This is a genomic window from Porcincola sp. LCP21S3_C12 (genome assembly GCF_052118625.1).
Taxonomy (GTDB): domain Bacteria; phylum Bacillota; class Clostridia; order Lachnospirales; family Lachnospiraceae; genus Porcincola.
The window spans coordinates 115,343-169,810 of the sequence record NZ_JBQKGW010000006.1 but is presented as its reverse complement, the minus strand read 5'-3'; the positions used below and the strand labels follow the sequence as shown (position 1 = coordinate 169,810).

Sequence of the window (54,468 nt, the reverse complement as noted above, 5' to 3'; positions counted from 1 at the left end):
GGATCAAAGATGTTACTGACATCTCTTATCCCTTTTACTGTTTAAAGGTCAGTTCCTTAAATAAAACTTTTCAGAACTTTCAAGGTTGTTTCACTGTTCAGTTATCAAGGTGCTCTGTTTGTCGCTTTTGTTTCTCAGCGGCAACTTTGATATCATATCACTCAGTCAATTGCTTGTCAACAACTTTTTTATTGTTTCAAAACGTTTTTTCTGAATCCATATGATAGCGGAGAAAGAGGGATTTGAACCCTCGCGCCGGTTAAACCCGACCTACACCCTTAGCAGGGGCGCCTCTTCAGCCTCTTGAGTATTTCTCCGAGCCTGAATAGATCTCTCTATTCATCTATTATTGTCTTCCCCTCCGACGCTCTTACGCATCTTACGGGGTAGAACATGATTATTCTATTCAAATCAAACCCCTTTGTCAAATGAAAATCAAGGCGTTTCAACCATTTCGTAATGTTTTCTAAGCTTTTGTCTGTCTGCCATACAGATTCCGGTATTCCTTTCATTATCCCGTATATTGATGGCATCAGCACGTAGGCCGCAAAATCCCATTTCACCGGCAACATAAGGAAAGAGCAGACCCGTCATGAGGCCTGCTCTCTCTCCTTCCCTTCATCTGTAATGATGCAGAAGCAATATGGTCAGTCTGCTTCTGTGGACGGCTCTTCATCTGATGATCCGGAATCGTCCTTCTTGATTGAATCACTCCGGATAATGAATTTCACGGATCCCTTCATATCATCGCTGATTCCGGAGAAGCTGTCGTAGCTCTTACCAGCACTCCTGAGTGCTTTCATTCTGTCGGCAAGGTCCTTGATATCTCCGTCGAAGAGGTCAACAATCTTCTGAATTCCTTCGTCATTGAATTTCTTCATGCCGTCCTTCAGCTCTTTCGCACCATCGTTCAGATCTGAAGCACCATCATCCAGCTTCTTTGCGCCATCGTCCAGATCATCTGCACCGTCTTTCAGCTGTTTGGTTCCATCATAAAGATCAGAAGCGCCGCTGTTCAGCTTGTCATTGTTGTCCACAAGCTTCTTGACACCCTTCTTCGCATCCGAAACACCACTGTCTAGCTCGGAAGCGCCGCTTGAAAGCTTCTTGGCTCCATTATTCACAGCAACCGTACCGGCAACCAGTGTTCTGGATCCCTTATGAAGATCACTCGTTCCATCATAGAGCTGTGAAGCCCCCGACGCGAGCTGGCTGGTTCCACTGTGGAGCTGGCTGGTCCCACTGTAAAGTGTCGATGCACCGGATGAGAGCTGGGATGTTCCCGTCTTCAGGGAAGAAGCACCACTTGCAAGCGCGCTGGCCCCCGTCTTGATCTTGCCGGCAGCATCATCCAGACTGCCTGCGCCAGCCGACACCCGGCCTGCGCCAGACTGAAGAGATTGGAGGCCGCTGCTGAGAGAAGACGCGCCATTTGCTGCGTTATTGAAGCCATTCGCTAACTGATAAACGCCACTGCTTAGAGCCGGAAGTTTCTCAATGTTTGTCTTCAGTGCCGTTAACTTATTAATCAGAACATTCTTGTTCTGAGGCGTCACACCGTTCAATTCTTCCTGCAGCGCGCTCAGCTTTATTTGAATAGATTTAACGCTATCTTCGTTCTGAACACCAGCGACAGCAAGAATAACTGGCTTCATGGCATTGATCTGATCTGTCTGTGTTAGCTGTGCCAGATCACGATACTTCTGAGGATAAGCAGCGGCAAGATAGTTCATTCCTGCTTTTGTATACCAATCCACAACCTGCTGGTTTGCCTCAGGCGCGGTTCTTGCATCGTTTTGAACTCTTTTCAATTCTTCACTCGTAGATTCCACCGCATTTTTAACGATATCATCCGTATTTTCACTATTCGCAAGGTTGGCGTCGTCCTCCGCTGCATATTCATTCTCATCAGACGTATTCGTCGGCTGCCCCGTCTCTTGTGTCGAATCACTCTCTTCCTGTTTCTGTTCAGATGCAACTGTCTGCACAGATTCAGCCTGCTTTTCGACAACACCCTGCGTGGATTCTTCTACCTTTACATCTTCAGATGCTGCATCCTGTGCCTGTTTATGTGCATTTTCATCCGCCTGTGAACTCGACGTTCCAGAAGCTTTCAGAAGCTCCTGATACGCCATTACGGCCTCCTGATACTGCTTGATCGTATCCTGATAGGATGCAATTGCTGCCTGATAGGACTGGATTGCCGTATCATAATCCGATGCTGCTGTTTTATAACTATTCTGAGCAGACTCATAGCTCCCCGCTACAGACCGAGCGGTTCCGACTGCACCATTCACGTCCGCAATGTGTCCGCTCAGGACCGGGATATTCATCGCTGATACAAGCTTTGATACCATCGGTGAATAAGCAGATTCTGCCTCTGTATAGGCATTCGAAGCAGCGGTTGCTGCTGCCTCTGCTGAATCTGTCGCTGACTTTGCACTCTCGGCTGCACTGTCTGCTCCCTTAGCCTGATCTGAAGACTGCTCTGCTGCGCTGTCTGCATTTTGTGCAGCCTCAGATGCCGCACTGTCGTCAATCTTGACTTTCTGTTCTGTTGTATCTTCATCAGACGCAGATGAGGATAACGTACCGTCCGTTTTTTCTGCTGTAACGTTTTGATCAGATACAGCAGGAACACTTTCCTCGGCAGCACCGGATTGCAGCTCACTCTTCTGCTCTTCAGGTACGTTATCTGCATTCGGAGCACTCAATGCTGTATTTACCGTTGATTCTGATACAGCATTGTCTTTCGTTTCCTCAGAAACTGTATCTTCTGTGTTGCCTGACAGCTTGCTGGTTTCTCCACTATCTCTATTAGATGATGTCGTTGTGTGACTGTTGTTTTTACCACCCGGAGTAACATTATCATTCCTGTTTACATTCTGATCAGATTTTGTTGGTACACCTGCTCCTGAAGTACCAGACTGCTGAAGCGTCTGCAAGATCTGTGCTGTAATCTGGCTTTCCAGTGCTGGATCACCCTTCGCACTCTTTTTTGCGACATTATTCGCTATACCGGCAACCATGAACTGCTGTAGTTGATCCTCGGTAATCCCAGATTTTATACAATAGTCTTGTAAGCTTTTTGCAGAAATGAGTTCAGGATTCTTTTCCAACACACCTGTCAGCTGCGATAATTGTTTGACAAGGTCCTGCGCTTTCTGATTGTCCACACTCTCTAGCTTATCGATGATCCACTTCAGTTGGGATGTTTCCTGCTTTAGGTCTACATTAGTTACAGCCTTATTCAGCTCCTTCGCACCTGCTACGCCCTTCTCCAATCCCGCCGCCAGCTGTGCCGCTCCGGCTGCTGCCTTATCGGTTCCGCTCTTGAGGTCTGCCGCGCCGGCTGAAAGCTTCTTGGTTCCGTCCTTGAGCTGGTCTGCTCCATCAGAAAGCTGCGCCGCCCCGCTCTTCAGAGCGGCTGCGCCGCTGTCTGCCTGCTTTGCGCCGGTACTGAGCGCCTGTGCGCCGCTCTCCAGCCTCGCGGCACCGCTGTTTGCGCTGGAAGCGCCTGAAGACAGCGCCTTCGCGCCATCCTTCAGCTGCTTTGCTCCATTTCTCAGACTGACAGCTCCATCCTGAAGCTCTCCGGTTCCGTCTGCCAGGCTGGACGCCCCGCTCTTCAGCTGGGAGGTTCCGCTCTTCAGCTTCTTTGTTCCGTCATAGACCTGGGAGACGCCGTCCGTGTACTCCGACAGACCATCCTTCAGATCGCCTGCTCCATCCTCCAGATCCCCGGCGCCATCCTTCAGCTTGGAGGTGCCATCCTTCAGGTCTGAGGTGCCATCCTTCAGGTCATTTGTTCCATCATACAGGTCAGAGGTGCCGTCCACCAGCTTCTTCGACGCATCCTTGAGGTCTGAGACCTGATCCTGAACCTTGTCAAACGAGCTTCCCTCATCGAACTCGTCCAGCACGCTGTCGAGCACATCGTCCATGACAATCGTCATGTTCATGTCCATGCTGAAGTCCGTGACATCCGCCTCCACATCGATGGACTCCGGAATCTTGGAATCATCGATATCGAGATCTTTGTCATCAGAGAGTGCCAGGCTCTCCCTCAGTCCCGGAAATGCAAGTCCCACGACTGCTGTGCTGTCGCCTTCCTGGATGACCTTGCCGCTCGAGACCGTCACATTGGACGCGCTGCCTTCTGTCAGAAGAAGGCCGGACATCACACCGAACGGAACCTTGACGGTAATCTTCTTCCCGTCCACTGTCTCCGTCTTCGTCTCATTGTTCGTATATTCAAAATGAATCTTCAGATGCCCGCTCTTTCCTGCCAGATTCTTCGGGTCGATCTGCTTTCCATCGAGCGTGTAGGTGATCTTTACCCCAACCGGAGCCTTCTTGTCGGAATTGCCCTGGTAATAGATATCATTGCCACCCGCTGCCCAGGTCAGGTTCTGTCCGTTCTGTGTGAAGGTCTCGTCACCTTTTACGTTCTCGATACCGGTCAGATCGGAGAAGTCCTTCAGGCTGTCATCCTTTTTGAGATTCTTCAACCAGTCGCTGACAAGCAGAGACTTCTGATTGCCGCTGGCATCTGTGAAGATGTAAACCGTCTCATCCTTCTCGGCTCCGTCACTGTCATCCTTTGTCTTTCCGGATGAAGTTCCCTCGCTCTCCGTTTCACTGCCGCCCTCAGCCTCTGTCTCGGACAGAATCTCCGTCTCACCCTTTGCCTTCTGCGATCCGCCCGAAGCCGATGCGGACACGACACCTGTCAGCGTCAGCCCCAGGGCTGTCATCGCAGCCAGAAGTTTTCTGAACGTTCCCTTATAAAGTCCCTTCATAGTGTTTCATCCCCTCTTCACGTTAAATCAAGTCATCATCACTCAAGCCGCCACAAATCCAGCCTGTCAGGTTTCTTTCGCAGGTTTCTCTTCTCCTGATGCCGCACCCGCTGCCTTTTCTTTCTTCCCTTTCTTTGGAAGAAATCCAAGGCTTGTGTGGACGATCAGTCCGTCGCACGCGTACAGAAGCGCCGGCAGGATGAAGACAACCGTTACCATCGAGATCAGAGCGCCGCGCGCCAGCAGCGTGCAGAGCGAGCTGATCATGTCAATCTTCGAGTACAGGCTGACACCGAATGTCGCCCCGAAGAAACTCAGCGCCGATACGAGAATGGAGTTGATGCTCGTCCGGTGTGCGATATAGACAGATTCCTTTCTGCTCTTTCCGGTAGAACGCTCAAACTTATATCGTGTTGTCATCAGGATCGCGTAGTCGACCGTCGAGCCCAGCTGAATGGTGCCGATGACAATCGAAGCGATGAACGGCAGCGTCTGGTGCATGAAGAACGGAATCGACATGTTGATGAAGATGGCGAACTCAATGGCTGCGACCAGGATCACCGGAAGCGATACAGACTGCAGGACGAAGAAGATGATCACGGCAACCATTGCAATGGATGTCCAGTTGACAACCGTGAAGTCTGTGTTCGTTGTCTCAATCAGATCCTTTGTGCAGGGCGCCTCACCGACCAGCATGCAGTTCTTGTCATAGCCCTTGATGATCTTCTGAATCTGGTCGCACTGCTGGTTCACCTCATCGGAAGCGAGCTTGTAGTTCGACATAATAATGAACATCCGCCAGTTCTTGCTGTTGAACGTATCCCATAGCTCGGTCGGAATCATTTCCTCGGGAAGCTGGGAGCCGACAATGTTGTCGATTCCGAGTACAGCCGTGACGCCGTCCAGATCCCGGATCTTCTTCTCCATCTGCTCCATGTCCTTGCGGCTGACAGACTGCGGCGCGAGAACCATTTCCGTGGTACTCATGTCAAAATCGTCTTCCAGCTTTGTGTTCGCCTGGACAGAAGGAAGACTCTTCGGGAGTGTCCTCGCCAGATCATAGTAGACGTTCGTATGGCTCTGCCCATAGGCTGCCGGGAGCCAGATGAGGCCAAACACAACCAGAAGAATCGGATAATACTTCTGCACCCAGTCCGGAATCCACTTGAAATTCGGTATAATCGCCTTGTGCCGCGTCTTCTGGAGAGGCTTGTCCAGCACCAGGATCAGGGCCGGAAGCACCGTGACAACTGTCGCGACACCGAACAGGACACCCTTCGCCATGACAAGCCCGAGGTTGATGCCAAGACGGTATGTCATGAAGCACATCGCCAGGAACCCTGCAACCGTCGTGATGGAGGATCCGATGACCGATGACAAGGTCGCCTTGATGGCGGTTGCCATCGCGTGCTTCGGATCGTCCGGATGGCGGTCTCTCTGTTCGATATAGGAATGCCAGAGGAAGATGGAGTAATCCAGCGTCACACCAAGCTGAAGGACTGCAGCCAGTGCCTTTGTGACATAGGAGATCTTTCCGAAGATCCAGTTGGTTCCCATGTTGTAGAGGACTGCCATTCCGATGGATACCAGGAAAAGCAGCGGTGCCAGGAAGGAGTCCATTGTCAGCTGGAGGACGATCAGACACAAAATGACGGCGAGAATCACGTAAACCGGTGCTTCCTTATCTGCCAGTGCCTTTGTATCGATCAGGCCCGCTGTCATACCGCTGATAAAGCACTGCTTCTTCGCAATCTTCCGAAGCGCTTCAATCGCGTCACCTGACTCATCTGATGAGGTTCCCGTTTTCAGGACGACCATCAGAAGCGTCTCATTCTTGTCTTCCTGGTAGAACGCATCCCTGATTTTATCCGGAAGAACCTCGACCGGGATGGAGATGTCCGCAAAGTCATCATACCAGAGAACCTTCTTGACATGGTCGACCTTCTCCATCTTTTTCTTCATCGCAGCGACATCCTTGAATGGCATGTCCTGTACCATGATGAACGAAAAACCACCTGTCCCGAACTCATCCTCCATGATGGACTGCCCCTTCATGGTCTCAAAGCTGTCCGGCAGGTAGCTGAGCATATCATAGTTCGTCTTTGTGCCCAGGTAACCGATCACCGAAGGGATCAGCAGGATAAAGGCGGCAATCAGAATCACGAATCGCGACTGCACGACCGCCCAACCGAATTTGTTCTTTTTCTTCATACCCTTCATTCACACTCCTCTGTACTGGCAGGTATCTTCTACAACCGGCTTGTTTCTATCGAGTTACAGCATAGTCAGCCAGCCTTACAGGTGAAATATCCAAAACATTACAAGTGTAAATAAAAAACGACACTTCTACAAAAGTGTCGTTTCTACCTTATCAGTTTGCAAATGCATGTAAAGCTAACGTCTGCTGTGTGCTGCATTCGAGATGATTCGCTGTACAGCACGCCTCCGCATACAGGATATACGATGTATCTCAGATATCCTGCGGAAGATCCATCATGGAGTGGCTCGCAATGAAGGAGTACATGTCCACCATATCCTCCGGCGGGATTGTCATCCCACGCTCAATCCATCCCATCAGGACAAATGTCAGACTCTGCGCGTAATAGTCGGCGATCCACTTTGGCGTCAGCCAGGAATACTTTCTCGACTTGCCGACATGGTTGCTCAGAAAATAACCATTGATCGTCTCTGAAACCAGGTTCTGAACAATGCTCTCGAAGGAATTCTGTCCCTTCGTCCTTGCCACATGGCTGTAAAATTCCTTATTCTTCAGAATTGCCGTGAAGATGAAGGTGACAGCCTCCCGCTGCATATTGTTTCCAAGCAGGATACGGACAGGCGCAAGGACCTCCTCCCTGCAGATCCACTCAAGGAGCTCATACTTATCCTGAAAATGATTATAAAATGTGACGCGGATCACGCCGGCGCGGTCTGTGATCTCCTTAATGGTAATCTTCTCAACCGGCTTCTCAAGCGCAAGTTCCTTGAAGCTCTCGGCGAGAAGCGTTTTCACTTCTCTTTTCTGCTGCATTGAACAACCTCAGGAATCTCTCTGGAACCGCTTTATCTTACCATTTTTATTGATTGTGCGCAACCGGTTGAATGTTCGTCCTCCTTCAGAAAGGATGGCGTGATGGAAAATTTCATTTTCTGGTGCGTCGTCGGATGCCTGAACTGCAGGCTCGCCGCACACAGCTTCAAATTGTAGTCATAATACAACCCGGCCGGTCCGTACTTCCGATCCCCGTCGATCGGAAGACCAGCCCCCGCAAGCTGAACCCGGATCTGGTGATGCCGCCCGGTATGGAGATGAATTTCAAGGAGTGCCCGTCCTTCCCATGCCGTATCTGACGGCCAGATCTTCAGTGTGCGGAAGGTCAGCTCCGACCATTTCGCATCCTTTGACGGATTCGGCACGATCTCTGTGGTATTTCTGGCAAAGTTTCTTTTCAGATAATTCTGAAGAACCGTCACAGAGTGCTCCGAACGCTTCACCTTGTCACAGGAAGCGCGGTCCTTCAGCAGCACGACAGCCTGGTAGACCTTGCGCATATCCGTATATGCGCCCTCCCCCGTCTGTGTCTTATTTGCATTCGCCTTTGCCTGAACCTGACGGCTCAGTTCACTGGCCGCCTGAGGTGTCTTCGCGAAAACGACAAGTCCCTCGACGGGCTGGTCAAGCCTGTGGACGATTCCAAGATAGGGTTCCTCCGCACCCGGCGCAGCCTGTCCTTTTTCGGCGCAAAGATGGTTTTTCAGAATCGAAATGAGATCCTTCCGGGAAGCTGTCCCCGCCTGAACCGGAAGACCGGATTCTTTGTTCACGACAATGATGTCATCGTCCTCATACAATATTTCCATAGATACCTGCTTGTATTTGCCTGCCGTCTGACTGTCTATCCGTAAAATGAAAGGGGCCGGACACTGTCCGACCCCTGAATTGTACAGTTCAATCAGCCGAGATACTTTTTCAGATCATCGACCTTGTCGAGCTTCTCCCACGGAAGATCCAGATCATCGCGGCCAAAGTGTCCGTACGCAGCGGTCTGCTTGTAGATCGGTCTGCGCAGATCCAGCATCTTGATGATTCCTGCCGGACGAAGATCAAAATTCTCGCGCACGATATCGGTCAGCTTGTCATCTGCAAGTTTGCCGGTTCCGAAGGTATCCACCATGACGGAGGTCGGCTGTGCGACACCGATTGCATAGGACAGCTGAATCTCACACTTGTCTGCAAGGCCTGCGGCCACGATGTTCTTCGCAACATAGCGCGCCGCATATGCTGCAGAACGGTCAACCTTCGTGCAGTCCTTCCCGGAGAATGCTCCGCCGCCGTGTCTTGCAGCTCCACCATAGGTGTCGACGATGATCTTGCGGCCGGTCAGACCGGAATCCCCGTGCGGTCCGCCGACAACGAAGCGGCCGGTCGGATTGATGAAGTACTTGGTGTTCTCATCCACAAGATTCTGCGGAAGAATCGGGTCGATGACGTACTTGCGCACATCCTTGTGAATCTGCTCCTGCGTGACATCCGGATCATGCTGTGTGGAAATGACAACTGCGTCGATTCTCGCAATCTTGTCATCGTCGTACTCGACCGTAACCTGGCTCTTTCCATCCGGACGAAGATACTTCAGGGTTCCATCCTTGCGGACCTTCGTCAGCTGGCGGCAAAGCTTGTGCGCGGTGGAAATTGCGAACGGCATGTACTCCGGTGTCTCATTGCAGGCATACCCGAACATCATCCCCTGGTCGCCGGCACCGATCTGCTCCAGCTCATCATCGGTCATCTTGTTCTCTTTGACTTCCAGAGACTTGTTGACGCCCATCGCGATGTCCGGAGACTGCTCATCAATCGCAGTGATGACAGCGCAGGTGTCTGCGTCAAATCCATACTTGCCTCTTGTGTAACCGATCTCACGAACGGTATCACGGACAATCTTCTGGATATCGACATAAGCCTTCGTCGTGATTTCACCCATGACAAACACAACACCTGTCGTGCAGGCGGTCTCGCAGGCAACACGGCTCATCGGGTCCTGTTCCATCAGTGCGTCCAGAATCGCGTCCGAAATCTGGTCGCACATCTTATCCGGATGTCCCTCAGTGACGGACTCGGAAGTAAAAAGGTGCTTTTCCATCTTGACTCTCTTTCTGATCGACCACTCGATCTGCTGAATGCTTTGCTTTTCCTTACTCTCCCTAAGGCTGTCCGGACATAGCCGGAAGCACCTCCTGCTTCTGTTCGCGCGCTGCGGCGATCCGCAGCCTGCCTGAACAATGAGTGAGCGGTCTCACCACGTCCAGGTTCATTGCAGCCGAACATACACAGTAAAAAATCCGCCATAGGCGGATCTGAGTACATGTCAAATCCCCTTATTGTTCGAGTTTCCTCGCTCAGGTTGGCACCTTCCCCGCGGGGGGTTGCCGTGGTTTCACAGGTCCTATGTACCTCCGCCACCTCTGAATAAGAGAAAAGCAAAATCTGTATGGTTGTTGATACGACACAGAATGTACATGAAAATAAAATTTCCGTCAAGGATTTCACTCTCCCTGACGGAAACAGTTCAAAATGTGTGTCCGATGCAGATATACACACGCCGGAACCTGTCGTTCTGCGATGCATTCCGCATTCCCTTCCCTCATGCGGATCCGAAGCCGGCAGCATTCATCTCCACCTTCACCTCATGAGGCTGTGCTGTCCAGATAATGCAGATAGCTCTCCACCATGAGCGCAATCTTGAAGGTCAGCGCATCATCGAACTTCCGGATGTCAAGACCCGTGGACTTGTCCAGCTTCTCCAGCCGGTAGACCAGGGTATTGCGGTGGACAAAGAGCTGGCGTGCCGTCTCGGAAACGTTCAGGCTGTTGTCAAAGAACATGTTGATGGTCTGCAGCGTCTCCTCGTCAAATGTATCCGGCTGCTGTTTGGTAAATACCTCTTTGATGAACATCCGGCAGAGACTCTCCGGCAACTGATAGATCAGGCGACCAATGCCAAGCTTGTTGTACATGTGAACCCGCTCGGCACTGTAGAAGATTTTTCCTACATTCAGCGCCATCCGGGCTTCCTTGTATGAGCGGGAGACCTGGGAAATATCATGGATGATCGTGCCCGCCGCCACACGTACATCCGTCATGGCTTCGGTATTCAGCGTATCCCGGATGGAGTTGGCTGTCTGCTCGATGTCCTCATAGTTATCGCCGCCTGCCTCAAGCTCCTGCACCAGGATGATGCTCTTTTCGTCGACTTCCGTGATGAAGTGCCCTTCCTCATCGGAGAACATGTTCCGCAGAACCTCCATCGACTCGGTATCCTTCTCGTGCCTCGTCTCGATGATAAAGACAACCCGGCTGCGCTCGCTGACAATGTGAAGTTTCTTCGCGCGGTTGTAGATATCGACCAGAAGCAGGTTGTCCAGAAGAAGATTCTGGATAAAGTTTGACTTGTCAAAGCGTTCCCTGTAAGCCATCACCAGATCCTGGAGCTGACTGACACAGATGCGCCCGATCATATGGACATCCTCACCTGCGCCTCTCGCGATCAGGATATATTCTGTCTGATCCTCTTCTCCCATGACCTTGAAGAAATGGTGTCCCTGAACTTCCTGACTGTCTGCCGGGGATGAGGCAAACTGTCTGACCGTCGCGGCATCGACATCCTCGCTTCCCTGCGTAGATGCCGCAACAGACCCATCCGTCCCGCGCACCGAGAAATCAATCTTCGTGATCTCCTTCAGCTTCTCGATCGACGACTTGATAATCTGATTTGAAATCATAGATATCTCCCTGCTCTAAACCATAACGCTCTTCTGTATGAATTCAGCCTGACCGGCCATATTTCCACCGTTTCCTCGAGTTTACACGGTTTTTTGTCCTGTTGCAAGCACTGCAGGATTCCCCCGCATCATGATACCCGTCACACGGCAGTCCTGATCCGCAGGATGTCTTCGCGCTCATCGTTCATGCATGCATCCGTTCAAAAAAGGGAGGCTTCCCGGATGGAAAGCCTCCCTGCCTTATCAGATATTCAACTTGTCAGGCAGAACCGATCAGTTTGTGATCACCTGCTCGGTCTCCTTGTCAAATACGTGAATCTTGGAAGTCTCGATACCGAAGGTTACTTCGCTTCCGGTTCTTGCTTCCGTTCTCGGATTGACGCGTGCGGTCATGTTTGCGCCATTGACGGTGAAGTACAGGAATACTTCTGCGCCGAGCAGCTCATAGACCTCGATCTTTGCCTTGATGGTGGAGTCGCACTTTGCGACAAGCTCCGGATCATCATCTAGGTGCTCCGGACGGATACCAAGGACAACCGTCTTTCCGACATATCCGCCATCCACAACCTTCTTCGCCTTCTCAGCCGGAAGATGAACCTTTCCTGCTGCGCCAAGGTCAAGATCGCCGTTCGGAAGAACCTTTGCGTCAAGGAAGTTCATCTGCGGAGATCCGATGAATCCTGCCGTGAACAGGTTCGACGGCTTGTTGTACAGGTTCTGCGGTGTATCAACCTGCTGCACAACGCCATCCTTCATGACGACGATTCTGGTACCAAGGGTCATAGCCTCTGTCTGGTCATGTGTGACATAGATGATGGTTGCGCCCAGTCTCTGATGCAGCTTGGAGATCTCGGTTCTCATCTGAACACGAAGCTTTGCATCCAGGTTGGAGAGCGGCTCATCCATCAGGAAGACCTTCGGGTTACGGACAATTGCACGTCCCATTGCGACACGCTGTCTCTGTCCGCCGGAAAGAGCCTTCGGCTTTCTGTCAAGCAGCTTCTCAAGGTCAAGGATCTTTGCAGCATCTCTGACCTTTCTGTCGATCTCATCCTTCGGTACCTTTCTCAGCTTCAGAGAGAATGCCATGTTGTCATAAACGGTCATATGCGGATACAGAGCATAGCTCTGGAAGACCATTGCAATATCACGATCCTTCGGCTCGACATCATTCATGACCTTGCCGTCGATCTTCAGCGTACCGGAGGAGATTTCCTCAAGCCCTGCAATCATACGAAGCGTCGTAGACTTTCCGCATCCGGATGGCCCGACGAAGATGATGAACTCCTTGTCGGCGATATCAAGATTAAAATCCTTCACAGCCTGGAACCCGTTCGGATAAACCTTGTTGATATGCTCAAGTGATAAGCTTGCCATAGATAACCTCCCACTTTCTATGAGAAAAACACTGATCAATGATTCACCTTGTAATCCCCCGCTCAGAATACTCCCCAAGCGATGACCCCAGTATATCGCGCCTCAAATATTTTAGCTATTGACGAGTAACACAATTTTTCAGCGATGCTGTTGTGTTTCCATCCAAAGAAAACAGGCGTTCTTTTTATTCATGTATGAATTGACGAAATAGTACCTTATTTCATAAACAAAATGACGAATCGCCGCATTTTCATATACATTGCCATCAACTCCACAGTACCGTATACTGTAACAGTCCGGGCTTCTGAACAGGCGTTTTCCGCAGAATGGCCGGCGTACGAAAAAACGATTACCAGGGAGTTTTTACAATGAACTATATTGTCCTTGATCTTGAATGGAATCAGTGTCCTGCGGGAAAGCGCAGGGAAGACCCGAGGCTTCCGTTTGAGATCATCGAAATCGGTGCTGTCCGGATGGACGAAAGCTTCTGCAGACAGGATGAATTTCATGAGATCATCCGCCCTGTCCTGTACAAGACCCTTCATCACTGCACACGCAGCGTCATTCATATGACAGAGGCGGATTTTATCGGAAAGCGCTCATTTCCGGAGGTCTTTACCGATTTTCTTGCCTGGTGCGGGGAGGATCCCGTGTTCTGTACATGGGGCCCCGGGGATCTGACAGAGCTCGAGCGGAATGTCTCCTGGCACATTCAGCAGAAAAATCTTCCTGAAAGCTGGCCGTTCCCGTTTCCCCTTTTCTTCCGTGATGTTCAGAAGATTTTTTCCTATGTGTATGAGGACCACAAGGAGCGGCGATCTCTGAAATGGGCTGTCCAGTATCTGAACCTTCCGCAGGATGAGGCCTTCCATGATGCCTTCTCCGACGCTGTCTATACAGCTGAGGTTCTCCGGAAGCTCCCCCGGCAGACGGTGGAGGAATACACCTCCATCGATACCTACATCACGCCAAGGTGCCGCAGGGATGAAATCTATGTCAATTACGGCACCTATCGCAAGTTTATCTCAAGATCATTCAAAAACCGGGATGATGTGATGAAGGATCCTGTCGTGATCTCCACCTGCTGCCCGGTCTGCGCAAGGAAGCTCCGAAGAAAGATCCGCTGGTTCTCTGAGAATGGGAAAAATTACCTGTCCGTCGCCATCTGTCCGGAGCACGGGCTTGTGAAGGGAAAGATCAGAATTCGTCAGAACACGGACGGCGAATGGTTTGTCATCAAAACCATCCGCCCGATTACGGATGAAGAATATGAAAAAGTACGCCGCAGGAAGGAATCGGTCCAGCAGAAACGGCGGACAAGACGTGCGGCGCACAGCGCTTTCACACTTCCCTGAATTCGTCCAGAAGTGTGTCGATGGATGAGAGGAGGCTTTCGACCTTTCCGAACCAGACATCCGGATTCTTCGGGCTCTGCATTTCCTCCTCGATTTTATACAGTTCATTCCGGATCCGCTCAATATGGTGCATTCCGGATCCGCCTTCATACAGACGGCTGCGGGCACGCGCATTTTCCTGCGGTGATTTCCGCTGGATGCCGATCTCATGGTTCGGCTGGATGCCAATGAAGCGATATGTCACAGAAGGAGAACTGTGATTCATCAGATCCTGAATATAGTAGATGTCTCCTGTCCTTCTGTAATACCGCCAGGCGAATGTTTTCCGCATCGTCGCCGCGCAGAGCTCCGGCTGGCCTGCCTTGTCTCCAGCCTGTTTCAAAACCCGGTAGGCCTGCTCTCTGGAGAGCGGCTGCGATGTGCGCTTTCCATACCCGCAGATCAGGTACCCTTCCTCGTCTTTTCCTTTGGTGAAATCATCGATCACCGTTCTCAGATCAGCAGGGATATAAAATGCGCGCTTCACGTCTCGTGTCCCGATCGATGATGTGATGAAGTCTTTTCCTCTGACATCCCGAACCCTCAGATTCAGGATTTCCTGAAGCTGAAGGCCTGTCCCGATCCCTACGAGAAACAGAACCAGATACTTTTGATCGATTTTTTCCAGTTCACTGCAGATGCGCTGAATTGACACCTCATCCTTGATGGGCGCTACCCATTTCATTTTCGAATCCTTTCAGAACATAGCCTGCTTTTTGTTTACTGCTTCTTCATTGCCTGGCGCAGCTCCTCCTCAATCTCAGCCGTCGTCTTCTCCTCGATCTCCTGTTCTTTCCTCCGGGCTTCCTCCTGTGCCTGGTGCATCTTCTTTCTCAGACGGAAGTTCCGTGTGGAACGAACCAGAAAAATCAGGATCAGCAGCAGTACAACCAGCAGGATCGTCCCGACCGAGAGAATGATTGCTGTTCTGTGCGCTTCCCAGAAACTCAGACGTCTCTGATCCAGATTCTGGACGTAGCTGCTGACATTCTGCCATACCTTTTCATTGGTCAGCTGGGCAGCCTCCTGCTTGTCTCCCGTCTCCCCTTCGTCCGCCTTCAGCGTGACACTGGCACTGGCCTGCCAGGAACTTGTCAGCTTCAGGTTCACCGGGCTCACCGAAACACAGCGGCTCCCGACGGGCCATCCGCCCAGCGTATAGTAAACGGCTCCTTCCGTGGGCTGAATATCGGCTGGCTGTCCGCAGATTGTCCCATACTCACCAGCGAGTGTATTGGTGCCGTCGGCTCCTTTGAACTGCGATGTCTCCACTGCCGTTTTGTCTGTCCCTGCCGGAACCGTCACCATCCCGGAGCCCTTGACGTCGGCAATCTTCTGGGCCAGCTCCGGTGATTCCAGATCCGCGCCGGCTCCAAGGTAATGAACACCCATTGCGTCCGCCAGAGTTGTTTCCGCCTTCTGAGTATCCGCCTGAATGTGCGTGAACTGGTCAAACCCATATTTCAGAAGATCGGTTGTCTCCCGGTAATTCTGCGGTGCTCCGTTGCCATGAAGAAGAACACAGACAAACCGCTTTCCATCCTTCTCGCCGAAGGTAACAAGGGTATTCCAGGCGCTCTCCGTAAATCCAGTCTTTCCGCCTGTACACACATCATCATAATAATCGCTGTCCGTCTGGATCATCTTGTGATGATTGGCAAAGACCCTGGCGTCCGCCGTCATGTTGGTCGGCTTGATCTCATACTCCTTCGTGGCGATCAGTTTCCGAAAGTTTTCATTGTCATAGGCTGCAGCTGCGATCAGCGCGAAATCACGCGCACAGGTGTAATGATCGTCGTTCGGCAGACCGCTGGGATTTACAAAATGGCTCACCGTGCAGCCAAGTTCCTGCGCCTTCTGATTCATCAGATCTGCAAATGCACTGACTGAACCTGAGACATGAACGGCAAGCGCGTTCGCCGCATCGTTTGCAGACTCCAGCATCAGCGCATACAGTGCATCCCGGACGGATATCTGTTCTCCCTCCTGCAGCGCGATGTTGGACGCATTGTCATCCAGGTCATAGACAGCCGACGTACAGGTGATCATATCATCCAGGTTCGCATGCTCGAGCGTCAGGAGCGCCGTCAGAATCTTTGTAATTGAAGCAGGGTAGAGCTTTCTCTGTATGTTTTTTGCATACACGATCGCACCCGTGTCCAGATCCATGACGATACCGGCTGAAGCCTGGATGGCCTCACCCTGCGGCCAGCCCGAGATATCATTGGTCTGGACCGGCTCATAGTATTCGTCCGGAATAAACTCCTCCTCCGAACTGTCCTGACTGTCTCCGCTGTCGTCGCTGACGACAGGATCCGAAGATCCGTCTGAGACACCATCCGAAGCCGCCTGATCGTCTGTGACATCCGATCCTGCATTGTCATCGGTCACAACAGTGGCATCTTCTGCATAGGTCAGTCCGGCTGTTCCGGACCCCGCGGCCAGTATGGCGGAAAGAACAAAGACTGTAATCTGCTTGATCCACTTTGCTTTCATGTATATCCCCTTATGAATCAGATGAGCCCGCAAACCGCTTAACGATATACGCGTTTGCCTCTCTCTCCTCATGATCGTCGAGAGGCTGAAGCGTCCCCTCATATCCTCGTCTTCTCAGCGCCCGCAGCAGCAGGTCATCGCAGACGTGCGGATTCTTCGGCAATAGAGGCCCATGAAGGTAGGTTCCGATCACATTCCGGTATATAACACCCTCCTCATGGTCCCTGCCATTGTTTCCATAGCCGAAGACGACCCTTCCAAACGGCTTCACACCCTCCCCCAGATGTGTTCTGCCGCCATGGTTTTCAAACCCGACAACCGGATACGGATAACGGTCATTCTTCAGAACAATATTGGATATCAGCCTCGGGGACCCCTGCTCCGTATACAGATCTGCCAGGTGCAGACCTTCCATCTTCCCCTGTGGTGTGTTGTAATAATGGCCGAGCAGCTGATAGCCGCCGCAGACTGCAATCGTTGTTCCGCCGTCCTCGACGTAATCCCTGAAATCTTTCTGAATCTGCTGGAGCTTCCTGCAGACAATCATCTGTTCCCGGTCGGATCCGCCTCCGAGCAGAACGATGTCAAGATCCGAAAAATCCACCCTGTCATCGATGCAGAACCGCCGGACTTCCACATCGAACCCGCGCCACAAAAGACGCATCTTCAGGCACTGAATATTCCCCCTGTCCCCGTACAGGTTCAGAAGATCCGGATACAGGTGGCCGATTGTAAGCTTCATCTTGCACCCTCCCTTCGGCCTTCCATCTCCCCGAGAATTTTATGCGTACTGTAGAGCGCCGTGTAGTTGACCAGTACATACAGATTTCCGCAGCCGTCCTTCAGCCGCTTTTCTATGGCGGTCCGAACGTCCGCCTCAAGATCGGCATGGATTCCGACATACTTCAGACGGAGCCGCATATCCTGACATCTCAGCCCGGAGACTGTGATGGAACGTATGCTCTGATCCGCAAACCGGTCGAAATCGACATCCCACAACCAGGAGATATCTGTTCCGTCCTGTGCGTTGTCGTTGATGACAATGATCAGATCCTTCGGACTTTCATCCTCCATGACGGAAGATATATTCTGGTTGAAACCGGCGGGATTCTTCGCAAGGTTCAGCAGAACCGTCGACCCTCCGATCCGAAACAGTTCATTCCGCCCGAACTCCGGTCTGTACTTCTTCAGCATCTCATCGAAGTGATCCGTCTTCAAACCGCAGGTTCTGACCGCCGCATAGCAGGCCAGAATATTGTAGATATTGTAAAAGCCTCTGTAGGAAGCCTCAATATGCCGCAGCGGCAGCTTCCCTTCCCCCGTCACAGCGCGCTGTACGACGTCAAAGGAAAGACCGCCCTTCAGGCCGATGTGGCAGGCGTCGAAGTCCACATCCGGCCGCCTGAATCCACAGTGCGGGCAATGGTAGACGCCCAGCTGACTAAAATGATAGAAGTCATAGACCAGACGATGCCCGCATTTCTTGCAGAACTGGCCTTCCCGGATCTCATGGTCATCTTCTCTGTGAAAGACCTGCTCGGATATGCCGTATGTCACAACCTTGTGACCGCTTTCAAGCGCCAGATAGCTGCTCAGCGAGTCGTCGGCATTGACGATGATGGTCATATCCGGTGCCATATCCATGGCTTCCTTCAGAAGGTTCATCGTGATATCGATCTCTCCGTAGCGGTCCAGCTGGTCACGGAACAGATTCGTCAGAACCATATAATCCGGCTTCATATGAGGAAAGACCCGCTTTGCGGAGGCTTCGTCGACTTCAATGACCGCATTGTCTGCATCCAGCCTTCCCGATACCCTCGATGCCAGCACAAACGCAGCCGCCACGCCCATCAGCATGTTGGATCCGGTGTGATTGCAGACAACCTTTCTTCCCTCCGCCTCATATGCAGAGCAGATCAGATTGTTTGTGGTCGTCTTGCCATTCGTCCCGCAGGTGACAATGATCTCACCCCTCACCTGGGCGGACAGCTTCTTCAATATACCCGGGTCAATCTTCATGGCCAGCTTTCCGGCCATCGTGACCCCCTGTTTTCCAGCGACCCTGCAGGCAAAGCTCAGAAGCTTTGCGGATGCGATCGCGAGCGATGTGCGAAATCCCATAGCACTCCTCCGGCGCCGGCGCCTGGTTCATTACTGAACGGAGGTTTCATTTCTGTCTCCGGACTGATACCACGAGGCCACCTTCTCAGACAGATCCCTGATCTGTGCCTGCGCCTGCTCATTTTCTCCATTCAGATCATTGGACAATACAACGAGGATATAGCCGGGTGACGTCTTTTCACCTTCCGTCTCCGGAGCAAATACAATCGCGGAGTCATTCTCAATACACCCGAGCCCGTACCCGTCCGGCATCTCTCCCGTCTTGTTTCCGGAAGAATAGCCCTCCGGAAGACCGGCCGGAATCTTGGATGTCAGCGTCTGTTTCTTCAGGATGTCGAGCATCTTGGCGGAAGCTTCCTCGTTCACAAGCTTCCCTTCATACAGATCCAGGTAAAACTTTCTAACATCTGCAGCAGATGTATAATTGTCACCCTCGGAAAGATCCGCAGCCATAAACCTTCTGCCAAGCGAGGTGTTTGTGTATCCTTCCTCCCTGCAGAACTGGTTTACCCGCTTCTTTCCTGCATCGAAATCTCCCTGTCCCAGTGCCTCAACAAGCCGGTTCGCAGCATCGTTGTCGCTGACCGTGATCATCTTCTCAATCACATCCCTCAGCTGTCCGCTGTAGCTTTCCCCGAAATTGATGACCGGATCGGTTTTCTCAGGATAGCATATATATCGGTAGACCGCCCCCATGATGAAAAGCTTGATGACACTGGCGGACTGCATCTTCTCGTTTTCTCTGTATCCATATGTGTCTTTGCCGTTCAGATCCTCATATGCAAGCGCCCATTTTTCACCGGAAGTCTCCCGTTTCTGAATGGCATCCATCGTTGACGAGAACGGACCCGTCCTATCATCTGTCCGACTGCCTTCTCCGGGAAGCTGATCCTCCTCTGTTTCTGACAGAAGACTTTTCACCGGATTGGACTGATGACCTTTTATTGTCTCCTGCAGCTGTCCTGATTCACTGCGGTCTGATATCCTGGGATCGCTGCTTTCCTGGATGATCTCACTGACCTCAGATTCACTTTCCGGACTCTCCACCAGATCATCGTCCGGGTTGTCTCCGGTCTCTGTTCCGGACTCCGTCCCGATCTCTGTCTGCCAGGTATCCGTAAACAGCACATCTTCAGCTGTCTCTGTATCATCATATTGTGGTCCTACAAAGTATTCTTTCACCCTCCCGCAGGATGAAAGCACTGCCACACTCAGCAGAAGAAAGCCCGCGGCCACCCATTTTTTTCTCATCGATGCCCTGCCCTTTTACAGTGTCTGATCCGGCTGTTCTTCGGAGTCGGAGTTCCCGGATTCACCGGACTGTATCTCCTCCATGGACTCCGTCTCATCCTTCGAGGTCTCCCGCACTTTTGCGACCGACACGACTTGCTCGTTATCTCCAAGGTTCATCAGCTTCACCCCGGAGGTGATTCTTCCCAGAACGGATATGTCACTGCAGCTCATTCTGATGATGACACCATCCGAATTGATCATCATGATCTCATCATCCGTATTCACCGCCATCGCAGCCACGACATCGCCGGTTTTACCGGTAATCTTATAACACTTGACGCCTTTTCCGCCGCGAATCTGCGGAGAAAACTCATTGATATCCGTCAGCTTTCCCATTCCCTTTCCGGAAACGGTCAGCATGTACGGTGCCTCCGACGCCGTCAGCATTCCGACCACTTCATCTCCATCCTGAAGGGTAATGCCGCGCACACCCATCGATACTCTCCCGGTCAGGCGCGCATCCCCTTCCTGAAAACGAATGCAGGCTCCATATTTCGTCACCAGCAGAATATCCTGCCGGTTATCAGTCGCCATAACATTGATCAGCTCGTCATCATCTCTCAGAATGATGGCCGTCAGGCCGTTCTTCCGGACATTGCTGTACTCGGAGACGGATGTCCGCTTGATGATGCCCTTTCTGGTCGCCATCACAAGCGTGGCATCCGGCCCGACCTCCTCATCGGAGCCGACCGGAATCACAGCCGATACCTTCTCCTCCGGCTGAAGCTGGAGCAGGTTGATGATTGCGGTTCCCCTTGCGGTTCTGCCCGCCTCCGGAATCTCGTAGGTCTTCAGACGGAAGACACGGCCCTTATTCGTAAAGAACATCAGGTCCGCATGTGTATCGGTCATCAGAAGCTGATCAATGTAGTCGTCCTTCAACGTCTCGATGCCCTTGATCCCTCTTCCGCCTCTGTTCTGGCTGCGGAAGTTGTCATTGCTCATCCGCTTGATATAGCCCAGCTTCGTCATCGTGATAACGACGTCCCGGCGTTCGATCAGATCCTCGATGCCCATATCGTCCGGAGCGAAGCCGATCTTCGTCCTCCTCTCATCCCCGAATTTTTCAGAGATTTCAAGCAGCTCTTTTCTGATCACGCCAAGCAGCTCCTTTTTGTCGGACAAAATCGCCGTCAGCCGCTCAATCAGCTTCATCAGGGAAGCATACTCTTCCTCAATCTTGCTTCTTTCCAGACCTGTCAGCGTACGCAGACGCATATCCACAATCGCCTGTGCCTGAACATCGTCCAGACCAAACCGCTTCATCAATTCTGCTTTTGCAAGCGCGACGCTCTCGCTTCCGCGGATGATCCGGATCACTTCATCGATGTTGTCAAGTGCAATCAGCAGGCCTTTTAAAATATGAGCCCGCTCCTTTGCCTTGTTCAGATCATACTTCGTCCTTCTGGTGACAACATCCTCCTGGTGTTTCAGATAGTACTGGAGGATCTCGGCAAGGTTCAGAACCTTCGGTTTGCCGTCCACAAGCGCCAGCATGATGACGCCGAATGTATCCTGAAGCTGCGTATGCATGTACAGCCTGTTCAGCACAACATTCGGATTGGCGTCCTTGCGGATATCGATTGAAATCCGCATTCCCTCCCTTGAAGACTCATCTGTGATACCGGTAATTCCATCAATCCGTTTGTCCCTGACAAGCTCCGCGATCTTCTCGATCAAACGTGCTTTGTTCACAAGATACGGAAGCTCTGTGACGATGATCTTGCTCTTTCCGCTCGGCATCGTCTCGATATTTGTGACTGCGCGCACAATGATCTTGCCCCGGCCCGTCCGGTAAGCCTCGCTGATGCCTCTTGTCCCGAGGATCTCCGCCCCTGTCGGAAAATCAGGTCCCTTGATGATCTTCATCACTTCATCAATGGAGGTCTCACGGTTCTCCTCCACACGATTATCGATCATCTTTACGCAGGCACCGATTACTTCCTTCAGATTGTGCGGCGGAATGTTCGTCGCCATGCCGACGGCAATACCGGTGGTGCCATTCACAAGAAGATTCGGAAAGCGGGCAGGCAGAATCGTCGGCTCTTTCTCCGTCTCATCGAAGTTCGGCACAAAGTCAACCGTATCCTTGTTGATATCGGCCAGCATCTGCATCGAGATCTTCGAGAGCCGAGCCTCTGTATAACGCATGGCTGCCGCTCCGTCTCCGTCCACAGATCCGAAATTCCCATGGCCGTCCACCAGCGGATACCGCATGGACCACTCCTGAGCCATGTTGACCAGGGCTCCGTAGATCGAGGAATCCCCGTGCGGATGGAACTTACCCATTGTATCACCGACGATACGCGCGCACTTTCTGTGCGGCTTGTCGGGTCCGTTGTTCAGCTCAATCATCGCATACAGGATACGCCGTTGCACAGGTTTCAGACCGTCCCTCACATCCGGAAGCGCCCTGGAGGCGATGACCGACATCGAATACATGATGTAGGACTCCTCCATCGTCTTCTGAAGATCCACTTCCCTGATCTGGTCGAATACTTTCTCGTCCATGCTATCTCCCTGTTTCTATCTCTTATACGTCCAGATTGCCGACGCGCTTTGCATTTTCCTCGATAAACTCCCGCCTGGGTTCGACCTGGTCGCCCATCAGGGTTGTAAATGTCACATCCACAGAAGACTCATCGTCATCGTCCATGGATACCTGCTTGAGAATGCGCTTTGACGGATCCATCGTGGTCTCCCACAGCTGCTCCGGATCCATCTCTCCCAGTCCCTTGTAACGCTGAATCTTGTTGTTCTGGTCACGCCCGACCTGACTGATAATATCTGCCAGCTCCTCGTCTGTGTAGGCATACCAGACCTTCTGGTTCTTCTCGAGCTTATACAGCGGAGGCGTCGCCAGGTAGACATGCCCCTGTTTGATCAGCTCCGGCATAAAGCGATAGAAGAAGGTCAGCAGAAGCGTCGCGATGTGGGCTCCGTCGACATCGGCATCGGTCATGATGATGATCCGGTCATAGCGAAGCTTTGTAATATCGAAATCCTCATGGATCCCGCAGCCGAATGCCGTGATCATCGCCTTGATCTCTGCATTGCCCAGAACACGGTCCAGTCTTGCTTTTTCGACGTTGAGGATCTTTCCTCTGAGCGGAAGAATGGCCTGCGTCGCACGCGCACGCGCCGTCTTGGCGGAGCCTCCTGCGGAATCTCCCTCGACCAGAAAGATCTCACAATTCTTCGGATCCTTATCCGTGCAGTCCGCAAGCTTTCCCGGGAGTGACATCCCATCAAGCGCAGACTTTCTTCTCGTCAGGTCTCTCGCCTTCCTGGCCGCGTCCCTGGCCCTCTGCGCCATCACAGACTTCTCGACAATCAGCTTTCCGACCTGCGGATGCTGTTCCAGATAGATCGAAAGCTTTTCGGAGAGAAGGCTCTCAACCGCCCCTCTTGCCTCGGAATTGCCAAGCTTCTGCTTGGTCTGTCCCTCAAACTGCGGCTCTGAAATCTTGATGGAGATGACCGCTGTCAGCCCCTCCCGGATATCATCTCCGGTCAGATTCTCCGCACTGTCCTTGAGCAGCTTCATGGAGCGCGCATAATCGTTGAACGTCTTGGTCAGCGCGTTCCGGAAACCTGTCATATGCGTGCCGCCCTCCGGCGTGATGATATTGTTGACAAATGAATAGACCGATTCGTTGTACCCGTCGTTGTGCTGGAAGGCAACCTCGACATAGACGCCATCCTTCATGCCCTCACAGTCGATGACATCCGGGTAAAGCGGCGTCTTCCCCTTGTTCAGATACTGAACAAACTCCCGGATTCCGCCCTCATAATGGAAAGACCGCTCCTTCGGCGGATTCTCCCGCTCGTCCGTGAGCGTAATGCGAAGTCCCTTTGTCAGGAATGCAACCTCCCGAAGTCTCTGCTTGAGCGTGTCGAAATCAAAGACCGTTGTCTCAAAGACCTCCTTGTCCGGCAGAAAGGTCACCTTCGTCCCTCTCTTGTCCGGCTCGCATTCTCCCACAACCTTCAGGCTGCTGACAGCCCTGCCCCTCTCATATCGCTGGTAATAGATCTTGCCTTCATGGAAGACCTCCACCTCGAGATAAGTGGAAAGTGCATTCACAACAGATGCTCCGACACCGTGGAGGCCGCCGGATACCTTGTATCCGCCGCCGCCAAACTTTCCGCCGGCATGAAGCACCGTGAAGACAACCTCCACAGCCGGCTTGCCGGTCTTCGAATTGATCCCGACCGGGATGCCGCGCCCGTCATCCGTTACCGTGACCGAATTATCCGGATGGATGATGACGCGGATATGCGTGCAGTAGCCGGCAAGCGCCTCATCGACCGAATTGTCCACAATCTCATAGACGAGGTGATGCAGGCCTCTCGCCGAAGTCGAACCGATGTACATGCCAGGTCTCTTCCTGACCGCCTCAAGCCCTTCCAGGATCTGGATCTGGTCCGCCCCGTACTCACCGGTCACTTCCGTATCTTCTGTTCCCATTCCATCCTCCGTATGTACGAAACCTGCCCGTCCGAGGCGGGCAGACAGTTATTCTGATACCAGCCAGCCGCACAGCCGAAACTGCCGTTTTATGCCAGACTTGTGCAGCGGCATCTGAAAAGCCTTTTATGAGCTATTATAACACAGGATCGGGGATATTTGACGGTTCCGGCTGCACATGCCCGCCCTGTACGTGGAATCGTTTGTCGATATGAAAACCGGAACGAACATACTCCTCAATTCCGGTGCATGTGATGAAGGTCTGGATATCGCCGATCGACTCCAGAAGCGCCTGCTGCCTGCCTGCGTCGAGCTCCGACAGAACATCATCCAGAAGAAGAACAGGAGGATCCCCTGCCTTTTTCTTTACCAGCTCAATTTCCGCCAGCTTCAGGGAGAGCGCCGCACTCCTCTGCTGCCCCTGGGAACCGTAATGTCTCAGATCCACTTCATCGGACAGAAATACAAGGTCATCCTTGTGCGGTCCTGTCATCGTGCTGCAGAGATAAAGATCCCGCTGTCTGCCGTCCTTAAGCGCCGACGCATATGCATCCGCCTCCACATTCTTCTCATAGCGGACGATCAGATGCTCTCTTCCTCCGCTGAGCTTCTCGTGAATCGGCCGGATGATCTCATTGAGAACCTGTACAAAAGATTCCCTGATCCGGATGATGATGCTGCCGTACCGGACCAGCTGCTCATCCCACACATCCAGTGTCTCCATGTCCCGCCTGTCCGTGGAAAGCGTCTTCAGAAGTTTTCCGCGCTGTTCCAGCACCTTGTTGTAGGACGTGAGCGCAGAGACATATACCTTGTCAAGCTGACAGAGCTCCATATCCAGAAAACGACGGCGTCCGGCAGGCCCATCCTTTATGATCGACAGATCCTCCGGAGAGAAGAGGATGAAATGTCCGAGCCCGATGAGTTCAGCTGCCCGTCTGACAGGCACCATGTTGACAGCGATTCCCTTCGCCCTGCCAGCTCTGAGGAGCATATCGATACGCCAGGAGACATCCCCCTTCCGCATCATCATCTGAAGATGGGATTCATTCTCCCCGAACCGGATCATCTCCCGGTCTTTGGAGGTCCGGTGGGACTTCGTCGTTCCGCAGACATAGACCGCCTCCAGAATGTTGGTCTTCCCCTGCGCATTCTCCCCGTAAAATAAATTCGTCCCTGGAGAAAATTCCAGAGAAAGCTCCTCATAATTTCTGAAATTCTGAAGCTTCAGAGAATCAATTTTCATCAGCGGACCCTGATCTCCTCGCCGCCGAAGGCAACCACATCGCCTGCGTGGATCTTCTTTCCTCTCATCGTGCAGACTTCCCCGTTCACGGAAGCCTTTCCCTCCTCGATGGCATATTTTGCCTCCACGCCGGAATCCACCAGGCCTGCCGCCTTCAGAAGCTGGCCAAGCTTGATGAAATCCTCCTCACCGTGCAGTTGAAATTCTCTCATATGGCACCTCCTGCGCCGCTTTCAGAGCGCCGATTCTATTTCGCCGCCTGGCAGATTCTGACAGATCCGGCCGCCTGCCTTAAGCCACAAAGTTGACCGGAAGGATCAGGTAAACATACGACTGCTGTTCATCCCGGATAAAACAGGGTGACTTTGAGTTGAGAAAATAGATTGTAATCTCATCGTCCCGGATGACATTCAGAGCATCTGCGACAAACTTCGGATTGAAGCCAATCATCAGATCCTTTCCTTCCTTTGTGATCTGGATGTCGTCACTCATCGATCCTCTTGCCGGAGAGTTGATCTTCAGATTCATGTCCCGGTCTGTGATGGAGACAACCAGCGGACGCTTCTCTGATTCACTCGTAAACAGCATTGCACGGCCGACGGATGCCGACAGATCCGCCTTCCGGACCGTGATCTTTGTATCAAAGTCATTCGACAGCATCTGGTCAATCCGGAAATAAGTTCCTTCGATCAATCTCGATACGACAATGGTACCTTCCAGATCGAACAGGACCTCGTTCTTTGTAAAGTAAATATGGACCTTGTCCTCCTCCTCGCCGCTCATGATCTTCTGAAGATCGGACAGTGTCTTTCCCGGGATAATGACCTTGAAGGTCGGAACGACCTCATCCAGCTTCATCCGCCTGATCGCGATGCGGTGTCCGTCCAGGCAGACCATACGGATCTCATTCTCGTTGGTTTCAAGCAGAGCGCCGGTCATCAGCTTGTTTGCATCGTTGACCGCGATCGAAAAGATCGTCTGCTCGATCATCTCCCGTAGTGCGAACTGGCTCATGACAACCGGATTCTCCCGGTCAATGGACGGAAGCGAAGCAAACTCGGTCCCGTCTTTTCCGGCAATCCGAAGCTCGGTGTTCTCGCATGTAATCCGGATCTGAAGATTGCTGTCCGTCGTGATCGTCACCTCGCTGTTTGGAAGCTTGGAGACAATGTCTGAAAACAGCTTCGCGTCGATGCAGATCAGCCCTCTTTCATCGATCTCCCCGGAAACGACTGTCTCAATGCCCAGTTCCGTATCGGTTGCCGTAAACTTGATCTGATCGACCGTCGCATCAATCAGGATGCAGGTCAGAATGTCCATCGTTGTCTTGCCTGGGATCGCACTCATAACGGTCCGAATCGCTCTTTGAAGCTCTGTCTTTTGTGCTCTGATTATCATATCGGCATCTCCCTTATGATGATATCTGCTGACTGTATCTGCATCCTCTCTGTCCTGCATGGCCCTGTGTCTGATTCATGGACGCATCTGCGTCGGCAGGAAGGAAGCAGTAATAAGAAAAATCATCAGTACCCTTATTATAGCGCTGTGGATATGTGGAAAACTCCTGAAAATGCTTGATTTATGCGGATTTCCGGAGACAATTCTGTGTGAAAAACTGTCCCAGGTCATCCACAATGCGTCCGAATCATCCTGATTTTATCCACCCGGGTTGATCTTCCGCTTCAGGACATCGATCGTTCTCTGCATGTCAGGGTACTGCGACATCTCGTCCTCAACAGCCGTGATGCCGTGCATGACGGTCGAATGGTCCCTTGCCAGCACCTTTCCGATGGATTTGTACGGAAGATCCAGCATCTCCCTGCAGAGATACATCACAATCTGGCGAGGCTGCGCAATCTCTGCATTGCGCTTTTTTGAAAGAATATCGGCTCTCGTGATCCCGAAATGCTCCGAGACGATATCGATGATTGTATCGGCCGTGATCGGCTGCCCTTCCTCCGGGGATATGAGGTCCCGCAGGGCGTCCTTTGCCAGCTGGATATCGATCGGCCGCCCGTGGTCGAGCCGGCTGAAGGCAATCAGCTTGATCAGGGCTCCCTCCAGCTCACGGATGTTGGACTTGATGTTGGTTGCAATGTACTGCAGAACCTCATTGTCCACCTGATACCCTTCTGTCTCCGCTTTCTTCTGCAGAATGGCCATCCGGGTCTCGTAATCCGGTTTTTTGACATCTGCCTGAAGTCCCCAGGCAAGACGGTTCTTCAGCCGGTCATCAAGCGCGTCAAATTCCTTCGGAGGCCTGTCCGAGGAGATGATGATCTGCTTGCTCTGGTCAAACAGGTCGTTGAACGTATGGAAAAATTCGTTTTGCGTTGCGTCCTTTCCGATGATGAACTGGATATCATCGATCAGGAGAACATCAATGTTGCGGTACTTGTGGCGGAACGCATTGAGCATACTCACGTTGTTGGAATTCTTGAGTGCGGAGATCAGCTCATTGGTGAAGACTTCGGAAGAGACGTAGCGCACAATCTTGTCCGGCTGTGTCGTGATGATGTGATGCGCGATCGAATGCATCAGGTGTGTCTTTCCGAGGCCGGATCCTCCATATATAAAGAAGGGATTGTACACCTTTCCCGGCGCCTCGGCGATTGCGACAGCGGCTGCATAGGCAAAACGGTTGTTTTCACCTACGACAAAGGTATCGAAGGTGTAGCGCGGGTTGAGGCCTGCCTTCTCAAGCGCAAGCCTGGCCTTCGGCGGAATCTCCTCCTCAGTTTCCTTCTTTTTTGCCTGATTGGCTGTCCGCAGCCGGTTCTCACGCGCCTGCTCGGGTGTGATATATTCCAGCTCGTACTCCACTCCTGTCATCTCCGCAATCGCGACCTTCAGCTGGATGGTATACTTCTTCTGTATATACTCGATTGCCATCTGTCCGTTCGGGACAAGGATGCTGATCGTGTTTCCCTCAATCTGAAAGATGGTCAGCGGTTTCAGCCATGCCTTGAACGCGACGTCAGAGACTTCATATTCCTGATGGACATTCTCCAGAATGTCCGCCCATTTCTCTTCTACAACTTCCATAAGTCACAACCTGCACTTTTCATACGATGCGGAAAAATGTCAAAATTTGACACGAATATTTAAAGTTTACTTGAAAGCTGTGTTTTTTTCAACAGCAGGGCAGAGGGAGGTGTGGATAACTTCATTTCCGGGATGTGGATACAGAAATACGTGTTTTACGGGACTTTCAGACCGGAATATAGAAAAATGCACCTGCGAACACACAGTTGTCCACCGCGCTTTCTGGAGATATCCACATAAAAAGGTGGATAAGTTTTCTGCTTGACGGGGCATACGCTTCTGCATATAATTATAGCGATGTTTTCTCGATTAACTGTGTACGGACTGTTTCCCTATAGCAGAAAAGAATATGAGAGAATAGACCGGCAGCTGTTGAAGCGGCCGGGAATCGGGAGCAAAGGGGGTGTTTGAACCATGGCAAAGATGACATTTCAGCCGCATAAGAAGCAGTATCACAGAGTCCACGGGTTCCGCGCCAGAATGGCGACAAAGGGCGGAAGAAAGGTTCTGGCTGCAAGAAGAGCAAAGGGAAGAAAAGCTCTTACCGTCTGATGCGGATATTGAACTTAGCAGGGAATTATGATGAAAGAGTTTCGGAGATGCTTCGAAGCTCTTTCTTCATATTATGCAGTGTGCAGCCCCGTCTGAGGGGCGGGCGATTTGGCAGATATTTATGAAATACTCGAATACATCAGAAAGTCTGAAAGACAATCGGGATTTCCAGAAGGTGTACCAGTATGGAAAGTCTGCTGCGAACCGGACACTCGTTCTTTATATGTACCCGCGGGCTGAGAAGATGAGACAGCTGGAGCAGGGGGAAGGGGAGAAAGTACCCCGGATGCCCTATTCCTGGAAGACGGCGGGGTATACGAAAAACCGTGTCGGCATATCGGTGAGCAAAAAAGTGGGAAACAGCGTCGTGAGACATCATCTGTGCAGACTTGTGAGAGAAAGCTATCGTTTGAATGAAGATAAATTCGACAGGGGCCTCGATCTTGTCGTGATCGTCAGGCCGGGCGCGAGAGAACTTCCGTTCTCTGATATTGACCGCGCGCTGCTCCATGTATCCCGTAAGCTCGGGGTGCTTCAGAAGACAGAGGGAGCAGAAAAGAAGAATACAATCGGGGAGAGCAGATGAAACATATGATGATCAGGGCAATCCGCTGGTATCAGAAGTATCTGTCTCCACTCAAGACCACCCGCTGTCCGTATATTCCGACCTGCAGCAACTATGCCCTGCAGGCAATCGAAAAGTACGGTGCGCTGAAGGGCGGCATACTTGCAGGCTGGAGAATTCTGAGGTGCAATCCATTTTCGCACGGAGGATACGACCCGGTTCCGTAAGGAGAAAGGATAATCATGAGCTTACTTACTCAGAGCAACAAATTTCTGATCGGCCCTGTTGCCGTTGGGCTGGGGTGGATCATGGCTGGTCTGTTCTGGCTGATGTCCCTGATCGGGATCAGCAACATCGGTCTGGCCATCATCCTGTTCACCTTCGTGATTCTCATGGCAATGCTTCCGCTCACGTATCGACAGCAGAAGTTTTCCAGGATGACGCCTCTGATGCAGCCGGAGCTGAACGCCATCCAGAAGAAGTACAAGGGAAAGACAGATCAGGTCTCGATGCAGAAGATGAACGACGAGACAAAGATGGTTTACGCAAAGTACGGCGTCAATCCTGCCGGCTCCTGCGTCCAGATGGCGATCTCGATGCTCGTTCTGTTCCCGCTGTACAATGTCATCATGAACGTTCCGGCGTATGTGCCGGCTGTCAAGAGGGTCTTCGAGCCTCTTGCATCCGCTCTTCTGAAGGCGCCGGGCGCTGAAAAGTATCTGACAGGAATTGCCTCTTCGATCTCGGCAACGACCATCACAAAGAATTTTACCGAGAATACAATCATCGACACGCTCTACAAGTTTCATCCGTCGACCTGGGCGGATCTTGCAAAGCAGTTTCCGGATCTCTCCGGTACGATTGATACCTGCAAAAACACGATCAACCGCATGAACTTTTTCCTCGGCCTGAATATCGCGGATACGCCGATGAATATCATCCGTACACATGCATCTGTGTGGCTGGTGATCGGTGCGGTTCTGATTCCGATTCTGGCAGCTGCTTCACAGTGGATTTCGGCAAAGCTCTCCATGGAGATGTCTCAGGGAGCATCCGGAGGAACGGATCAGACGGCGGCGACGATGAAGACGATGAATACCGTGATGCCGCTGATGTCCGCGTTCTTTACGCTGACGCTTCCGGTTGGTATGGGCATCTACTGGATTGCGTCTGCCGTGATTCGTACCGTCCAGCAGATTTTCATCAATCGCAGGCTCGAGAAGGAAGACGTGAATGAACTTCTTCAGAAGAACCTTGAAAAGCAGAAGGCAAAGATGGAGAAGAAGGGCGGTGTGTCCGGACAGTCGATTATGAAGAATGCCACGATCAACACCAGACAGATTGAGGCTCCGGATAATCCGAAGCTGTCCAAAGCCCGCACGATGCAGAACAAGGCAAAGAATCTGTCGGAGGATCTCGGAAGCGAGAAGAAGAATGTCCGGCACGGATCGCTGGCAGAGCGGGCCAACATGGTGTCAGAGTATAACAGAGAGCATCAGAAGAAGTGAGGCAATATCATGAGCGAGTCTATCAGAGTCAGCGGAAAGACAGTCAATGACGCCATCCTGAATGCTGCCATTGAGCTGAATACAACAAGTGACAATATCGAATACACGGTGATTGAGCACGAATCGAGAGGTTTTCTCGGCATCGGGGCAAAGGATGCCGTGATCGAGGCATCGGTCCGCAGGGAGACTGAGAAGCCACAGAAGCCATACAGCCCTGCAGCGGAAACTCCAGCGTCTTCAGCGGAGGCTTCTGAGAAAAAAAAGAATGACCCGGCGGCAGGGCAGGCAGAACAAACACCTCGGGCTGACAGTGGTGATGACGCAGATCAGAAAGCAGGTGAGGAACCGCAGTCTGACAGTCAGGAACCGGATGAGAATGACGATTCAGCAGAGGTTCCGGATGCAGAATCCACGCCGGAGAATGAGGACAGTTTCGAGTCCAGACGTGAGAGAAGAAACAGCGACATCAAGGTGCTGGACGATCCAAGTGAAGCCATCGAGCGGGCAGGGACATTTCTGAAGAATGTGTTCTCATCGATGGGGATGACTGTGAATCTGAGCTCTTCCTATGACGGAGAGTGTCTGAACGTCTCGATGGAAGGAGACGAGATGGGACTTCTGATCGGGAAGAGAGGACAGACGCTGGATTCTCTGCAGTACCTGACTTCTCTGGTTGTCAACAAGGGAAAGTCGTACTATGTGCGGGTCAAGCTGGATACCGAGAACTACAGAGAAAGAAGAAAGGCGACCCTTGAGAATCTGGCGAAGAACATCGCCATGAAGGTCAAGAAAACCAGACAGCCTGTCTACCTGGAGCCGATGAACCCGTATGAGAGACGGATCATCCATTCAGCTCTGCAGGGAGATCCGTTTGTTACCACACACAGTGAGGGTGAGGAGCCGGACAGAAAGGTTGTTGTCACGCTGAAAAAGGATGCGGACCTCGATCTTCTGGACCGGAAGTATGGAGACAGAGGACACAGAGGCGGATACCGGAACGGACATGGCTATGGCCGCGGATCAAAAGGCGGCTACAGCCGGGGCGGACGTTCCTCCAGGTACAGCGACCGTGAGGATATGAAGGAAGAGTAAAGGGATCCCGAAGACATTCAGGCGAATTCAACAGAATAACCGAATCGAACGTCCACCGCATGGTTTGAAAGCAAGCTGTGCGGTGGCTTTTTTGTCGGTTTCAGTTCAGACAGGAGACGCCGGATGCCTTCTTGTGTTCTGTCCGCCGGTCGTGTAATATGAATAATCGATCAGAAGAAAGTGGAGATGGAGATGTGGAAGATAGAGAACACAGACACGATTGCAGCCATATCTACAGCTGTGTCGGAGTCTGGAATCGGGGTGATCCGGATCAGCGGACCAGATGCAGTTGAGATAGCAGACCGGGTTTACCGTTCACCGGGCGGAAAAAAAAGACTTGCGAAAGTGGAAACTCATACCATTCACTATGGTTATATTGTAGAGCCTGATGCAGCCGTAAATGCTCTGCAGAGCAAACCCGCCGATGTGATTGATGAGGTGCTGGTGTCTGTCATGCGTGCACCGAGAACTTATACGGCGGAGGACGTGGTGGAGATCAGCTGCCATGGAGGCGTTCTGGCTGTGACCCGTGTTCTGGATGCAGTTCTGAAGGCCGGAGCGAGAGCCGCGCAGCCGGGAGAGTTTACGAAGCGTGCATATCTGAACGGAAGAATCGACCTGACGGAGGCGGAAGCCGTTATGGACGTCATTGAGTCGAAGAACCGGTTTGCGCTTCAGAATGCGGTCAGCCAGGTCCAGGGTACGCTGTACCGGCGGATCGAGAAAGTCCGGAAGGAGATGCTCTATCAGTCCGCCCACATCGAGGCCTGCCTGGACGATCCGGAAGCACTGTCATTTGAATCGTATCTGCCGGAATTTTCCAGTGCTGTGCAGCGATGGACGAAAGAACTATCTGCACTGCTTGCTACAGCGGATTCCGGGAGACTGATGCAGGAAGGCATCCGGACAGCCATCGTCGGAAAACCCAATGCCGGCAAATCCTCGCTGATGAACCTGCTTCTGGGTGAAGATCGTGCCATTGTCACCCCTGTAGCCGGAACGACAAGAGATGTTCTGACAGAGACGATCACCGTCGGCGGTATGACGCTCATTGTGACGGACACTGCCGGAATCCGGGAGACAGATGATCTGGTTGAAAAGATCGGGGTGCAGCGCGCAAAGGGTGCAATCGGGCGGGCTGACCTGGTTCTCTATCTGATTGATTCATCTACATGCATCGATACTGAGGATCGGGAAATTCTGAATCTGATTCAAGGGAAAAAGATCATCATCCTCCAGAATAAGACGGACCTGCATACGATGACCGATGAACGGCAGATCCGCAGGATGGCCTCAGAGGCAGGGCTGGGGGACGGCATTCCGGTCCTTCCATTTTCTGCAACAGAGAAGACAGGTCTTGACGAACTGGTATCCGCGCTTCGGACTATGTTTTTTGACGGAAAACTTTCATTCAATGACGAGATCGTCATTACGAATGCACGTCACAAGGAGCTGCTGAAGCGTGCACTGGAGAGTCTGAAGCAGCTTTCAGAAAGCATCGATAGCCAGATGCCGGAGGATTTCTATACGATAGACCTGATGAGTGCCTACGAAGCACTCGGTGAGATCACAGGACAGGAGGCCGGTGAGGACCTGGTGAATGAGATTTTCAGCAGATTCTGTATGGGAAAGTGAGGAGACATGGCAAGGGTTGAAGAATGGACAGATGTGATTGTCGTCGGTGCCGGACATGCAGGCTGTGAAGCTGCGCTTTCCTGCGCAAGACTCGGACTTTCCACAGTGATCTTTACGGTGTCGGCGGATTCGATTGCCATGATGCCCTGCAATCCACATATCGGAGGAAGCTCCAAGGGACACCTGGTAAGGGAAATAGATGCCCTTGGCGGCGAGATGGGAAAGTGCATCGATCATACATTTCTGCAGTCAAAGATGCTGAACAAGTCGAAGGGTCCTGCCGTCCACTCACTCAGGGCACAGGCTGACAAGGATGCCTACAGCATGCGGATGAGGCAGACACTCCAGAATCAGGAAAATCTGACAATCCGGCAGATGGAGGTGGATGAGATTCTGACAGATGCGTCAGGAAGACTGACGGGTGTGAAGACCGATTCCGGTGCGATCTGGCACTGCAGGGCTGCGATTCTCTGTACAGGAACGTATCTGAACGCACGATGCATCTGCGGAGATATGGTGACATACACCGGGCCGAACGGACTTCAGTCTGCGACGCACCTGACAGACTCCCTCAGACGGCACGGCGTTGGGATGAAGCGGTTTAAGACAGGAACTCCCTGCAGAATGGATGGAAAGACCATCGACTATTCGAAGATGGTGCCGCAGACAGGGGATGTACCGGTTGTTCCTTTCTCGTTTGAGACGGATCCGAAGGATGTACAGATTGATCAGGCAATTGTCTGGCTGACGCACACGACAGAGAAAACACATGATATCATCCGCCGGAACCTGGACAGGTCCCCGCTCTATTCCGGAAAAATCAGTGGAGTGGGACCTCGCTATTGTCCTTCGATCGAGGACAAGGTGGTCCGGTTTGCGGAGAGAAAGAGCCATCAGGTGTTTGTCGAGCCGCAGGGACGAAATACGAATGAAATGTACATCGACGGCATGTCCTCCAGCATGCCAGAGGATGTACAAATCGAAATGTATCGATCTGTACCGGGACTGGAACATGCCAATATCGTCAGAAATGCATATGCAATCGAATATGACTGCATAGATGCCCAGCAGCTGAATCGTACACTTGAATTTCGGGAGATTCCGGGACTTTACGCCGCCGGGCAGATGAATGGAAGCTCCGGGTATGAGGAGGCTGCGGCGCAGGGGCTCTATGCCGGCATCAATGCTGCACTGGAGATCATGGGGAAAGCCCCCCTTCTGATTGAGCGATCGGAGGGATATATCGGTGTTCTGGTAGATGATCTTATCACGAAGGAAAGCACCGAGCCATATCGGATGATGACCTCCAGAGCAGAATACAGGCTTCTTCTGCGGCAGGATAATGCAGATTTAAGACTGACTGAAAAGGGTTATCGGGCAGGACTGATTTCCGAGGAGAGATATCAGCGTTTTTTAAAGAAGAAAAGACAGATTGAAGAGGAGACGGATCGTGTCCGCCATGTCACAATCGGAGCCAGCGAGAAGGTGCAGGACTGTCTGAAGCGATGCGGAAGTGATCCGCTTTCGACGTCCGCATCCCTTGCGGAACTGATTCGGAGGCCGGAGCTTGATTACTTCTGTCTGTCGGAAATTGATCCGGATCGCCCGGATCTTCCGGTTCAGGTTCAGGAGGAGGTCAATATCGAAATCAAGTATGAAGGGTATATCAGAAGACAGGAGAAACAGGTTGCGCAATTTGAAAAAGCGGAAAAGACACTGATTCCTGATGAGATTGATTACGCTCAGGTGCCAAGTCTGCGGATCGAGGCGAGGCAGAAACTGATGAAGGTCAGGCCATCCTCGATCGGACAGGCGTCCAGAATCATGGGTGTAAACCCGGCAGACCTTTCAGTTCTTCTGATTTATCTGAAAAAAATGCGCGGAGAGAGGAATAGCGGAGAATGACAGAAAGAACAATCAACGAATGTCTTTCTATACTGAAGATGCGCTGCATGGATCTTGGAATTGCTCTGACAAAGGAGCAGATCAGACAGTTCGAAATCTACTACAGCTGCATGGTCGAAAAGAACAAGGTCATGAATCTGACGGCTATTACGCAGCCACTGGAGGTCGTGGAAAAACACTATCTGGATAGTTTGCTGGTGGTGCGCCATGTCGATCTAAGCCGTGAGATGAGCATTCTGGATATGGGAACAGGCGCAGGGTTTCCCGGGATTCCCCTGAAAATCGCATTCCCATGGCTTCATGTGACACTTGCAGACTCTCTTAATAAAAGAATCCTTTTTCTGGATGATGTGATTGGTGCATGCGGGTTAACCGGGATTGATACTGTTCACGGCAGGGCAGAGGATCTTGGAAGAGACCGGAATTACCGTGAACAGTACGATCTGGTTGTATCAAGGGCTGTGGCAAACTTATCAACGCTCAGTGAATATTGCCTGCCGCTTGTGAAAGAGGGAGGACTTTTTATCTCCTATAAATCAGCGGATATTGAAGAAGAATGGGAAGCTGCACAGAAAGCCATTCGTCTGTTAGGCGGCACAAAAAGCAGGGTAGAAAAGGATACCATCCCTGGAACGGCACTCGAAAGAAGCTTTGTGATCATTCAAAAGAATCAGAAAACCCCGGCAAAGTTCCCGCGAAAAGCGGGAATGCCGGGGAAAGAACCAATCTGCTGATATCGATCATATGCTCAGACAACACCAGCCTTTTCAGCAGCATGGAGGAATGCCTTTGGACATTCCATCATAGGAAGATACTTCGTCTTTGTGATCGGGCATACTTGGATGCTGCTGTTAAGGGTTGTATATTCCCTGACAATATCGGAAGAATGCTCAATACCTTCTCCATAGAGAATCGTAAATCCAGCCTGTGTTTTTTTCAGAGCCTTCTGAATATTGACTGTCAGATAGATTCCCTTGATAGAGGCCAGCAGATACTTTCCTGCACATTCATGGTAATGAGCGCCTTCATAAAACGCATCTATAAACCGATTGTTGCCGCGGAAGGGATTGTAGAGATAGTCCTCCGTAAAGCGGTAATCCAGATTCCTGCGGGACATCTCAATATTGTACAGACTCGTCCCAAGAACAGGAAGTGAAAGAAGAAGTTTTCCGACTCTTGACCGCCTGGATTCCGTTCTTCCAAGATTCCCCAGACTCTGAGGATTAATGGCTGTGATATGGTGAATCAGGGAAGCATCCAGAACGGAAACCATCAATGCAATCGATGAGGAATATCCGTCTGCGATCACATCTGTTTTTCTTTTCACCACCTTTTTGATAAAACTGCTTAGAAACAATACATAAAAATAGTTGGTATACGTGGTATTGGGTTTCGCAGAACGTCCGCATCCTGGGAGGTCAACAATATAAAGAGTGTGGTTCCTGCTCAGAGACTCAATCACATCAAACCATACATATCCGCTCTCTGCAGGGTTCACATCATGAAGTAGCACGATCGGAGTACCTTCTCCGATTTTCTGGTAGAAAATATCTCCGTACTTCCACTTAAAGTACTTTCCGATACCCGGTTTCAGCATATTCTTTGATGTGGAGAATGAAGTAATGAATCGGTTTGCTGTATGCATGATGCAGAGTGCCAGAAAGTCAAGCTTCAATAGAGTCTTGATATGTTCCTTCAAACTAACCATAAATTCACCTCATAGCCTGGAAGGCTGACTGTCAGCCTGATATCTGCAAAATTCACTCAAAACGATTATAAAATATGAGCGTCAAAAGTACCATTGACACTCATGAAGTCCTGCCACCACTCGCATGCAGGCATGCGTGCGTGGTGACGGACTCATTGAAACTGTAATCATTATAGTATGTTTTCAGTTGATCCGCTACCGCAATTGAGACCATATTGGAAAAATATGATGTTTCACGTGAAACATATCGAACGTGAAACATGTGGAACAAAGCATTGAATATGGATGGTATGTTTCACGTGAAACATTATAGCCATGAAAATTGATGTGTGCTAAAATAAAACCCGAATGCGAGGTGGAATATGGGGAGAATAATCGTCATCGCAAATCAAAAAGGCGGAGTCGGGAAAACGACAACTGCTATCAATCTGTCAGCATATATTGCGATAAAAAAGAAGAGAGTCCTTCTGATTGATATGGATCCACAGGGAAATGCTTCCGGTGGATTTGATATTGATCCGTCATCTGTCAGGAAGACGGTATATGATGTCATGCTTGGAGACGCATCAATTGAGGACGCGATCATCAGCAATGTCAGGCCAAAGCTTTCAATTGTTCCTTCTGATGTGAATCTGGCGGCAGCCGAAATTCAATTATCGGATGTTGCGGATAAGAACCATATATTAAAGAAAGAACTTGGAAAAATCCGGGACAAATATGATTACATAATCATGGATTGCCCTCCTTCTTTGAATATCCTGACGATCAATGCGATGTGCGCGGCTGATTCAGTCATTGTGCCGCTTCAGTGTGAATATTATGCGCTGGAGGGACTGGCCCAGCTGATGCAGACGGTTTCGCTGATACAGGAACGTGAGAATGATCGGCTGAAGATCGAGGGAATCGTCTTTACCATGTATGATGGCAGAACAAATCTTGCAACACAGGTTGTCGAAAACGTGACGCAGAATACAGATAAAAAGATCTATAAGTGTATTATTCCAAGAAATGTCCGGCTGGCGGAGGCTCCAAGCTATGGAATGCCGATCACAGAGTATGATCCAAAGTCTTCCGGAGCAAAGGCATATGAAAAACTTGCATCGAAAGTGATTCATTACAGGAGGACTTGATGGCTAGAAGAAGTGGATTGGGCCAGAGAGGCCTGGATATTCTGATTCCGGAAAAGAATGCCGGCGGAAAGAAAAAAGACGCTGCTGAAAAAAATGAAAAAAATAAGAGACTGAAGAAATCCGGAGCAGAGCCGGTAAACGAAAAAGACGGGGCGGCAAAGGATACGGAAGAATCAGAAACTGCTGAGACTGCGGAGAACGCCGGAAAAGATGTCATTGCGGTGGAGGAATCGGAGTCAAACAGAAGTGGACAGCTTGAGGTTGACATCAATCTGGTAGAGCCAAACAGAGATCAGCCACGAAAAAAGTTCGATGAGGATGCTCTTCAGGAACTCTCAGATTCCATCAAGGTGCATGGCGTGATACAGCCTCTCATTGTCCAGATGAGAGATGGATATTATGAAATCATTGCCGGTGAGAGAAGATGGCGGGCAGCAAGACTTGCTGGACTGAAAACAGTTCCAGTTCTGGTTCGTGATTACTCGGACAGGGATATCATGGAGCTCTCTCTGATCGAGAACATTCAGAGGCAGGATCTGAATCCGATCGAGGAGGCATCCGCTTACAAGAGGCTGATTGATGAATATCAGCTGACACAGGATGAAGTCGCTGAGCGTGTTTCCAGAAGCAGAGCCTCTGTGACAAACTCCCTGCGCCTTTTGAAGCTGGATGAACGTGTTCAAAATATGCTGATCAGTGAGATGCTGTCAACAGGCCATGTGCGGGCCCTGCTCGCCATTGAAGACAGAGACCTTCAATATCAGATTGCACAGAAGGCGTTCGATGAAAAATGGAGTGTCCGGGAGGTAGAGAATTATGTCCGGAAACTTCAGAAAAAAACGGTCCCGGAGAAAAAGCCGGTGATCAGTCAGCAGCTTCAGATTATCTACCAGGATATGGAGGAAAAGATGCGGACTTCTCTTGGGACGAAGGTCAGTATTCAATCGAAAAACCCGGAGAAGGGCAGAATTGAGATAGAGTATTTTTCAAGTGATGAGCTGGAGCGTGTATATCACGCCATATTGAACAGTGATGAAAGCTGAGTGAAGGGATGGGGGTAAAATAGGAATGCAGAGCAGTTTTCTGAACAGCCTGGGCTTTGATCCCGGAATTCTGATGATTGTGGTCCTTCTGATCATGGCGCTTGTATTGTTCTATCTGGCACATGTGTCGATGAAGATGAGCCGCTTCCTGAAACGGTATAAGCTCTTTATGAGAGGAAAGGATGGCGCTTCTCTGGAAAAGGCGATGGAGAGTGAATTCATCGAGGTAGAGCGGATCGGTGAACAGTGCAAAAATCAGGCGGCCGAGATTCAGCATATCAAAGACATCATGAGAAGGACGCCGATGAAGACCGGAATCGTGAAATATGATGCATTTCCGGATGTCGGCGGAAGAATGAGCTTCGCACTGGCCCTTCTGGATCAGGATAACACAGGTTTTGTTCTGAACGCCATTCACAGCAAGGAAGGGTGTTACACCTACATCAAGGAAATCGTCAAAGGCGAGTCGTATATCGTTCTTGGCGAAGAGGAGAAGGAAGCACTCAGGCAGGCTGTCACAACTTATTCAAACAACATAAGCCATGCTTAAGTCCGAGATGAGACTGGACGAATCACCCGAATTGGGATACAGTCTTAGGGCAGAGCAGAAGGAACAGTCAGCATATCGGCATACAGATCGGTCCTGGCTGACAACACGTGTGACCGGGACATTTGAAAGAGACATCGGGAGGAAATGAAAGATGCTGGATATTAAATTTGTCAGAGAAAATCCGGATATTGTTAAAGAGAACATTCGGAAGAAGTTTGAAGATCAGAAGCTTCCGCTTGTAGATGAAGTGATTGAGCTTGACAGACAGAACCGTGAGATCAAACAGGAGCTGCAGGCACTTCAGGCCGACCGCAACCGCATTTCCAAGGAGATTGGAAAGCTGATGCACGAGGGCAAAAAAGATGAGGCCATGGCTGCAAAGGAAGAGGTAACAAAAAACCAGGCGAGAGTTGCAGAACTGTCTGAGAAGGAGAAGACAGTCGAGGAGGAGCTGAAGAAGCGGATGATGGTCATCCCGAACATCATTGATCCGTCCGTCCCGATCGGCAAGGATGATTCGGAGAATGTCGAACTTCAGCGGTTCGGGGATCCGGTTGTCCCGGATTATCCGATTCCCTATCATACAGAGATCATGGAAAAGCTTCATGGAATTGACATGGATGCGGCAGGCCGCGTTGCCGGCAATGGCTTCTACTATCTGCTCGGCGATATCGCAAGGCTTCATTCTGCCTGCCTTTCCTACGCAAGAGATTTTATGATCGACAGAGGATTCACCTATGTCATTCCGCCGTATATGATCAGAAGAGCTGTTGTGGACGGTGTGATGTCCTTCGATGAGATGGACGCGATGATGTACAAGATTGAGGGAGAAGATCTGTATCTGATCGGAACCTCAGAGCACTCAATGATCGGCCGGTTTATTGGTGAGACGATCGATGCGGACAAACTCCCGCTGACACTGACCAGCTATTCCCCTTGCTTCCGCAAGGAGAAGGGTGCACACGGCATCGAGGAGAGAGGTGTCTACAGAATTCATCAGTTTGAGAAGCAGGAAATGATCGTCATCTGCGAACCTGAGGATGCGAACAAGTGGTATGACAAGCTGTGGCAGAACACGGTGGACTATTTCAGAAGCCTTGAGATCCCGGTCCGCACGCTGGAGTGCTGTTCCGGTGACCTGGCTGATCTGAAGGTGAAGTCCCTCGATGTCGAGGCGTGGTCTCCAAGACAGAAGAAGTATTTTGAGGTCGGATCCTGCTCGAATCTGGGAGATGCGCAGGCACGCCGCCTGAACATTAAGATCAAGGGAGCGGACGGGAAAAAGCATCTGGCGAACACGCTGAATAACACCTGTGTGGCACCGCCAAGAATGCTGATCGCGTTCCTTGAGAATCACCTGCAGGCAGACGGAAGTGTTACGATTCCGGAGGCGCTGCAGCCATACATGGGCGGAAAGAAGGTTCTCGTTCCATAAGAGTGCCTGACAGATACGGATATATACGGAGCCGGCTGGCGGAAAATCCGTAAGTACGGAGGAGTGTGGTGAAGGAATCCTATGCATGCTTACCTGAGATCGATCGGTCTGACAGATGATCGCATAACGGAAAAGGATATCGAGAAGCTCTGCGACAGGGTCTATGAGAAATATGATCATATGGAATCGGTCAGGGATGAGGATACAAAGGCAACCTTTCTCGAGTTTTCCAAGGAGCTTGGGAAGGGATTCGGGCTGAAGGTGCTGGGCATGCAGGACAGCTTTGGCTTTCACCGCACTTCCTACTATCCATATGTTGTGGGTTCCGATGAGGGCAGTGACGGTAGTGTTGGAATTCAGAAGAAACTGATGGGGGATGCCTTTATAGGCGTCTGCAATGACGGACATGTCGGAGCGCCGCTGATCTTTACGCTTCAGAATCCGGGGTGCTATCTAAGAGGTCTGAAGGATGACCCGCAGCATGAAAGCCGTGTGACAACCACATTTTCAGCGCTTGCAAAGTGGGGACGCATTCTTCTGCCGACAAGAAACCTGGGACACCGGTTTATAGAGACTCCTTCCGATTGGGAGGAGGAGCGGGTTGAGACAATCCAGCGGGCGAAGATGGGCGACGATGAGGCCATGAAGGAGCTGACAGTACAGAATCTGGAACTGTATGGAAGAGCTCAGGACCGAATCAAGGATGGCGAGGACATTCTGTCGGTTGTGGATACGTATTTCATCCCTTATGGGATGGAGTCCGATCAGTATCATATTCTGGCGAACATAGACCGCGTGAGAGAAGAACACAGCAGTGTCACGGGAGAGGTTGTCTGGAAGATGCTTTTGAACTGCGGCGGTCTTCTGTTTGACACATGCATCACAGGTCAGGACCTGGAAGGGTTTCCCCTTCCGGGCATGCGGCTGAAGGCGGATATCTGGATGCAGGGACGAATCAACTTCCTGCTGCCGTCGGCGGTATCCTGATTTGTAAAAATGCAAGTGTGTCCGCTCTGCTGACAGATCATTGTGCATTGCTGTCGATCAGCTGCGAATCATACTTCGAGTGAAGAATCTGCTGAGCTGAGTACAGACCATAATAGCCTGATGAGACATAGGAAAGCGCGATCGCCATTATATAGTAGGGAAGCCCGCCGATTCCGAACATTTCCAGACAGATGAAGAGGGAGGCAACGGGTGAGTTTGTGACACCGCAGAACAGGGCACCCATGCCGATTGCCGCGCAGAAGGAGGAGGGAAGGCCCATCAGTCCGCCCAAAAAGCTTCCGAAGGAAGCACCGATGTAGAGAGCTGGGACGATCTCACCGCCCTTGTAGCCTGCAGCCAGGGAAAGCGCGGTGAAGAGAATCTTCATCAGGAAGGTATACCAGTGAATATCTCCTGCCTGACCTGAGAGCGCTGCCTCGATGATATGGATGCCGGTGCCATTGTATGTATGTCCGCCTGTCAGCCAGGTCAGGAGAAACAGAATTGACCCCAGTACCAGTGCCCGCAGATAGCGGTTCTTCAGCAGAGCCTGGCTGTATCTGGAAAACCTCTGGATTGCCAGACAATACAGGATGCTGACAAAACCGGTGCAGAGTGCCAGAAAGGCGATCTTTGAGACGGTCAGTACGCTGAATGCAGGAGGTGCGCTGATCAGATAGGACTCAGCGGGAACGCCGCACCAGTGCGAGGCAACCGCTCTTGCCGTGAAAGACGCGAAGGTAACCGGAACGATGGAGCCATAGTTCATCATGCCGACATCGACCATTTCCATGGAGAAAAATATGGCCGTTGCCGGTGTCCCGAATACAGCGGAGAAGGCGGCAGCCATTCCGCAGGTAACCATGGTTCTGCGTTCTTTATGTTCAAGATGGAAAAGATGTCCCATCGCATGACCGATGCTTCCGCCAAGCTGCAGGGCAGCGCCTTCTCTGCCGACCGATGCGCCGCACAGGTGCGAGAAGATACTTGAGACGAAGATCGCGGGGGCCATGCGAAATGGAATTTTTTCTCCGCACCTGATCGAGAGAATGACCATGTTGGTTCCCTTTGCCTTATCGTAGCGCAGCATATGGTAAAACAGAAAGATGATGACGCTTCCGACCGGGAGCAGAAGCATGACGGCCGGATGCCGGAAGCGGATGCCGGTGACGGCTGTCACGCCTCTTGCAAAGAAGCCGCCGACAACGCCGCAGACAATTCCGCAGGCCATCGCCATGGCAGCCAGTGCCAGGACGTGGAGCGTCCCGAAAAAGATGACATTGAACTGTTTGTGCAGCTGTGAATCCATCGTATTTTCTCCTGGCGAGACAAAGTGAAAAAGTACCTGAGTCCTGCCGCCACTTGTATGCAGACATGCGTGGTGACGGATTTTTGACACTGTAATCATGATTATAAATGAGCGGTGTCAACCGGACAACAGACAACAGGCAGGAATGGTATAATAACCGGAGACTTGATTAGAAGAAAGGACGCCGGAACCATTGGAACCATTCCAAAGGCCGTGCAGAGGAAAGGGGTTATTGGTATGTATACACAGATTTATTCCATTCAGACAAAAGAGGAGGCACTCGCCTGCATCGATGCCGGGGCGGACCGGATCGGCCTTCTGGTTGGCGTGCACGGCGGAAAGTTTCCCTGCGCGATCACGGAGGAGAGGGCGAAGGAAATCTTTGACGCCATCAAGGGTAAGGCTGTCCGCATTCTGATCTCTGTCGGGGAGACGGCGGATGAGGTACTGGCGCAGACAAAAAGACTGATGCCGGATGTCCTGCATCTGTGTGCAAACTATGACGGGAATCCGGAGTTTGCGGAACGGCTGCGCCGTGAGATTCCAGGTGTCCAGCTGATGGAGGCAGTCGGTATCACAGGACCGGAGAGCATCAGGGAAGCAGAATACAAGGCGACATTTGCGGATGTTCTGATTCTGGATACGGTGTCAAAGACGGTTCCGGGTGTCGGAGCAGCCGGCGAGGTGAATGACTGGAACATCGACCGGGAGATCGTGGAGAAGGTGAAGGTTCCGGTGATCCTTGCAGGCGGTCTCGGACCGGACAATGTGGCGGATGCGATCAGGGCTGTGCATCCGTATGCGGTCGATTCTCTGACCAAGACCTCTGACAAAGAGAACGGAGAACTGGTCCGGAAGAACATAGGAAAGGTCCGGGAATTCTGCCGGATCGCGCATTCCTTCGAGTGAGGTGGGGCTGTGAGCGTCATATGTGTAGGGGATCTGTGCTGTGATCTGATCGTGCCGTACGGCGGGATGCGCGCAGCCCTTGCAAGAGGAGATTTCTCAAAAAAAACCGCTGATTCTATGCTGGTCCGGATGCAGTGCGGGGGATCGGTTGCGAATGTTGCCCGGAACATCGGAAAACTGTCAGACCCAAAGAGCCGCCCTCTGTTCATCACGCCGTTGAAGCTGGATGGACTTGGACTGTATCTGGAAGGAGAGATGGAGAAGGCAGGCGTGGACATGAGCGGCGCTGTGCCGTGCGACAGGTCGAACATGTACTGCATTGCTGTTCTGGATGAGAGCGGTGAGCGGACAATGTTCTGCTTTGTCCCGCCGTGGGCGGATTACCCGCATTTTACAGCAGACAGCTTCCGGAATACGCCGAAGGCGGAGAGCGGGGATATTGTCTTTACGAGCGGGATGGCATTTTTAGATGATGCTGCAAACAACGCAGCCGTTCTGGCCTTCTTCAAAGAGCAGAAGGAACACGGTGCCACCGTGATCTTTGACTTGAATGTACGTGCCGAGTCCTATGGGTATGCGGGAGAGAGGAAGGCCTCCATGGAGCAGATGATTGGCATGAGCGACCTGGTGCTCGGATCAGGCGGTGACGAGCTCAGTCAGGTGACGGGGCATGCCGGTCAGAAGGCCGCAGCAGAGGTGCTCCTGGACAGGATGTGTGGAAAAGACAGCAGCAGAAGGCCGCAGAAAACGGTGATTGCCAGGAATGGAGCCGATCCGATCCTTGTGCTGTCTGCCGGACAGCACAAGGAAACCTGGATTCCGGTAAAGCCGGTGAAGCCTGTCTCGACACTGGGAGCCGGCGATGCCTTTGACGGTGCGTTCATCCATGCCCTCTCCGGAGGAACTACGGTGCAGGAGGCAACAAGGACGGCGTCTGACTATGCCGGACGAGTGATATCCGGACAAGCGTGACAAAGCCGTGCGGGAAGCGGCGGTCGTGTGATCTGACTGCTCGCAGATGATTCGCTGGAAAAGGTTCATTCAGCAGATCTTTGAGCTGGTGTGGATGGTGTGTCATAAGGTGGCAGATCAGGAGAAAAAAAGCGGGAGCTGAACGGTTAGCTCCCGCTTTTTGTGTAGGTACAAGCGAAGATTCTCAGTTCTGGTAATGGATCTGCTGGCCCTTGATCAGATCATAGGTGACGACCGTGTCGCCGTCGAGATTCTCGTGGTGCATGTCAACGGCACTGATCTGGCTGTTCTCATAGGTTGTGTAGTAGTAGATGCCGAGATCCAGGTTGCAGCAGCTTGAATAGATTGTGATCTCATACTTGTCCTCGCCGAGCTTGCAGAGTCCGCGCTGCTGCTCGACGCTGCCGAGGATGTGGAAGAACTGGCTGATGCTGGCAGACTCAGAGTCATCCGACAAAGAGTTCATCCGCGTGAAGGCGACTTTCACGAATCTTGAAGCGGAGGAGAGATCCCCCGGAAGCCCCATGCCGCCCATGCCGCGGCTGTACGGATGAAGGTCAAGCCCTTTTGCAAAGGTGCACGGCCCGGCCGATTCCACAGACAGGTTCCGGTAGTCTGCCAGACGGTTCATCTGCATGTCAAAGGTCGGGTTGTTCGTCATGACACCGACCGGATCATCATAGACATGAAGGCCGGATGCTGTCTGCTCGACGACGATGACATCCTTACCGTCGGCGACCATCCAGTGCAGCGGATTGGTCGGGAGCTTGTCGCTGAAGGGTTCATTTGTGATGTTGATGTGCGAAAGAAGAGCCTTCGCTTCCGCGGTTGTGCTGCAGAGAGAGAGAACATAGGGGATCAGTTCAAATGAAGCGATGTTGTCCTTTCCTTCCTGCAGTTCTTTGAAGTCGCAGTTGTCCGGGAAGTTCAGCCCGGCCATTCCGAGTCCTTTTTCATTCATGGCATCGTAGTAGAGCGGAAAGCCGTTCACGACAAAAGCCATGCCGATGATCGCCGGATGCTTCATGATGGATTCCACATTCCTGAACTGGAAGGGATAGTTGCGGGGGGTCACCGCGACCTGCTCGTGGTAGGAGTATTCCAGATCCAGGTTCCGTCCAAAATAGTGACATCTTGTATTGTACGTTGCTGCAGTGCACATATCAGATACCTTCTTTCCGACCATCAAAAAGAGATGGTCTATGCCGTACGATGCTAACATATCTGCAGTATATCTCATTTTGACTGGATGATCAAACAAGTTCACAGAAAGAACACACAGAGGCACTGCTTCAAAGAGCGGGACCTCTCAGCAGAGACAGGGCAGAGTTTGCAAACCAACAGACTGCAGTCTGTTCAGACATGGTACCTGTCGCGGATCTTCTTTTTTGCCTCGTTCACGCGATCCTTCAGCTCACCGGCGGACATCCGACGTGCACCTGCACTGAAAATGATCATCTGGACGATTCCGTCTCCAGTAGCAACCGTCACGTTTCCCTTCTTTGCAAGAGAATGTGTCAGCTCCATGATGTAGGAGTCTGCGGTTTCCGCCTCCTTTGTGTAGATGATGTCGACATTGCCCTGATGGATGATGTGCCGTTTTCCGCCGTGAACCTTGTAGGCGTCGAACACAATGATCAGCCGGCCGCTCTGTGTGCCCTGAAAATCTGACAGGATTTCGGTCAGCTTTCCAGCTGCGGAATCGAGATTCTCTGCTGCCAGCCCGCGAAGCTCCTGCCAGTTGAAGATGATATTGTAGCCATCCACCAGGAGATAATCCTCGCGGGCAGAACCGGCAGACCTGAAGTCTGTGCCCTGACGCTGTGAAGCGTGCGGACGGTCCGGTCCATCGGGCTGATCTTTGCTGCTGCCGGCAGGCAGCCCGGTGCTGCGCTCAAGAGAGCCGTCACGGCTCCAGAGGCCCGCTGAATCACCCGGAAAGTCGTTGGCGGGGTCGCGGAGCGGTGTGTTCCAGGAGGAGCCTTTGTATGTCTGTTCAAAGATCCGGCGAAGTTCCTCCTCCCCGGCACTGATGTCATGCTGCTGCTGCAGCCAGGACTTCTTTTCCGCTGTCTGTGCTCTGCGCCACTGGGAGGAGAAGGCCTGCCGGCCGCCTTCCTGTCTGCCGTCCATCTGAAGGCTGCCGCCTGAAACCTCCTGCGTGTCAGGATGCCATCCGGTATCGACATGCATATAGCGCCGCACTTCGTTCCACGGAATGGTTACGCCCGCGCCGTGCGAGCAGAAGACCGAATCGGCCGGCTGCTCCAGATCAGATGCCGGGTCATATGCAGTCTTGAGAATGACATCTTCCGGATTTCTGCAGGGCTCGTATCCTGACAGGGAGAAAGAAATCTGTCCGGTACCGTGTGTGTAGGCACGTACTTCGGCAGCATAATCACCCGTTTCGGAAGCCGGGACAAAGCCGGTTACCTGTGCCCGCACACCATCCCCGCTGACCGGATCCAGACGGCCATCCATCCGCTGGATATCGCTCATCAGCCGTCCGATGGCATCCTGCGGAATTTCCGCTTCGAAGCGGTACCATGGCTCGAGGAGGATACTCTCTGCCGACATCAGACCCTGCCGGAGTGCGCGGATAGAAGCCTGGCGGAAATCGCCGCCCTCTGTGTGTTTCTCGGACGCCCTGCCTCCAATCAGCGTGATGCGCAGGTCGGTGATCTCCGATCCGGTCAGGACACCCCGGAAATGGATGCTCATGAGGGAGGACAGAACAAGCCGCTGCCAGTTCAGCGGGAGGGCGTCAGTGCTTAGGTTCGTGTCGAAGGAGATGCCGCTTCCACGTTCCGCCGGCTCCAGCAGCAAATGCACTTCCGCATAGTGCCTGAGGGGCTCATAGTGGCCGACGCCTTCGACTGGGGCAGCAATTGTTTCGCGGTAGACGACGGAAGGAGGCCCGAAGGAGATGGACATGCCGAAGCGTTTTTCAGAAAGATTCCGGATGATCTCAGTCTCGACCTCCCCCATGATCTCGGCGGAAATCTGTTTTGTGCGCGGATCATATTCGATTCCAAGCATCGGCTCCTCTTCCTGGAGAAGCTTCAGGCTGCGCAGGGCTGTCACAGGGTCCGTGTCATCAGTGAGGAGGATCGCGCTCCGAAAGACTGGCAGGATCAGATGCTCCGATACCGAGCGGTGCTGCAGGGATTCAGACAGCATCACGGCGGTCTTTGCATCTTCCGGAAGGCTGTCCGTCCGTCCGGAAGATGCGCCGGCTTCAAGAGAGCTGTCCGGAAGCCCGGCTGCTGTATCATCTCTCAAAATCTGTCCGGCTGAGACGGTATCAAGTCCGGTGGCGCAGACAATCTGTCCGGCCGGAGCCTCACGCAGGACACTGTAACTGTCCCCGGAATACTGACGAAGCTGGTCAACCTTTAGCGAGTAGGGGGCTGAAGCACCATTGCCGGACTGTGCGTCCAGAGAACGCTGTATCCCGGAAACGGTGACTTCCATCTTCGCGCGCAGCGTGCCGCCGAGCACCCGGATCCAGGCCAGCCTGGTTCCGGACGCGTCTCTGGATATCTTGAAAACCTTTGCCGAAAAGGTATCTGGCAGCGCCGGTTCTTCGGTATAGCGGGAAAGACCTCTCAGGAGGGCGTCCACACCGGTGTTTTTCAGCGCGGAGCCGAAATAGACAGGAAACAGCTTCCGGGCGGCGATGAGTGCAGCAATCTCGCTTGTGGATGGTGCCTGCCCCTGCTCCAGGTACTGCTCCAGCAGCCTGTCGTCACAGACAGCCAGCGTCTCAGCTGTCTCAGCGTCGAAGCGCTCAGGATCTGTATCCGGAAGTGGAATGCAGGCTTCATCCAGAGAGCCGGACAGCTCCTTAAGGACAGGGTCCGGTTCCATTCCCGGCTGATCCATCTTGTTGACGAAGAGAAAAACCGGAATATGGTAATGCGCAAGAAGTCTCCAGAGGGTCTGTACCTGTCCGGTCACACCGTCCGGGGCACTGATGACCAGAACCGCGTAGTCCAGGACAGAAAGCGTGCGCTCCATTTCCGGGGAAAAATCCGCATGCCCCGGCGTATCGAGCAGTGTGATGTCCAGACCGCCGAAGTCCGGGAGGGAGAGCTGCGCCTGTTTCGAGAAGATTGTGATGCCGCGCTGTTTTTCCATGCTGTCAGTGTCGAGATAGGCATCGCCATGGTCGACACGGCCCTGCCTGCGGATGGCGCCGGACAGGTAGAGCAGACTCTCTGAAAGCGTCGTCTTCCCGGCATCAACATGCGCAAGAATACCGAGGACGATATGACGGCGGTTGGAAATGATCTCTTGACTCATACAGAAACCTCATCAGAATAGCCAATAATAGAGTACAGGTACAGGAAGTCAGATGCAGCCTGCAGTCAGCCGCGTGGGATTTCCTGCCTGGAGATGGCGGGGGTTGTCCGGATGAATTTCCGGAATCTGGCTGCCGCATAGGGCAGCGTGGACTCATCGCGGTAGGCGAGGCAGGTGCGCCTGAGAACCGGTTCCTTCAGCGGCCGGACGGCGACAGCCTTGTCAAACCCGCGGATCACGTTGTGGAAGAGCAGGGCGACGCCCAGCTGGCTGCGTACCATGGACAGGATGGAATAATCGTCATAGACCCGGTAGGCGATCTGCGGGTTCAGGTTTTTGTCATGGAAGGCTGTCAGAACGGTGCTGTAGCGGCCTTCGTCAAGCAGGATGAAAGGTTCCCGCTCCAGATCGCGGAGCGATACCACTTCCCTTGCAGCGAGTGGATGCTGAGGCGGGAGCACTGCCAGCATCCGGTCTTCATAGAGATAATCATGCGGCAGATTTCCAACCATGACTTCTGCCATGAAGCCGAGGTCGATCTGTCCGGATTCCAGCCAGTCATGAATCTCGTCATAGTCTCCCTGGTGGAGCTCGAAGGATACGCCGGGATAGGCATTCCGGAAGGTCTGCATGAGCGGCGGAAGAATGTCGCGGCTCACGCTGGTGAAGGTTCCGATCCGGATCACCTGTCCGCTCAGCCCCTGCATCTCTTTGTTTTTGCGGGCGAGCGCCTGCTCGGCCGCGTAGATGGCTGTGATATACGGTGCGTATGCCTTCCCGTCTTCGGTCCATGTAATGTTGTGACGCCGCCGGTCAATCAGGCTGGTGGAGAGTTCTTCCTCCAGCGATTTAACGGAAGCACTGATGGAACTCTGCGCATAGCCGAAGCGCTCTGCAGCTTTTGTGAAGCTGCCCTCCGCGATGACCTCGCAGAGAATGCCATATTTCGACAGCATACTTGTACCTCTGTTCTGGTAATACAGAATCGAAATTAATGATACTTCTATTATAATCATCAATTTTTCAAATCACAATTCCTGTACTACAATTTCATTGAAGAAGAAAAAGCGGGGAACCGGATCGAAGAAGCATCGGGACGGCGTCTCAATGGAGGCTGGATGGACAGAATGGACAGCTGTCCATCGAATTACAGATGTAAGGGATGATGGAAAAAGATGGGAGCGTACATGAGGGAGGAAGAAATGATGCCGGGACAGGCAGGATGGCGCAGGGAGTTTTCGGAAGGCGTGCGCGACGCCGTCCCGATTGCGCTGGGATATTTCGCTGTTTCATTTTCGCTTGGGATTGCCGCGCACATGATTGGCATGACATCGGTTCAGGGGTTCTTCCTCAGCTTTCTGAACAATGCGTCCGCCGGAGAATATGCCGGGATCTCGGCGATTGCTGAAGGAACATCGCTTGCGGCGCTGGCAGTTCTGATTCTCATCACAAATGCGCGTTATCTGCTGATGAGCTGCGCGCTCAGCCAGAAGCTGAGTCCCGATGTCGGCATCCTGCAGCGGCTTGTCCTGGCGTGGGGCGTCACGGATGAGCTCTTCGGGCTTGGCGTCTCCCGCAATGGATATGTACAGCCCTCTTATCTCTATGGCGCAGATGTCACTGCCCTCAGCTGCTGGGCGGCCGGTACTGTGGGAGGCGTCATTGCCGGAAATGTTTTTCCGCCTGATGTCGTCTCTGCTCTGAGCGCCTCGATCTTCGGCATGTTCCTGGCTGTGATTCTGCCGCGCGGGCGAAAGGACAGGGCGACGCTGATGGTGGTTCTGAGCGGGTTCGGGTTGAGCAGCTTTTTTGCTGCAGCGCCTGTCCTGAATCAGATATCCGGGAATATGCGTGTCATTCTGCTGACCCTTGTGATTTCCGCCGCCGCGGCCGTCATAAAACCGGTTCGGGAAGAGGAGACAACAGGAGCGGAGATCGTGCAGGAGAAAACAGCCGGAAAGAAGACGGAGCAGGAGAAGTCAGAACAGAAGAAGCCATTACAGGAAACGCTTGCAGCCAGAAAGACTGCTGGCGCGGCATAATCAGACAGCATAAGACACGGGAGGCAGACGATGAAAGCGGATTCAATCAGGATCTGGGAATGTATCCTTGTACTGGCGGCAGTGAGCTACGCTCTCCGGGTGCTGCCGCTGACACTGATCCGGAAACCAATCCAAAACCGGTTTGTGCGCTCATTTCTATACTATATTCCGTACGCAACGCTGTCGGTCATGACGGTGCCGGCGATTTTTTCGGTCACATCGAACCCGCTCGCTGGAATTGCCGCACTCGTTTTTGCCGGACTGACCGCCTGGTTTTCCTCAAACCTCTTTTTATCGGCAGCCGCCGCATCCATCGCGGTTCTGATCGTGCAGATTCTTGTATGATGCTCCGCTGCATGCATGCTGACAGTCTGTTCAGCGGTCTGGCTCACAATTGCCATGATACTTTCACAAGAGAGGAAAGGCCTGAATATGATGTGCCTGTCAGCTGAATTTGTTTGTTGACGTTTGCATATCGGTTACATGCAGAATGGTATATAATTGCTGGTTGCCGGCGGTTGGTGCCATGGTGGAAGCTTCCAGTATCGTATGGATTTGTTCCGGCGTCAGCTCCCGGTCATCAAAGGCACGGGTCGATTTCCTCTCATAGAGTTGCTGAAGTGTTTCGTTCATAATATTCTGCCCACGATTTTCTGAAGCTCCGGGACTACTTCCGCGTAGAACCAGGGATTGTTTTTCTGCCAGCGAATGTTCAGAGGACTCGGATGCACAATTGGAAAGAAGTGCGGCAGATATTCTGCATAGTTCCGAACAGTCTCCGTCAGGTTCCGCTTCGCACATTTTCCCAGATAATACCGGATGGAATACCTTCCGATCAGAATGGTGACCTGTATGTCTGGCATCAGCCGGAGCAGCTTTTCGTGATACTCCTGCGCCATGAAAGCTCTGGGCGGCAGATCACCTGTCTTTCCTTTTCCCGGATAGTAAAAATCCATGGGCATGATCGCAATCTGATCTGAGTAGAAGGTCTCCGGATCGATGCCCATCCATTGCATCAGTGTGTTTCCTGACTGGTCGTGAAATGGAATGAGGCTCTGTTCCACCTTTTTCCCCGGCGCCTGCCCGATGAGAAGAATCCTTGCCTTCTCATGAATCTGGAAGATTGGAGGAATGCCTCGTTCTGTGTAAGAGCGGTTTCGCGCATCGGCCATGATCTGGCTTGTGATTTCGTCAAGGTTCATGTCTTTATTCTGTCCATACTGTTTGGTTGCTGTCATGAGAATATCAAAACAGAGCCGGGGCCTTCTGTCAATACAGATGGCTCCGGCTCTTTGATATTGTGAAGAATCAAACTGTTTTCAGCCTGAGATCAATCTTCTTTCTTCAGGCTGGAAGACTTTCCGGCGATCTTTGAGTAGGTTGCCAGAAGCAGCGTTCCGAGAACACCGATGATGATGATGTTTCCAAGGAATGCAAATGCGCCCTGCAGGAATACTTTTGTCGCCGGTTCAGCGTATACAGCGATGTCGAGCACCGGTGCGACAATGATCCATGCAACGGCATTGGCAATTACCTGCACGATATTGAACAGAACCATCTTCCCCTTCGTGAAGCCGCCATCGCTTACAGCGAACTTTCTGGCAAATGCGCCAATTGCGATTCCGACAACGGCTTCCGGAAACACCCAGCTCCACCAGACCGATCCGTAGTAGAGCGCGTCACCCAGCGCATGTCCCAGCAGGCCGATGACCGCACCTGTTGCCGGTCCGAAGATTGCGGACAGGAATGCAAGAACCGCCATTCTTGGCTGAAGGGAAGTGTTTGGAATTCCGATC

General features: G+C 52.1%; 44 protein-coding genes, 1 tRNA gene and 1 riboswitch (1 of these 46 running past the window's edge). Of the genes, 18 read left to right on the top strand and 27 right to left on the bottom strand.

The features are described 5' to 3' along the window. Window positions 1–227: 227 nt before the first annotated feature. The 8 genes from ACTQ1N_RS05235 to ACTQ1N_RS05200 all read right to left on the bottom strand — a co-directional run bounded on the left by ACTQ1N_RS05235 (window position 228) and on the right by ACTQ1N_RS05200 (window position 12,959). Window positions 228–317, bottom strand: a tRNA-Ser gene (locus ACTQ1N_RS05235). Between the two features lie 330 nt (window positions 318–647). Then, window positions 648–4,802 (bottom strand): hypothetical protein, encoded by a 4,155-nt coding sequence (locus ACTQ1N_RS05230; RefSeq protein ID WP_441955311.1) that lies wholly within the window; start codon window positions 4,800–4,802, stop codon window positions 648–650. Window positions 4,803–4,868: 66 nt separating this feature from the next. Beyond that, complete coding sequence (locus tag ACTQ1N_RS05225; RefSeq protein WP_441955309.1) at window positions 4,869–7,022, bottom strand: efflux RND transporter permease subunit; 2,154 nt, start codon at window positions 7,020–7,022, stop codon at window positions 4,869–4,871. Between the two features lie 250 nt (window positions 7,023–7,272). Beyond that, the gene (locus ACTQ1N_RS05220) at window positions 7,273–7,833 is read right to left on the bottom strand and encodes a TetR/AcrR family transcriptional regulator C-terminal domain-containing protein (protein WP_321049606.1); all 561 of its coding nucleotides are present in this window, start codon (window positions 7,831–7,833) and stop codon (window positions 7,273–7,275) included. A gap of 32 nt (window positions 7,834–7,865) precedes the next feature. Continuing rightward, a complete protein-coding gene (locus ACTQ1N_RS05215) occupies window positions 7,866–8,663 on the bottom strand; it encodes an RluA family pseudouridine synthase (RefSeq protein ID WP_441955307.1) in 798 nt (265 codons plus the stop codon). Window positions 8,664–8,755: 92 nt separating this feature from the next. Continuing rightward, window positions 8,756–9,943: a methionine adenosyltransferase gene (gene metK, locus ACTQ1N_RS05210; protein WP_441955305.1), complete on the bottom strand. Its 1,188-nt coding sequence runs from the start codon at window positions 9,941–9,943 to the stop codon at window positions 8,756–8,758. A gap of 232 nt (window positions 9,944–10,175) precedes the next feature. Next, a riboswitch (SAM riboswitch) is annotated at window positions 10,176–10,276 on the bottom strand. A 211-nt stretch (window positions 10,277–10,487) separates the two neighbouring features. Further along, window positions 10,488–11,582, bottom strand: a complete 1,095-nt coding sequence (locus ACTQ1N_RS05205; protein ID WP_441955303.1) for a PucR family transcriptional regulator — start codon at window positions 11,580–11,582, stop codon at window positions 10,488–10,490. 273 nt (window positions 11,583–11,855) lie between these two features. Beyond that, window positions 11,856–12,959: an ABC transporter ATP-binding protein gene (locus ACTQ1N_RS05200; protein ID WP_441955301.1), complete on the bottom strand. Its 1,104-nt coding sequence runs from the start codon at window positions 12,957–12,959 to the stop codon at window positions 11,856–11,858. 368 nt (window positions 12,960–13,327) lie between these two features. Here ACTQ1N_RS05200 and ACTQ1N_RS05195 point away from each other — a divergent pair, with 368 nt between their 5' ends. Continuing rightward, window positions 13,328–14,314 carry an exonuclease domain-containing protein gene (locus ACTQ1N_RS05195; RefSeq protein ID WP_441955299.1) on the top strand — a complete coding sequence of 329 codons (987 nt, stop codon included), beginning with the start codon at window positions 13,328–13,330 and terminating at the stop codon, window positions 14,312–14,314. Here ACTQ1N_RS05195 and ACTQ1N_RS05190 read toward each other — a convergent pair. The 11 genes from ACTQ1N_RS05190 to dnaA form a co-directional block, all read right to left on the bottom strand. Further along, entirely contained in the window at window positions 14,301–15,038 is a 738-nt protein-coding gene (locus ACTQ1N_RS05190; RefSeq protein WP_441955297.1) for a tyrosine-type recombinase/integrase, read from the bottom strand. The two genes, ACTQ1N_RS05195 and ACTQ1N_RS05190, sit on opposite strands and share 14 nt — an antisense overlap. 35 nt (window positions 15,039–15,073) lie before the next feature. Next, window positions 15,074–16,849, bottom strand: coding sequence for a serine hydrolase (locus ACTQ1N_RS05185; protein ID WP_441955295.1), 1,776 nt, complete (start codon window positions 16,847–16,849; stop codon window positions 15,074–15,076). Between the two features lie 10 nt (window positions 16,850–16,859). Further along, complete coding sequence (locus ACTQ1N_RS05180) at window positions 16,860–17,591, bottom strand: type 1 glutamine amidotransferase (protein ID WP_441955293.1); 732 nt, start codon at window positions 17,589–17,591, stop codon at window positions 16,860–16,862. Then, window positions 17,588–18,970: a MurT ligase domain-containing protein gene (locus tag ACTQ1N_RS05175; RefSeq protein WP_441955291.1), complete on the bottom strand. Its 1,383-nt coding sequence runs from the start codon at window positions 18,968–18,970 to the stop codon at window positions 17,588–17,590. The genes ACTQ1N_RS05180 and ACTQ1N_RS05175 overlap by 4 nt, the downstream gene beginning before the upstream one ends. Before the next feature lie 30 nt (window positions 18,971–19,000). After that, window positions 19,001–20,221, bottom strand: coding sequence for a serine hydrolase (locus ACTQ1N_RS05170; RefSeq protein ID WP_441955289.1), 1,221 nt, complete (start codon window positions 20,219–20,221; stop codon window positions 19,001–19,003). Window positions 20,222–20,236: 15 nt separating this feature from the next. After that, window positions 20,237–22,774: a DNA gyrase subunit A gene (gyrA, locus tag ACTQ1N_RS05165; protein ID WP_441955287.1), complete on the bottom strand. Its 2,538-nt coding sequence runs from the start codon at window positions 22,772–22,774 to the stop codon at window positions 20,237–20,239. Between the two features lie 22 nt (window positions 22,775–22,796). Beyond that, window positions 22,797–24,734, bottom strand: a complete 1,938-nt coding sequence (gyrB, locus tag ACTQ1N_RS05160; RefSeq protein WP_441955285.1) for a DNA topoisomerase (ATP-hydrolyzing) subunit B — start codon at window positions 24,732–24,734, stop codon at window positions 22,797–22,799. A gap of 136 nt (window positions 24,735–24,870) precedes the next feature. Then, on the bottom strand, window positions 24,871–25,980 hold the full coding sequence (gene recF, locus ACTQ1N_RS05155) for a DNA replication/repair protein RecF (protein WP_441955283.1): 1,110 nt from the start codon (window positions 25,978–25,980) through the stop codon (window positions 24,871–24,873). Further along, window positions 25,980–26,192 (bottom strand): RNA-binding S4 domain-containing protein, encoded by a 213-nt coding sequence (locus tag ACTQ1N_RS05150; RefSeq protein ID WP_154527092.1) that lies wholly within the window; start codon window positions 26,190–26,192, stop codon window positions 25,980–25,982. The genes recF and ACTQ1N_RS05150 overlap by 1 nt, the downstream gene beginning before the upstream one ends. Window positions 26,193–26,271: 79 nt before the next feature. Then, window positions 26,272–27,378: a DNA polymerase III subunit beta gene (dnaN, locus tag ACTQ1N_RS05145; RefSeq protein WP_441955280.1), complete on the bottom strand. Its 1,107-nt coding sequence runs from the start codon at window positions 27,376–27,378 to the stop codon at window positions 26,272–26,274. A 258-nt stretch (window positions 27,379–27,636) separates the two neighbouring features. Further along, a complete protein-coding gene (gene dnaA, locus ACTQ1N_RS05140) occupies window positions 27,637–29,025 on the bottom strand; it encodes a chromosomal replication initiator protein DnaA (protein ID WP_441955278.1) in 1,389 nt (462 codons plus the stop codon). Window positions 29,026–29,439: 414 nt separating this feature from the next. Here dnaA and rpmH point away from each other — a divergent pair, with 414 nt between their 5' ends. The 8 genes from rpmH to rsmG all read left to right on the top strand — a co-directional run bounded on the left by rpmH (window position 29,440) and on the right by rsmG (window position 37,016). Then, the gene (rpmH, locus tag ACTQ1N_RS05135) at window positions 29,440–29,577 is read left to right on the top strand and encodes a 50S ribosomal protein L34 (protein WP_154527098.1); all 138 of its coding nucleotides are present in this window, start codon (window positions 29,440–29,442) and stop codon (window positions 29,575–29,577) included. 121 nt (window positions 29,578–29,698) lie between these two features. Continuing rightward, window positions 29,699–30,163 carry a ribonuclease P protein component gene (gene rnpA, locus ACTQ1N_RS05130; RefSeq protein WP_441955276.1) on the top strand — a complete coding sequence of 155 codons (465 nt, stop codon included), beginning with the start codon at window positions 29,699–29,701 and terminating at the stop codon, window positions 30,161–30,163. Further along, window positions 30,160–30,369, top strand: coding sequence for a membrane protein insertion efficiency factor YidD (gene yidD / locus ACTQ1N_RS05125; protein ID WP_154527102.1), 210 nt, complete (start codon window positions 30,160–30,162; stop codon window positions 30,367–30,369). The genes rnpA and yidD overlap by 4 nt, the downstream gene beginning before the upstream one ends. A gap of 15 nt (window positions 30,370–30,384) precedes the next feature. Continuing rightward, window positions 30,385–31,650: a YidC/Oxa1 family membrane protein insertase gene (locus ACTQ1N_RS05120; RefSeq protein ID WP_441955273.1), complete on the top strand. Its 1,266-nt coding sequence runs from the start codon at window positions 30,385–30,387 to the stop codon at window positions 31,648–31,650. Between the two features lie 9 nt (window positions 31,651–31,659). Further along, complete coding sequence (gene jag / locus ACTQ1N_RS05115; protein WP_441955271.1) at window positions 31,660–32,742, top strand: RNA-binding cell elongation regulator Jag/EloR; 1,083 nt, start codon at window positions 31,660–31,662, stop codon at window positions 32,740–32,742. Between the two features lie 192 nt (window positions 32,743–32,934). Next, on the top strand, window positions 32,935–34,377 hold the full coding sequence (gene mnmE / locus ACTQ1N_RS05110; protein ID WP_441955269.1) for a tRNA uridine-5-carboxymethylaminomethyl(34) synthesis GTPase MnmE: 1,443 nt from the start codon (window positions 32,935–32,937) through the stop codon (window positions 34,375–34,377). 6 nt (window positions 34,378–34,383) lie between these two features. Beyond that, window positions 34,384–36,282, top strand: a complete 1,899-nt coding sequence (mnmG, locus tag ACTQ1N_RS05105) for a tRNA uridine-5-carboxymethylaminomethyl(34) synthesis enzyme MnmG (protein ID WP_441955267.1) — start codon at window positions 34,384–34,386, stop codon at window positions 36,280–36,282. Then, entirely contained in the window at window positions 36,279–37,016 is a 738-nt protein-coding gene (gene rsmG, locus ACTQ1N_RS05100; protein ID WP_441955265.1) for a 16S rRNA (guanine(527)-N(7))-methyltransferase RsmG, read from the top strand. The genes mnmG and rsmG overlap by 4 nt, the downstream gene beginning before the upstream one ends. A 14-nt stretch (window positions 37,017–37,030) precedes the next feature. Here rsmG and ACTQ1N_RS05095 read toward each other — a convergent pair whose 3' ends face one another. Continuing rightward, the gene (locus tag ACTQ1N_RS05095; RefSeq protein ID WP_441955263.1) at window positions 37,031–37,990 is read right to left on the bottom strand and encodes an alpha/beta fold hydrolase; all 960 of its coding nucleotides are present in this window, start codon (window positions 37,988–37,990) and stop codon (window positions 37,031–37,033) included. 362 nt (window positions 37,991–38,352) lie between these two features. Here ACTQ1N_RS05095 and ACTQ1N_RS05090 point away from each other — a divergent pair, with 362 nt between their 5' ends. The 5 genes from ACTQ1N_RS05090 (at window position 38,353) to ACTQ1N_RS05070 (ending at window position 43,135) form a co-directional block, all read left to right on the top strand. After that, complete coding sequence (locus tag ACTQ1N_RS05090) at window positions 38,353–39,120, top strand: ParA family protein (RefSeq protein WP_441955261.1); 768 nt, start codon at window positions 38,353–38,355, stop codon at window positions 39,118–39,120. Continuing rightward, window positions 39,117–40,163 (top strand): ParB/RepB/Spo0J family partition protein, encoded by a 1,047-nt coding sequence (locus tag ACTQ1N_RS05085; protein WP_441955259.1) that lies wholly within the window; start codon window positions 39,117–39,119, stop codon window positions 40,161–40,163. Before ACTQ1N_RS05090 ends, ACTQ1N_RS05085 begins: the two co-directional genes overlap by 4 nt. Window positions 40,164–40,188: 25 nt before the next feature. Beyond that, complete coding sequence (locus ACTQ1N_RS05080) at window positions 40,189–40,713, top strand: DUF4446 family protein (protein WP_441955257.1); 525 nt, start codon at window positions 40,189–40,191, stop codon at window positions 40,711–40,713. Between the two features lie 151 nt (window positions 40,714–40,864). After that, complete coding sequence (serS, locus tag ACTQ1N_RS05075) at window positions 40,865–42,148, top strand: serine--tRNA ligase (protein WP_441955255.1); 1,284 nt, start codon at window positions 40,865–40,867, stop codon at window positions 42,146–42,148. Between the two features lie 81 nt (window positions 42,149–42,229). Continuing rightward, window positions 42,230–43,135 (top strand): DUF3881 family protein, encoded by a 906-nt coding sequence (locus tag ACTQ1N_RS05070; protein WP_441955253.1) that lies wholly within the window; start codon window positions 42,230–42,232, stop codon window positions 43,133–43,135. A 37-nt stretch (window positions 43,136–43,172) separates the two neighbouring features. Here the strand turns inward: ACTQ1N_RS05070 and ACTQ1N_RS05065 are convergent, their stop codons facing one another. After that, a complete protein-coding gene (locus ACTQ1N_RS05065; RefSeq protein WP_441955251.1) occupies window positions 43,173–44,444 on the bottom strand; it encodes a chloride channel protein in 1,272 nt (423 codons plus the stop codon). A gap of 165 nt (window positions 44,445–44,609) precedes the next feature. Here ACTQ1N_RS05065 and ACTQ1N_RS05060 point away from each other — a divergent pair, with 165 nt between their 5' ends. Together ACTQ1N_RS05060 and ACTQ1N_RS05055 are read left to right on the top strand one after the other, a co-directional pair. After that, window positions 44,610–45,353: a phosphoribosylanthranilate isomerase gene (locus tag ACTQ1N_RS05060; RefSeq protein WP_441955249.1), complete on the top strand. Its 744-nt coding sequence runs from the start codon at window positions 44,610–44,612 to the stop codon at window positions 45,351–45,353. A gap of 9 nt (window positions 45,354–45,362) precedes the next feature. Further along, on the top strand, window positions 45,363–46,325 hold the full coding sequence (locus ACTQ1N_RS05055) for a carbohydrate kinase family protein (protein WP_441955247.1): 963 nt from the start codon (window positions 45,363–45,365) through the stop codon (window positions 46,323–46,325). A gap of 184 nt (window positions 46,326–46,509) precedes the next feature. Here ACTQ1N_RS05055 and bsh read toward each other — a convergent pair whose 3' ends face one another. From bsh to ACTQ1N_RS05040, 3 genes are all read right to left on the bottom strand, one after another. Beyond that, window positions 46,510–47,487, bottom strand: a complete 978-nt coding sequence (gene bsh / locus ACTQ1N_RS05050; protein WP_441955320.1) for a choloylglycine hydrolase — start codon at window positions 47,485–47,487, stop codon at window positions 46,510–46,512. A 194-nt stretch (window positions 47,488–47,681) separates the two neighbouring features. Further along, window positions 47,682–50,630, bottom strand: coding sequence for an NYN domain-containing protein (locus ACTQ1N_RS05045; protein WP_441955245.1), 2,949 nt, complete (start codon window positions 50,628–50,630; stop codon window positions 47,682–47,684). 65 nt (window positions 50,631–50,695) lie between these two features. Continuing rightward, the gene (locus ACTQ1N_RS05040; protein WP_441955244.1) at window positions 50,696–51,586 is read right to left on the bottom strand and encodes a LysR family transcriptional regulator; all 891 of its coding nucleotides are present in this window, start codon (window positions 51,584–51,586) and stop codon (window positions 50,696–50,698) included. Window positions 51,587–51,817: 231 nt separating this feature from the next. On the opposite strand from ACTQ1N_RS05040, the gene ACTQ1N_RS05035 reads away from it, so the two are divergent. Both ACTQ1N_RS05035 and ACTQ1N_RS05030 read left to right on the top strand, forming a co-directional pair. Continuing rightward, window positions 51,818–52,672 (top strand): AzlC family ABC transporter permease, encoded by an 855-nt coding sequence (locus ACTQ1N_RS05035; RefSeq protein WP_441955242.1) that lies wholly within the window; start codon window positions 51,818–51,820, stop codon window positions 52,670–52,672. A 30-nt stretch (window positions 52,673–52,702) separates the two neighbouring features. Then, window positions 52,703–53,017: an AzlD domain-containing protein gene (locus ACTQ1N_RS05030; protein WP_441955240.1), complete on the top strand. Its 315-nt coding sequence runs from the start codon at window positions 52,703–52,705 to the stop codon at window positions 53,015–53,017. A 99-nt stretch (window positions 53,018–53,116) separates the two neighbouring features. Here the strand turns inward: ACTQ1N_RS05030 and ACTQ1N_RS05025 are convergent, their stop codons facing one another. The 3 genes from ACTQ1N_RS05025 to ACTQ1N_RS05015 all read right to left on the bottom strand — a co-directional run. Beyond that, window positions 53,117–53,305: a nitroreductase family protein gene (locus ACTQ1N_RS05025; RefSeq protein WP_441955238.1), complete on the bottom strand. Its 189-nt coding sequence runs from the start codon at window positions 53,303–53,305 to the stop codon at window positions 53,117–53,119. Next, window positions 53,302–53,910, bottom strand: coding sequence for a uracil-DNA glycosylase family protein (locus ACTQ1N_RS05020; RefSeq protein ID WP_441955236.1), 609 nt, complete (start codon window positions 53,908–53,910; stop codon window positions 53,302–53,304). The genes ACTQ1N_RS05025 and ACTQ1N_RS05020 overlap by 4 nt, the downstream gene beginning before the upstream one ends. Before the next feature lie 92 nt (window positions 53,911–54,002). Then, window positions 54,003–54,468 carry the 3' portion of an ECF-type riboflavin transporter substrate-binding protein gene (locus ACTQ1N_RS05015; protein WP_441955234.1) on the bottom strand. Its footprint extends 104 nt past the window's final position, so the window shows 466 of its 570 coding nt (coding positions 105–570); its start codon lies off the right edge, out of view; the stop codon is at window positions 54,003–54,005.

What these genes read in the sequence shown, in the direction of transcription:
- ACTQ1N_RS05230 (WP_441955311.1), bottom strand. Translation starts at nt 4,802, where the DNA reads ATGAAGGGACTTTATAAGGGAACGTTCAGAAAACTTCTGGCTGCGATG.
- ACTQ1N_RS05225 (WP_441955309.1), bottom strand. Translation starts at nt 7,022, where the DNA reads ATGAAGGGTATGAAGAAAAAGAACAAATTCGGTTGGGCGGTCGTGCAG.
- ACTQ1N_RS05220 (WP_321049606.1), bottom strand. Translation starts at nt 7,833, where the DNA reads ATGCAGCAGAAAAGAGAAGTGAAAACGCTTCTCGCCGAGAGCTTCAAG.
- ACTQ1N_RS05215 (WP_441955307.1), bottom strand. Translation starts at nt 8,663, where the DNA reads ATGGAAATATTGTATGAGGACGATGACATCATTGTCGTGAACAAAGAA.
- metK (WP_441955305.1), bottom strand. Translation starts at nt 9,943, where the DNA reads ATGGAAAAGCACCTTTTTACTTCCGAGTCCGTCACTGAGGGACATCCG.
- ACTQ1N_RS05205 (WP_441955303.1), bottom strand. Translation starts at nt 11,582, where the DNA reads ATGATTTCAAATCAGATTATCAAGTCGTCGATCGAGAAGCTGAAGGAG.
- ACTQ1N_RS05200 (WP_441955301.1), bottom strand. Translation starts at nt 12,959, where the DNA reads ATGGCAAGCTTATCACTTGAGCATATCAACAAGGTTTATCCGAACGGG.
- ACTQ1N_RS05195 (WP_441955299.1), top strand. Translation starts at nt 13,328, where the DNA reads ATGAACTATATTGTCCTTGATCTTGAATGGAATCAGTGTCCTGCGGGA.
- ACTQ1N_RS05190 (WP_441955297.1), bottom strand. Translation starts at nt 15,038, where the DNA reads ATGAAATGGGTAGCGCCCATCAAGGATGAGGTGTCAATTCAGCGCATC.
- ACTQ1N_RS05185 (WP_441955295.1), bottom strand. Translation starts at nt 16,849, where the DNA reads ATGAAAGCAAAGTGGATCAAGCAGATTACAGTCTTTGTTCTTTCCGCC.
- ACTQ1N_RS05180 (WP_441955293.1), bottom strand. Translation starts at nt 17,591, where the DNA reads ATGAAGCTTACAATCGGCCACCTGTATCCGGATCTTCTGAACCTGTAC.
- ACTQ1N_RS05175 (WP_441955291.1), bottom strand. Translation starts at nt 18,970, where the DNA reads ATGGGATTTCGCACATCGCTCGCGATCGCATCCGCAAAGCTTCTGAGC.
- ACTQ1N_RS05170 (WP_441955289.1), bottom strand. Translation starts at nt 20,221, where the DNA reads ATGAGAAAAAAATGGGTGGCCGCGGGCTTTCTTCTGCTGAGTGTGGCA.
- gyrA (WP_441955287.1), bottom strand. Translation starts at nt 22,774, where the DNA reads ATGGACGAGAAAGTATTCGACCAGATCAGGGAAGTGGATCTTCAGAAG.
- gyrB (WP_441955285.1), bottom strand. Translation starts at nt 24,734, where the DNA reads ATGGGAACAGAAGATACGGAAGTGACCGGTGAGTACGGGGCGGACCAG.
- recF (WP_441955283.1), bottom strand. Translation starts at nt 25,980, where the DNA reads ATGAAAATTGATTCTCTGAAGCTTCAGAATTTCAGAAATTATGAGGAG.
- ACTQ1N_RS05150 (WP_154527092.1), bottom strand. Translation starts at nt 26,192, where the DNA reads ATGAGAGAATTTCAACTGCACGGTGAGGAGGATTTCATCAAGCTTGGC.
- dnaN (WP_441955280.1), bottom strand. Translation starts at nt 27,378, where the DNA reads ATGATAATCAGAGCACAAAAGACAGAGCTTCAAAGAGCGATTCGGACC.
- dnaA (WP_441955278.1), bottom strand. Translation starts at nt 29,025, where the DNA reads ATGGAAGTTGTAGAAGAGAAATGGGCGGACATTCTGGAGAATGTCCAT.
- rpmH (WP_154527098.1), top strand. Translation starts at nt 29,440, where the DNA reads ATGGCAAAGATGACATTTCAGCCGCATAAGAAGCAGTATCACAGAGTC.
- rnpA (WP_441955276.1), top strand. Translation starts at nt 29,699, where the DNA reads ATGAAATACTCGAATACATCAGAAAGTCTGAAAGACAATCGGGATTTC.
- yidD (WP_154527102.1), top strand. Translation starts at nt 30,160, where the DNA reads ATGAAACATATGATGATCAGGGCAATCCGCTGGTATCAGAAGTATCTG.
- ACTQ1N_RS05120 (WP_441955273.1), top strand. Translation starts at nt 30,385, where the DNA reads ATGAGCTTACTTACTCAGAGCAACAAATTTCTGATCGGCCCTGTTGCC.
- jag (WP_441955271.1), top strand. Translation starts at nt 31,660, where the DNA reads ATGAGCGAGTCTATCAGAGTCAGCGGAAAGACAGTCAATGACGCCATC.
- mnmE (WP_441955269.1), top strand. Translation starts at nt 32,935, where the DNA reads ATGTGGAAGATAGAGAACACAGACACGATTGCAGCCATATCTACAGCT.
- mnmG (WP_441955267.1), top strand. Translation starts at nt 34,384, where the DNA reads ATGGCAAGGGTTGAAGAATGGACAGATGTGATTGTCGTCGGTGCCGGA.
- rsmG (WP_441955265.1), top strand. Translation starts at nt 36,279, where the DNA reads ATGACAGAAAGAACAATCAACGAATGTCTTTCTATACTGAAGATGCGC.
- ACTQ1N_RS05095 (WP_441955263.1), bottom strand. Translation starts at nt 37,990, where the DNA reads ATGGTTAGTTTGAAGGAACATATCAAGACTCTATTGAAGCTTGACTTT.
- ACTQ1N_RS05090 (WP_441955261.1), top strand. Translation starts at nt 38,353, where the DNA reads ATGGGGAGAATAATCGTCATCGCAAATCAAAAAGGCGGAGTCGGGAAA.
- ACTQ1N_RS05080 (WP_441955257.1), top strand. Translation starts at nt 40,189, where the DNA reads ATGCAGAGCAGTTTTCTGAACAGCCTGGGCTTTGATCCCGGAATTCTG.
- serS (WP_441955255.1), top strand. Translation starts at nt 40,865, where the DNA reads ATGCTGGATATTAAATTTGTCAGAGAAAATCCGGATATTGTTAAAGAG.
- ACTQ1N_RS05070 (WP_441955253.1), top strand. Translation starts at nt 42,230, where the DNA reads ATGCATGCTTACCTGAGATCGATCGGTCTGACAGATGATCGCATAACG.
- ACTQ1N_RS05065 (WP_441955251.1), bottom strand. Translation starts at nt 44,444, where the DNA reads ATGGATTCACAGCTGCACAAACAGTTCAATGTCATCTTTTTCGGGACG.
- bsh (WP_441955320.1), bottom strand. Translation starts at nt 47,487, where the DNA reads ATGTGCACTGCAGCAACGTACAATACAAGATGTCACTATTTTGGACGG.
- ACTQ1N_RS05045 (WP_441955245.1), bottom strand. Translation starts at nt 50,630, where the DNA reads ATGAGTCAAGAGATCATTTCCAACCGCCGTCATATCGTCCTCGGTATT.
- ACTQ1N_RS05040 (WP_441955244.1), bottom strand. Translation starts at nt 51,586, where the DNA reads ATGCTGTCGAAATATGGCATTCTCTGCGAGGTCATCGCGGAGGGCAGC.
- ACTQ1N_RS05035 (WP_441955242.1), top strand. Translation starts at nt 51,818, where the DNA reads ATGAGGGAGGAAGAAATGATGCCGGGACAGGCAGGATGGCGCAGGGAG.
- ACTQ1N_RS05030 (WP_441955240.1), top strand. Translation starts at nt 52,703, where the DNA reads ATGAAAGCGGATTCAATCAGGATCTGGGAATGTATCCTTGTACTGGCG.
- ACTQ1N_RS05025 (WP_441955238.1), bottom strand. Translation starts at nt 53,305, where the DNA reads ATGAACGAAACACTTCAGCAACTCTATGAGAGGAAATCGACCCGTGCC.
- ACTQ1N_RS05020 (WP_441955236.1), bottom strand. Translation starts at nt 53,910, where the DNA reads ATGACAGCAACCAAACAGTATGGACAGAATAAAGACATGAACCTTGAC.